Below are 42,228 nucleotides of genomic sequence, written 5' to 3' on the forward strand. Positions count from 1 at the left end.
CAGATCGATTTCAAAAACGTAAGCCTGGCTGAGTGTCTCTCGACCGACGAGGCGGTGGAATTGCAGTGCCTCGCCCAAGGGCGTCTGGATCGTGACGCGGCGCTTCACGGATGGCGTCTCCACGGGATCGGAAAGATCACCGGGGACGCGACGAATGTTGTCGCAATGGCGTGAGTCACGCACTCTCCCTGCTGTCGTTATTGATTGCTGCTTGCCTTGAGAGCGAATGGCCAGCTCTCGATGCGTCATCGTGCACTGCGACAGGACGCTTCAAGCGATTGCAATTATGTGATTCCAATGTTCGGCAACGCGCAGGTCTTGCCTTTTGGCGTAGGGATTCTTGTTGCAGGTATGCCAACAAGTTGACATGCCAAATCAACGCTTGCTTACGACGGATGTAGTCAATGGGCTCCAAGCCCCTTCCTTGTTTTGAACGAAAGGACTCTTGAGCCGTGTGATGCTGGCTAATCCTGCGATGCCGCTGCGCGCGCGAACTGTGACAAGCGTTTGACCAGCGGCTCGAACAGTTCCATGGGCGTGTTCCCGTAACCCAGTACCAACCCGTTGTCCGATGGCGTCGGCCGCATCGCAAATCCCGACAGCGGAAACGGCGCGATGCCATGTCGCAGCGCCTCGGCCGCGATCCGGCGGTCATCGAAGCGCGCGGGCAACCGCACCGTCAGGTGCAACCCGCAGTAGCCGCCGTCGATCTCGTGCGGTACCTTGAAATACTTCTGCAGCGCAAGCCGCAGCGCCTGCTGCCGGTCGCGGTACAGCCGCCGCATGCGGCCCAGGTGCCGGCTGAACTGCCCGCTCTCGATGAAGTCGGCCATGGCCAGCTGCTCGTAGCGATGCCCGCCGCGCAGCATTTCTTCCAGCGGTGCCTGCACGACTGGCAGCAGCTGGGCGGGCAGCACGAGAAAGCCCAGCCGCAGTGACGGAAACATCGTCTTGCTGAAGGTGCCGACGTAGAGCACGGGCGCGTCGTCCACCAGCCCCTGCATCGCACCGATGGGCTCGCCCGTGTGGCGGAACTCGCTGTCGTAGTCGTCCTCGATGATCCACGCGCCGTGCTGGCGGGCCTGCGCGATCAGCGCGAGCCGGCGCGCGATGCTCAGCACCGAGCCGCCCGGGTACTGGTGCGAGGGCGTGGTGTAGATCAGCCGGGGCGGGTGCTTTTGCCAGTCGCGTTCGGTCACGCACAGGCCTTCGGCGTCGACCCGCACCGGCACGATGCGCATGTCGCCCGCATGCATGGCGGCCTTCACGCCGCGGTAGCCCGGGTCTTCGACCCAGCCGGTCTCGCCCGGGTTGGCCAGCAGCCGCACGCACAGCGAGATGGCCTCCTGCGCGCCTTCGGCGATGACGACTTGTTGCGGCTCGCAGCGCACGCCGCGCGCCACCGACAGATGCCGCGCGATGGCCGCACGCAGCGGCGGTTCGCCCAGCGGATCGCCGTAGCCCAGCGCGGCCGATCCGGCGCCGCGGATCGCCCGGTCGAGCGCGCGCCGCCATGAGGCCGACGGAAAGTGCGACAACGCGGGCACACCGGGGCGCAGCGCCGCCTCCATCTCGCCGCGCGACGTGCCTGGCTTGATCTCCGCGAGACGCAGCGCGGTGGCTGGTGCGCCGGCCGGCTTGCCCGTGCGCTTCGGCAGGACGGAAGACGAGAGTTCGGTCACGCGAGTGCCCTGCCGGTCGGGCTGCACATAGCCCTCGGCCGCCAGATGCTCGTAGGTCGCGGTGACGGTGTTGCGGGATACGGCCAGCGCCTCGGCCAGGGCGCGCGAGCCCGGCAGGCGGCTGCCGGCGACCAGGCTGCCGTCGAGGATGGCGCGCTTGAGCCGGTCGTGCAGCTGGTGCTGCATCGAGCCTGCGCCGCGGTCCCTTAAGAGGGAGGACTCGAGCAGGGCAGTGGGAGAGAGGGTAGGTCGTGGCACCATGAAATGAATCCAACGTGGCACTTACGCTGGAGCCACGTTGCGCGTACTTTACGTGCTCCCGCCCAGTTTTTCCTTTTTTCCGAAAGAGCCTTTCATGTCAGCCCGCCAAAACAAGTTCGGCCAGTCCATCGGTCCCGATCTTCCCGAATGGACGCCGCGCGCCCAGCCGCCGCGCCGTGTGGTCGAAGGCCGTTTCTGCAGGCTCGAACCGATCGATGCCTCGAAGCACGCCGACGATCTGCACGCCGCCAACGCGCAGGCCCCCGATGGGCGCGACTGGACCTACCTCGGCGTCGAGCGCCCCGCCGAAGCGGAAGGCACCCGCGCCTACATCGAGCGCATCGCGAAGAGCACCGACCCGCTGCACTTCGCCGTCATCGACAGGCAAAGCGGCCGCGCCGTGGGCTCGCTGGCGCTGATGCGCATCGACCCGGCCAACGGGGCCATCGAAGTGGGGACCGTCAATTTTTCGCCGCTGCTGAAGAACACGCCGATGTCCACCGAAGCGCAGTACCTGCTGATGAAGCTCGCCTTCGACGAACTCGGCTACCGCCGCTACGAGTGGAAATGCGACAACTTCAACGAGCCATCGAAGCGCGCGGCGCTTCGGCTGGGCTTCAAGTACGAGGGCCTGTTCCGCCAGGCCGTGGTCTACAAGGGCCGCAGCCGCGACACCGCGTGGTTCTCGATCATCGACGGCGAGTGGCCCGCGCTGCGCACCGCGTTCGAGCGCTGGCTGGCGCCCGGCAACTTCGACGCGCAGGGCCGGCAGCGCATGTCGCTCGACAAGTTCCGGCTGCCTTCTTCCTGAGTGAGTCGCGCCGGGCCGGAATCTATTTGCCCGGCTTCTGCGACTGCTCGCACTCGACCTGGATCAGCTCTCGCTCGTCCAGCGTCGCGCCGATGCGCACCGCGCTCAGGCAGCCGCCCCACACGCAGCCGGTGTCGATCGAGAGCAGGTCGGGCCGCGACAGCCAGCCCAGCGTCGACCAGTGGCCGCAGGCGACCGTGGCCTTGGCCGTCTTGCGCCCGGGCACGTCGAACCACGGCATGTAGCCTTCGGGCGGGGTGGCCGCGCTGTCTTTGGCCTCGAATTCCATCACGCCTTCAGGTGTGCAGAAGCGCAGCCGCGTCAGCGCATTGACGATGGCGCGCAGCCGCGCGCTGCCCGTGAGCGTGTCGTGCCATTGCGCCGGCTCGTTGCCGTACATCGACATCAGGAACTCGCCCAGCGCCGGCCCGCGCAGCACCGACTCGACCTCGGACGCCAGCGCCAGCGTGTCGCCCACCGTCCACTGCGGCAGCACGCCCGCATGCAGCATCAGCAGGTCGCCGTCGCCAATGCGCATGTGCAGCGCCATGTGCTGCAGGCGCACCCATTCGAGCAGCGCCTCGCTGTCGGGCGCGGCCAGCACTTCGGCCAGCGTGTCCTTGCGGCCGGCCTTGCGCGCGCCGTGCGCCACGCCCAGCAGGTGCAGGTCGTGGTTGCCGAGCAGGCTCAGCGCCGAGGCGCCGCAGCCCTGCACGCGGCGCAGCACCGCGAGCGAATCGGGGCCCCGGTTGACCAGGTCGCCCAGCAGCACGATGGTGTCGCGGCTGGGGGAGAAATCGATCTTCTGCAGCAGCCGACCGAAGGGGGCGTCGCAGCCTTGCAGGTCGCCAATCAAGTAAAGTGACATTCCCTCATTCTCTCCCTCAGTTCATGGATGTCTTCCTCCTGGCCTTGTTGACCACGCTCAACGCGTTGTTCGCAATGTCCGAAATGGCCCTTTCCACCAGCCGGCGCGCACGTCTCGCGGCACTGGCCGAAACGGGAGACACCGGCGCGGTGGCCGCGCTGAAGCTGATGGAGTCACCCACGCAATTCCTCTCGACGGTGCAGATCGGCATCACCTCGATCGGCATGCTCAGCGGCATCGTCGGCGAGGCCGCCTTTGCCGAGCCGCTCGCGGTCTGGATGGAAGGCGTCGGCATGGGGCGCGGCACCGCCAGCGTCGCGTCCACCGCGGTGGTCGTCACCTGCATCACTTTCTTCACCATCATCTTCGGCGAACTGGTGCCCAAGCGCATCGGCCAACTCTATCCCGAGCCCGTGGCGCGATGGGTGTCGCGCCCCATGCGCGGACTGGCCAAGGGCGCCAAGCCTTTCGTGTGGCTGCTGGCGGGCGCCACGGCCACCATGCTGAAGCTGCTGCGCATCGACGCCAACGCGGCCCGTTCTGTCACCGAGGAAGAAATCTCGGCCAGCCTCGAAGAAGGCGTGGACGCCGGCGTCATCGAGCAGCACGAGCACCAGATGGTGCGCAATGTGTTCCACCTCGACGACAGGCGCCTGTCGTCGCTGATGATCCCGCGCGCCGACATCGAATGGCTCGATGCTTCGTTCACCGTGGAGCGGGCACTGCAGCAGGTTGCCGACGCGGCCGAGCTCAACCTCGTGCATTCCTGGTACCCCGTGTGCCGCAACTCGCTCGACGACGTGGTCGGCGTCGTCAGCGTGGCGCAACTGCTGCGCCTGGGCTCCGCGCATCGCGGCGTGCTGGGCCAGGAGGCGACGCCCGCCGTGTTCGTGCCCGAGACCCTCACCGGCATGGAGCTGCTGGAGCAGTTCCGCGCCCGCGCCGGCCGCCTCGTGTTCGTGGTCGACGAGTACGGCGTGGTCCAGGGCCTCATGACCCCGCGCGACCTGCTCGAAGCCATCACCGGCGAACTGCAGCCCGGCATGCAGACCGACGCCTGGGCGCGCGAGCGGGCCGACGGCGTGTGGGAGCTCGACGGCCTCATGCCCGTGTCGGAGCTGCGCGCGCGCCTGGGCATCCGCGAATTGCCCGATGAAGAGCGCGGGCGCTACAACACCGTGGCCGGCTTGCTGATGTCCGTGTCGGGCCACCTGCCCAAGGTGGGCGAGCGCATCGACTGCGCCGGCTGGTGCTTCGATATCGTCGCGCTCGAAGGCCGCCGCATCGACCGGGTGCTGGCGTCGCCCGACCCGACGGCGCCGTCCAAGGAAGATTGAGGCGGGGGCCATGCTGTCTCTGCTCGCTCTCAGCTGCCCCCAATGCTCCGCGCCGTTGCCGCGCGCTGCCCGCTGGCGTACCGTCAACTGCAGTTACTGCGGCACCACCGTCACCCGAGGCACTGAAACCATCGAGCGCGAGAGCTTCCGCGCCGCGCTGCGCCGGGCCAATGCCGACGTGCCCGGCGGCCGCATCCTCACATGGCGCGGCGCGCGCTACCGCGTGCTCGCACCGCTGGCCACCGGAGAGCACAGCGAAGTGCTGTTCGCCGAACGCCTCGGTGCATTGCCCGAGCGCGTCACGCTCAAACTCGCGCGAGACAGCGCCGCCAACAGCGTGCTGGTGCGCGAAGGCGCGGTGCTCCAGTCGCTGCAAGACCTGCCGGTGCAGGGTGCTGCCTATTTCACCCGCCGCCTGCCGCAGCCGCTGGGCGTGGGCATTGCCGAAGGCCTGGGCGACGGCGCCCGCCAGGCGCTGGTGCTGCGCCACCCGGCAGGCTTCTGGGGCAGCCTGCAAGACGTGCAGCAGGCCAACGCCCAAGGCATCGATCCGCGCCACGCAGTGTGGATCTGGCGCCGCATGCTCGAAGTGCTGGCCTTCGTGCACGGTGCCGGCTGGACGCACCGCGACCTGTCGCCCGCGCATGCGCTCGTGCATCCGCGCGACCATGGCGTGCTCGTCATCGGCTGGTCGCGCGCGCAACATGCCACCGGCACGGTCCACAACGCCGCCGCCGCACGCGACCTGATGCAAGCTGCCTGGACCGTGCGCGCCGTGTTGCACGGCGGTGCGGCCGGCGAGCCAGGTTTCGGCGCTCACACACCTGCACCGCTCGTGGCCTTGCTGCGCCAGTGCAGTGAAGACAGTGCCGCCTGCCAGCGCCTTGGCGCACAGGGCATCGAGCAGGCGCTCTCCGCCGCGTCGCGCGAAGCCTTCGGCGCGCCGCAGTTCGTTCATTTCGATCCCGCGCCTCCCCACCGTACCGGCGCCTGAACCGCACATACGCACCAAGCTAGGAGTCACTTCATGGGCTACGGAAACTACTCGCATGCCGCCCACACGGCGCTCATTGCCGACCGCGCCGCCAAGCCGGGCGCCGAGGTCTTCACCCAGCGCTCCACCCATCCGCTGATGAACCCGCAAGGGCTGAAGGTGCGCGAGTCGCGCGACAACGCCGACCATCCGAACTCGCTGGGCATCGTTTTCGCGCTCGACGTCACGGGCTCCATGGGCGATATTCCGCAGACGCTTGCGCGCAAGGAGCTACCCACCTTCATGAAGCTGCTGACCGACTGCGGCGTGGCAGACCCGCAGCTCATGTTCATGGCCATCGGCGACGCCACCTCCGACCACGCACCGCTGCAGGTCGGCCAGTTCGAATCGACCGCCAATCTCATGGACCAGTGGCTCACCTGGAGCTATCTCGAAGGCGGTGGCGGCGGCTCGGGCGAAGAGAGCTACGAGCTCGCCTTCTACGTCATGGCCCAGCACACCGACATGGACTGCTGGGTCAAGCGCAAGAAGCGCGGCTACCTGTTCGTCACCGGCGACGAACTGCCGTACCCCGCCGTCTCGCGCCACCAGATCGAAGGCCTCATCGGCGAGAAGCTCGACGAGGACATTCCCATCGAGGAAGTCATCGCCGCCGCGGCCGAAACGACGAACCTGTTCTTCCTGATTCCCGACGCCCAGCGCCGCCGCCGCTGCGAGCCGCGCTGGCGCGAGCTGCTGGGCGATCACGTCATCTGCATGGACTCGCCGGACGACGCCTGCGCCGTGGCCGCCGGCATCGTCGCCCTCACCGAAAAAGCCGTGCCCAGCCTCGACGCGCTGGCCGGCGTGATGGGCGGCACCGGCATGGCACGGGAACGCGTGGGTGGCGTGATGCATGCGCTCGAGGGGTATGCCGCGCTGCTCGACCCGACCGCAGCGCGCCACGCGCCGCCGGGCTTGGCCGCGGGAGCAGCGGGCCCGCGCTCCTCGTGGTGGAAGCGGCTCTTCGGCTGATGACCGAGTGAGCTCCGGCACCGCAGCGGCAGCCACGCGCTACATCTCACTGCTCGGCCTCGGCTTCGGGGACTGCGGCAAGGGGCTCTTCACAGACCACCTGTGCGGCGCGCTGCAGGCCCACACTGTCGTGCGCTTCAACGGCGGCGCGCAGGCCGGGCACAACGTGGTGCTGGCGGATGGGCGGCATCACACCTTTTCGCAGTTCGGCGCCGGCAGTTTTCATGCGGGCGTGGGCACCGTGCTTGCGAGTCCGGTGGTGGTGCATCCGACGGCGCTGCGCGTCGAGGAAGCGGCATTGCGGCGGGTGGGCGTGGAGGACGCGTTCTCGCGCCTGCTGATCGATGCGCGCTGCCGCGTGACCACGCCCTTTCATCAGGCGGCAGGCCGTTTGCGCGAATGGGCACGGGGGGAGGGGGCGCACGGCAGCTGCGGCGTGGGTGTCGGCGAAACGGTGCGGCATGCGCTCGCCGCACCCGACGAGGCGCTGCACTACGGCGACCTGTCGCAGTCGGCCCTTGCCTTGGAAAAACTGGAAGCCTCCCGCGCTGCGCTGCTTCGCGAGTTCGCGCACGCGGCGCCCTTGCATGCCGATGGCGCGCGGGAACTGTCGGTGCTCCAGGACGACTCGCTCGCACGGCGATGGCTCGATGCCGCCGCGCCGTGCCTGGCCCAGTCGCCGCCTGCGGGGGCGGACCGCATCGCCGAGCGCCTTGCGCGGCCCGGCGCCGTGGTCTTCGAGGGCGCGCAGGGCGTGCTACTGGACGAGTGGCGCGGGTTCCATCCGCACACCACGTGGAGCACCATCTCGACGACGGCGGTCGAGGCCGTGCTGCGCGACGTGGGCATCGACGCGCCCGTGCAGCACCTGGGTGTTCTGCGCAGCTATCTCACACGCCATGGCCCGGGACCGCTGCCCACACACGACCGGGCACTCGATGCGCGGTTGCGCGAGCCGCACAACGCGAACGAAGGCTGGCAGGGCGTGTTCCGCAGGGGCCACCCCGATGCGGTGCTGCTGCGGTACGCGCTGGATGCGGCAGGCACGCTCGACGGGCTGGTGGTGAGCCACCTCGATGCGGTCGACGGTGCGGGCCTGCGCTGGTGCGCCGGTTACCGCACGGCGGAGGCGGGCCGCTTCGCGTCCCTACCGCTCGGCGGCGTGCGCGATCTCGGCCATCAGCACGCATTGACCCGACTGCTGCAAGGCGCCGAGCCGATCTATGAGCCGCACGCCGTCGCAAGCCCGCATGCATGGGTGGCGTATGCCGAGGCATCGAGCGGCTTGCCCGTGCGCTTCGGCGCTTTCGGCCCGACGCGCGAAACCGTGCGCGACCACAAGCATCTTCCTTGAGAGACTTCGTGAGCTACAACATTCCCCTGATCGTCGGCGCCGCATCGAGCGCCATTGCCGCGCTGCTGCACATCTGCATCATCTTCGGCGGGCCGGCGTGGTACCGCTTCTTCGGCGCGTGCGAACGCATGGCGGCGGGCGCGGCGGCCGGGCATCTGTATCCGCCCGTCGTCACGGTGGGCATCGCCTGCGTGCTGGGGGTGTGGGCGGCCTGACGGGCCGGCCGCCCTCATTCACCAGGCCACCCCGTCCCCCATCAACGCCCGCTGCGCCAGCAGGAACGCGGCCGCATTCCAGCTCTGCCCCGCCATCCCCATCGGCGCGAGCGTGCGCCCATGGAACCACTCCGTGAACCGCCAGTCGTCCTGCGCGTTCGCTTGTGCCAGCCGCGCAAGCTCGGTCCACGCCTGCCCGTGCAGCCCCTGCCGCGCCAGTGCCATCACCCAGAACCCGCCGACGAACGGCCAGATTCCCCCGTTGTGGTACTGGTGCACGATGTTCTGTCGATGCCGCCCCATGTAGGCCCGCCACAGCTCGTGCTGCTGCGACAGCGGATGCAGCACCACGCGCAACGGGTAGGGCTGCGATGCATGCGCCGCATCGATGGTCCGCACGATGCGCTGCGCCATCGCCGCATCGGCCAGCCCGCTCTGTATCGCCAGCACGTTGCCGAACACATCGCCTTCGTCGCCGACCACCGCGAAATTGACGAAGCTCAGGTACAGCCCCGGGTCGCGCCGGCCGCGCCGCGCATAGTGCCGCAGCAGCCTTGCGCGGTGGTACTCGGGCAGGTCGCGCTGGAACGGATTGAACAGGTGGTTGAAATGGTGCTGCGTTTCCTCGGCGCGTTCGAGTGCGAAGCGGCGCTTCACGTCGAACCACAGCGCGTTGGTGTACAGCACGTAGCCCGAGCGCGGCATGATGTCGGCCCAGTCGCTGGCCTCGTTCTGCTGCAGCAGGCGAAAGTGCTGGTGCTCCTGCGCGAGCAGCCATTGGATCGCGCGTTCGACTTCGGAGCGCCAGTGCGTGGCGCCTACATCGCCGTGCCTGCGCACATGGTCCGCCGCAATGAGCCACCACAGGGTGGCGTCGATGCAGCCCAGATACCAGAAGTCGGCGTCCTGCCCCTCGGGGTCGACGTACTTCGGAATCTGCCCGTTGGCCGCCTGCTGCGACGCGAGCGCGTCGAGGCTGGCCACGGCGCCTTGCTCCAGTGCGGGCACGCCGCTGCCGCACATGGCCATGACGCAGATGGCGGCGTCGCGGCCGAAGATGCGCGTGTAGCGCCGCGCCACGGCGGCCTCGGTGCGGCTGGCGGCCAGGATGCCGTGCGGCGTGAGGTTGCCTTCCAGCAGTTCGAGCGAGGCTCGCGCGCAGGCATCGATCAGCGCCAGCGCGGAAGCGTCGAGGTTCGGGGCCGGGCGCGTGGTCATAGGGTGGGCATTCGCAGGCTCGGGACGCCGGGACGCCGGGCCGCCGCGCCTCGCTCACACGTTGCTGGTCGCGCGCACTTCCTCGATGGTGGTCTGTCCGGCCAGCACCTTCTCGATGCCGTCCTGCCGCAGCGTGCGCATGCCTTCCTGCAGCGCCGTCTGCTGGAGTTCTTCCGCACGTGCGCCGGTCTGCACCAGGCGGCGCAGCGTTCTGGACATCGTCATCAGCTCATGGATGCCCACGCGTCCCTTGAAGCCGGTGTCGCCGCAATGCTTGCACCCGGTGCTGGTGTAGCTGTGCAGGTGCCCGTCGCGGCCGTAGCGCTGCATCCAGTCGTCCTGCAAGGCCTTGCGCTGGACCGCGTCGTTTTGCTGCGTGCCGAATGCGTGCATGTAGTCGTTCAGCAGTTCGTCGACCGTCTCCGGGCTCGCGGGCGTGCTGCTGGTGCAGCGGGTGCAAAGGCGGCGCACCAGTCGCTGCGCCAGCACGGCCAGCAGCGAGTCCGCGAAGTTGAACGGGTCCATGCCCATGTCGAGCAGGCGAGTCACGGTTTCGGGTGCGCTGTTGGTGTGCAGCGTCGACAGCACGAGGTGGCCGGTCAGCGAAGCCTCGATGGCGGTCTTCGCGGTTTCCTCGTCGCGGATCTCGCCGACCATGATCACGTCCGGATCGGCGCGCACGAACGCCCGCAGCGCCTTTGCAAAGGTCCACTCGATGCGCGGGTTGATCTGCACCTGCCGCAGCCCGGTCTGCGTGATTTCGATCGGGTCTTCGGCGGTCCAGATCTTTCGCTCCGGCGTGTTGATGTGCATCAGCGCCGAGTGCAGCGTGGTGGTCTTGCCCGAGCCAGTGGGGCCCACGCACAGCACCATGCCGTAGGGGCGCTCGACGGCCTTGGTCAGCTCCGCGAGGTTGTTCGGCGAGAGGCCCAGCTTGTCCATGGGAAGGGGCTTGGCCGACGCCAGGATGCGCATCACCACGTCTTCGAGGCCGTTGTTGGTCGGGATGGTCGCCACGCGCAGTTCGATGCGGTGCTGCGGCGAGTACTTGGCGAAGTTGATCTTGCCGTCCTGCGGGTTGCGCTTTTCGCTGATGTCCAGGTCGCACATGATCTTCACGCGCGCGACGACGGCGTTGCGGTAGCTTGGCGGCAGCTCCAGGTAGGTGTAGAGCAGGCCGTCGCGGCGAAAGCGGATGCGGGTCTTTTCCTGGCCGGGATAGCTTTCGATGTGGATGTCCGACGCGCCCTCACGGTGCGCCTCCAGGATCATGCTGTTGATCATCCGCACCAGGGAGTTGTCCGACTGCTCGATGGGAGCCTCGGGGGCGGGCGCGGCGGGGCCTTCCTTCTCGAGCGTCTGCAGCAGTTCGCTGGTGCCGGCCATGTCGAATTCGAGGGGCCGGCTGGGATCGAGGTTCGAGGAAAAGACGCCGGGGGCGGAGGTCGTCGACTCGCCGATTTTTTCGTAGGCTGCGTGCAGCACGTTGTCGAGGTCGATGCATTGCCCGACCACCGGGGTGACCTTCATCTGCGCGATGAACTCCACCTCGTCCAGGGCCGAATGCCGGCTGGTCGGGTCGTCGATCGCAACCACGAGGCGCCCCTCGTGCAGCCGCAGCGGCATGACCTGCAGGCGCTGGGCCACGGAATACGGCAGCTTGCGCAGTGCGTCGGCCGCCGCGGGGAACAGGTGCAGGTTGACGAGGGGATAGCCCATCTTGCGCACCAGCGCGGTCTGGAGCTGGCCCTTGCTGACGATGCCCATGCGCACCAGCGTCTCGCCCAGCGGCACCGTGGGATCGAGCTGTTGCCGCGTCAGCCCGGAACGAAGTTGATCCTCGGTGATCATGCCCAGCGAAATCAGCGCTTCGCCGATCCGTGCGATCGGCGTGCGGCTCTGGGCTTCGAGTGCGCTCAGGAGCTGCTCGGGCATGACGACTTCGTTGGCGGGCATGGGCGATTTCCTGTCTGGTTTCGGACACTGCATCGTAGAGCGGGATTCATGCGCTTGCCATCGCTTCAACTTGTGAGTACGCAAGTTCTCATGTCGGGGCCGAACCCTGAATCTCCTCTTGTCCTACGCGGGCCGCTCGCCACCTGCCTAGCATGTCGGCGATGCGTCAATTGATTCTTGCGACAACCCTGGTGCTGGTCGCTGCCGCCGCAGCGGTGCAGGCCGAGCCTGTCAAGGTGCCCGTCGACAGCGACGAGAAGGGCACCGTCTACGTGGCCCCCAACGTGAACCCGACCGAAACCTCGGCCACCGTCAAGGGGGCGAGCTTCGGCGTGCTGCGGCCGGACGGCAGCGGCACCTACATCGGCACCGACACCTCCACGCCACGGCCCACCTACTCGCTGGGGGCGAGCACCGGCGGCAATCTGTCGCTCTCGGGCGGTGTTCAGTCGGACGGCAAGGCCAACAACGGCGTGAAGGCCGGCATTACCTTCAGGTACTGACAGGAGGGCCGCGCGCGCGACAGAGGGTTTTGTCGGACCTACGCAGCAGGCTGCGCGGGCAGGGCCGGCGTCAGCCCGTAGCGCGACATCACCGCGACCAGCTTCGCCTTGTCGGGCGGTCCGCCCGCATTGACCACGGTCGCGACCTCGCGAAAGTACTGCGCGCCGATGTCCGGCGAGAGCATGACGATCGCGCGCGCCGTCTGCGATCCGACATTGCGAAAGCCGTGCACCGAGCCGCGCGGCGTCGACATCCATTCGCCGGGTGTCAGCTCGCGCGTTTCGGCATCGACCGAATAGGTGACCGCGCCTTCCACGACATAGAAGAACTCCTCGTTGTCCCGATGGCTGTGCGGTGGCGGCACGTTGGCGCCCGGCGGCAGGGTGAGTTCGAACACCCCCATGCTCCCTGTCGCGGAGCCATCGACCAGATAGCGAATTTCGAGCTGACCTGCCTTGATCACTTCATCGCGGTTCATGTGTTTCTCCTGTCGCTGGTGCCCAGGCGTTGACTCTACGGCGTTGCAGGAAAAAGATAAATCGCCTATTTTTCGCAGCCTCAGACCAGCGTGCCGTAGACGATGAATCCGTCGTGCGTCGCGACCTTGTCGTACAGCGTGCGGCCGGCCGTGTTGGTCGCATGGGTCTGCCAGTACACGCGGCGTACGCCCGCGTGCTTCGCGCGCTCGTACACGCCCTGGATCAGCTGGCGGCCCACGCCGCGGCCGCGTTCTGACGGCAGCGTGAACAGGTCCTGCAGATAGCAGGTCGGTTCGAGCCGCGTGGTGCTGCGGTGGAACAGGTAGTGGGTGAGCCCGACCAGTTGCCCGTCGCGCTCGGCGACCAGCGCATGCACCGGTTCGTAGACATCGAAGAAGCGCTGCCATGTGGCCTGCGTGATCTCGTCGGCAAGGGCTGTCGCACCCTCGCGTCCGTAGAAGGCGTTGTAGCCGTCCCATAGCGGCTTCCATGCCGCGTAGTCGTCGGGCGCCGGAGGGCGGATCTGGAGGGGCGTACTCATCGCGTCTGTGGCCTGCATTCTGAAAAATGCGATTGCAACACAACGCGTGCCGCTCCCAATCTTCGGTCAGCTCGGCGCTATTGGCTACTGCCGACCTGCTCCTGCGCCTTGGAACGGGCGCATCCAGGCGGCATCACCGCCACCGGTAGCGCGGGCGGCAGCGCCGGACCCTCGGTCAGGGCGCCCATCGATTGCTCCAGGAAGTCGAGCATCGCGCGCATCGCGGCGCTGTTGTGGCGGCGCTGCGAGTAGGCCGCGTACAGCCAATGGTCGCGCGGCATGTGCTCGCGCAGCACCGGCACCAGCGCTCCGCGTTCCAGGTGCGACTGCGCCAGCGGCTCGGGCACATAGGCCACGCCCACGCTGCGCAGCGCCAGTTCGATCAGCGCGACGGCGTCGTTGGCTTCCAAGCGGCTGTGCACGGGCACGTCGTACTGCCTGCCGTCGGTCTCGAAGGGAAGGTGGGTGGTCGGCTTTGCCGAGTAACTCAGCACCTCGTGCCGGCCCAGATCCTCGGGCGTCTGCGGCATGCCGCGCTGCGCCCAGTAGGCCGGCGTGGCGCAGACCACCATGTCGAACTGCACCAGCCGGCGCACGATCAGGTTCATGTCGTCGATGCGTCCGCCGGTCAGGTGCACGTCGATGCCTTCCTCGATCAGGTCGAGGTCGTCGTTGGTGAACACCAGGCTCACGTACACGTCGGGGTAGCGCTTGATGAACTCGGCGATCACGTCCGAGAGCCAGCCGGCGATCAGCCCGTGCGGCGCGCTCATCCGCAGCCGCCCTCGCGGGTGTGAGCCGTGGGCCTGCAGGTCGTTCAGGGTGTTCTCGGCCATGGTCACCAGCTCGGTGCTGCGGTCGAGCAGCACCTGGCCGGCGTCGGTCAGGCTCAGGGAGCGGGTCGAGCGGTTCAGCAGGCGCACGCCGCTGCGGGTTTCGAGCTCCGCCACGTAGCGGCTGACCGTGGCCTTGGACATGCCCAGCGAGATCGCTGCGCGGGAGAAGCTGCGCCGGAACGCGACTTCGCGGAATGTTTTGATGAGATCGAGGCCGTCCATGGGTGGACGCATTGTTCCAGCATCGGGGATGAGGCCGTGGGCGTAGGGGCATACCACCTGCGACGTGGTTGTACGGCGCCTGTGACGCCAACGAGCGATATGGAAGCGTTCTACCCGACCCGCATCACTGTCCCGTATACCCCGCAGCGCTCGCCTCCCGCGCACGAGCATCATCCACCGCTCGTTCGGAGCGAAGCTGGCGTCTTCCACAATTCGCACACTCATAAAGACGCAGCCAGGGCAGCAGGCGCATCCACCCACTGCGATGAATGCGCCCAAGGTGCGCGATGTTGCACGTACAAGCGACGAACAGGTGGGACATGGAAGGTCTGTGTAGAAACAACGGGAGGAAATCGTTGTTCGATTCTTTCGCCTCACCCTGGCGAATGCAACTCACCGGTTTCAGCTATTTTTTCGCCCTTGCGTCCGGCTACGGCGCGGAAGGCGGCAAACCGAAGTCTGTTCCCGCGAAGTCCTGGGGAACATGCACGCCCTGCGAATCGCGCAGCAATACGCCGCGCCTTTCCATCTCCCGCATCGTCCTGTTGACGACCTCGCGAGAAACGCCGGCGTAGGAGGCGATGACACCCTGCGTGACGCGCTTGTCGTAGGCCTCGTGGCCAGCGGGAGCTATCTGGGTCATCTTGTGGAGTACACGGCCGACCATCTCTTCTGAAGATAGCGAAGAGATGCGCCGGATCTGACGGCGCAAGACATTCATGCGGGCAGCCTCCGCACCAAGCAATTCCAGTGCGATGCCGTGATGCCGCTCGCAAAGCGCCCTGATCACCGGCACGGGAACGAGGTATATCGTGCTGGGAAGCACCGCGATCAATCTGTGGGCAGCCAGATACTGTGGCTCGCTCAGGGAACCGCCAAGATAGAAGTCGTGCCGGCGAATGAAATCCGTGGTCACTTCCGTATCTTCCTGCGCGCCGTCGCGGCCTTGGGCAACCACGCGCACCAGGCCGCTTTCCACGCAGTAGAACGAACGCGTGCATTCGTTCGACGCAAGGATCGTCTCGTTGCGAGCGTATGAACGCAGCTCGCAAAGCTGCCCGATGGCCGAACGTTCCACCAGCGGCAAGCGGGCAATCAATGGATGCAGGTGCACGCAGCGATGATGAAAGCCGGGAGGTCGAAACGCAATCACCCGAATTAGGGATTCCTTACTACAGCATCCCATCGCGCCGCGGCAGCTATTTCTAGTCGCAGGCCTCCAGATCGATCAGGCCCTTCTGCATGGCATCGCGCACCGCCTGGGCACGCGACTTCACGGCCAGCTTGCGATAGATGCTCTTCGCATGCGCATCCACCGTGTGCAGCGAGCGATGGCTCAGCTCGGCAATCTGGCGGTTGCTCAGGCCTTGCGAAATCATCCGAAGCACGTCGAGTTCGCGACGCGAGAGTGCGCGGCCTGCAGCGCCTGGACTCGCCGATGGCGGGAGGCGCGTTTCTTCAGTTTGCGAAGAGACTTCCACTGGTGTCGGCAACGAGGCCGAAGGCGGCAGTTCAGGCCCCAGCACCGCACGCCCCCGTTCCACGATGCACCACGCGATCCGCATCGCCGTGGCCGAATCGCCCTCGGCAATCAGGCGCATCAGAAGGACGAGTTCCTGCTGAGCCGCTTTGGCGAACAGGAGGGCGGCGGCGGTCGAGGAAGTCGACGAATCGATTCGCGGCACTCCATCGCTGGTCCCCTCCACGCGCGGCTCGCCGCCGCTGGAACCGGCCGTGCGCACGGACGATGATTCCCTCGAGCCTTGTTCGGGCCGCGTGGCAATCCGCCTGCTCTTTTCTTTGGACATCGATGCCTTCAAGTAGCGCAAGCGCGATCAATCGTCCTCGGGTTTGCGCCCGGATGGGTCGCTCGCCGGGGCCGGGAAGCTCTCGAAGAAGATCGGTTCGACCTGGCTCGGCTCGGCACGCGCCAGGTTTTCCTCGGCGGGCAAGAGGTTGCCGAAGTCGGTGGACGCGAAATTGGCGGGCACGTGCACGCCTTGATCGTCGCGCCGCACGAGGCCGCGTTGCTCCATGTCGCGCATGGTCTTGTTGACCACTTCGCGCGACAGACCCGAGTAGGAGGCGATCACCGATTGGGAGATGCGCTTGTCGAACGCGCCCATGCTCGAGGGGGCCAGCACGGTCAGCTGGTGCAGCACGCGGCCGACGACGTCTTCGGTGGACAGTGCGGACATGCGCCGCAGCTGGTTGCGCATGACGGCCATGCGCTCGATCGCGAGTTCCAGCAGTCTGATGGCCACCTCCGGGTACGAACTGCAGATCTTGCGCAACGCCACGACGGGGATGAGGTGCACTGCCGCGGGCAACGCGGCAACCAGCGTGTGCTTGGCCTGGTAGGTGTCCTCGGAAAGAGACGGACCGATGAAGAATTCGTTCTGGCGGATGAAGTCGGTCGTGACATTGGTGGCGTGGGCGCGGCCCTTGCCATGCTCCACCACGCGCAGCAGTCCGCTGGCCACGCAATAGACGCAATCGCTCGAGCTGCCGGCCGCGAGCACCACTTCATTGCGCCGGTAGGAGCGCAACTGGCTGCTCTGGACCAGCGCAACGCGTTCGGCCTGCGACACGTTGGCGAAGAGAGGATTCAGGTACATGGTCGAAGAAAATCCGTGCCGTGGTTCGAGTCACCCGAAAGGATGCCCGGGAGCGACAGCAGCAGGCTTGGCGGCCGGCTCGGTGCCACGCACGCCGTAGCCCTGCAGCCACCGCGCGCCCACGCGCGAAGCGATGTGCATGTCGTCTTCGCGCTCGATGCCGTCGACCACGACCTGGGCCGCGAAGTGCGTGCAAAGGGAAATCATGCCCTGCAGGCACTCGATGCCGAAGGTGTCGTCGCGCGCGCGGCGCAGCAGCGACGCATCGAGCTTCACGATGTCGGGCCCGCAGGACTGCAGCGCGGCGAGGTTGTCGTTGCCGCCGCCGATGTCCCGCACGGCGATGCGGCAACCGCGCAATTGCATCTGCACGCAGAAGTCGTGGGCGGCCTCGAGATCGGCCAGCGTGGCGCTGCCCACGATCTCGATCACGAGGCGCGAGGCCAGCGCGGGCTCTTCGTCGAGTGCCGCGCACAGCGAGGCCCACCAGTGGTCGAGCTTGGTGCTCTGCGCGCAGATGCCCACGCCGATGTGCGCGCAGGTCTGCGACCGCAGTTCCGCCAAGGCCTGGCGCACCGCGATGCGATCGAACGCGCGAGCCAGCCCCAGTCGCTGCAGGCACGGCAAGAACACCTCCTGCGCAAGAAGCGCCGGTTCGCTGCGGCTCGGCGGCAGACGCACGCGCCCTGCGAGGTAGAAAGTACTGGCATTGCCGCCAGCGTGCACCACCGGCTGCCATTCGAAGGAGAGCGCCTCGGTGCGCAGCGCTTCGCTGACGCGCACGGCGACGTCCATGTCGGAGCGGTAGCGCTGGCACCATTCGTCGGCCCTGTTCTCGCGCAAATCCGGAAACGGTTGCGCAGTCCACAGGGCGAACTCGATCTCCGACGTGCCGAGCTGCTCGGGCGGACGCACCTCGATCCAGTCGGCATGCAACTGCACCATCGCGGCGATGCCCTTCGCACGCACCGGCTCGGCGCCAAGCACGGCAAGCAGCGTCTCGATGGGGTGGCTCCGGTGGCGCACGTCGTGCGGCAGCTCACGGATGTCGCGCGCGCCGCAGACGAACGCGTCGTTGGCCCACAGCAGGAAGCAGTCGTCGCGCAGCCGGGCCATGTCGGTGGCGGCCGAGGTGAGGAAGTGGGCGCACAGGCGGCGCTGTATTTCAAGGCTGGCGGCGGCTCCGAAATCCTGCCCATAGGCTTCGATGAGGTGCGGCAGGTTCGCGATGAACACATAGGCGCAAGGCCTGCGCGGCGCTGCTTGCAGGGTGGGTGCGGCGTCGGTTGCAACAGATGGCGCGGCCCGCGCGTTTCGCTCGGCATGTTCCCCATGCGCGCGGCTCCCCGCCGTTGTGCGTGGAGTCCATGCGACGGACCACGGAGTCTGTGGTGAGAGGGCGACCATCTGATCCTCCTTCGGACAATTCGTTTTATGAACCTTCCGGATGCTACGGATTGCAATGGTCGTTGACAGCGCTTTCGCGTCCCAACTGTGTTTCCCATCACATCTGCTCCGGGGCTCGCATTGCGCCAGCGAAGATTTCATTCCCTTTTGGCGTGCATGGAGTAGCGCATTCCACACAGGTTTTTTCAAGATAGCCGAAAGGCTGCGCGCCGACAGCGAAAGATCGATTGCGCAAAGGATGCGGTCGATAAGCTGAAGCGGAAAGTACGCGGTGCAGCAGCGCCGTTGGTGGCACCATCGGCATCAGTGAAGCACTCGTCGAAACTTCTGGTGATGCGTATCGTCCTCTGGAGCGCTGCAATCGTCGCCCTGGCCATCCTCATGGGCGTCGTGTACGAGCAGGCCGGCCGCTACCGCGCGGCGCGCGACTTCCCCGCGCCCGGGAAGATGGTCGACATCGGCGGGCGAAGAATCCAGCTGGATTGCCGGGGCTCCGGCTCGCCGACCGTCGTGTTCGAGGCGGGCCTGAGCGCCGGCGGTTCGTTGAGCTGGTCGGCAGTCCAGCCGAAGATCGCAGCGCGCACGCGCGCCTGCTCGTACAGCCGCGCGGGGCTGATGTGGAGCGATCCTTCGGATGCGCCTCCCAGTGCCAGGCAGGTGGCGCACGATCTTCACACGGCACTCGCCCGCGCAGGCGAGCGGGGCCCCTACGTGCTGGTCGGCCAGTCGCTGGGCGGGCTCTTCGCCACGAGTTTCACGAGGCACTTCGGCGCCGAGGTGGCGGGGCTGGTTCTCGTCGACCCTTCGCATCCGGACCAGGTCGCGCGCGTCGCGGACTTCATGACGGAGACGCGGTCGTTGCGCTCGCGCATCGCCGTGTCGCTCGCGTGGTCCGGCCTGCTGCGCGCGGCGGCTCCCTCGCTGCTGCCCCAGGCGCGGAACCAGACGGCGCGCGATGCGCAGGCGATCCGCGCCTTTGCGCCGAAGTCGTTGAGCACGCAGTTGGTGGAAAGCGATGCGACCGACGCCACGCTCGCCGAGGCCGGCGCCTTCCGCGACCTGGGCAATCGACCGCTGGTGGTGCTCACCGCGATGGCGCCGTACACCGAGGCGGAACTCCGGGGGATGAAGATCACGCCTGGGCAGGGCACGCAGGTGCAGGCCATCTGGAAGCAGCTGCACGAGGACGAGGCGACGTGGTCCTCGCGAGGCAGGCAGGTGCTGTTGCCGAACGCCGGTCACGACATCCAGTTCGACGACCCGGATGCGGTGATCGACGCGGTGCTGTCCGTCGTCGCGGCGGTTCGCGCGGATCTCGGCGCCGCGCCGCACTGACGCAGCGGCGGAAACAGTGGCAGCGCGTTACCAGCGGACCTTCACGCCCACGCTGCCGTCGATTCCGCTCTTCGTGCGGGTGGCTCCGCCCGAGGCCCACAGCTTGCCCAGTTCCGCGTACAGGCTCATGCTCGGCGTCAGCTGCAGCGTGGCGCCTGCCGCCAGCTCGGTGCTGGTGCCGCCGGTGCGCGTGGCGATGTCGGTGTACGCCGCGGGGCCGATGAAGCGGCTGACGTCGGTGCCGCCGCCGCTGCGGTAGACGTTGACCCGCACGTAGGGCTGCAGCAGGCCGGCGGAGGTGGCGATCTCGCCCTTGACCCGCACGCCCGCGCGCGCCAGCCAGCCGCTGTGGCTGTCCTGCTGCACCAGGGCGCCCGGGATGCCCGTGTCGTGCAGGCTCACGCGCTGGTGCACCAGCTGCAGCTGGGGCTCGAGGGTCCAGTTCGGCGCGATGGAGAAGGCCTGGCCCACCTCGATGGAGGCCAGCAGGCTGTTGCCGCTGCCGGAACTGCCGAAGCCCAGCGTGGGTGCCGCCGTGTAGCGGTGGCGGCCGGCCTGCAGCACGCCGTCCACGTACAGGCCGCTGCCGTTCTTCCAGGTGGCGTAAGCGCCCAGGTACTGGCTCTGCAGGTCGTTGGAGCCGGCCGCGTAGTTCGCAAGGCCGCGAGCGAAGCCGGTCACGCGCATGTCGCCGTCGAGTTCGCCGATGTAGATGCCGGCACGCCAGTTGGCGTCAGCCCACAGGTCGGTGCCGGCCTGGAAGCCCGTGAGACGCCCCTTGCTCGCGGGGCTGACGGTGCCGCTCTGGTCGATGGTGCGGTTCGTGCTGATGAGGCGGGCCCAGGTCTGGCGGTAGCCCTGGTCCGGTGTAGCGGTGCTGGCGCCGGCCGGGCCGTCGTCGCCCACGCGCTGGTGCATGTTGCCCAGCATCGCCAGATTGGATTGGCGCAGCTGCTCGGGCAGCGCCGCGTACAGCGGCACTTCGGCGCGGTAAGTTGGCACGATCACGCCGCCGCCACCGCCGCCACCGCCGCCACCGCCATTGCCGCCAGTACCGCCGCCGGTGCCGCCACCAGTGCCGCCGCCGTTCCCGCCACCGGACGGCGGGACGATGACGGCGCTGGAGCGCAGGTACCAGTTCTCGCCCGCGCCGGTCGCGTCGGCGGCGTACAGCCGGTACTCGAAGGCGCCGGCATCGACGTGGCCGCCCGCCAGGGCGAAGGCGCTCTTTGTGGTCTGCGCGGTGGTCGTGGCGCCGTTCAGCGCGCTGACGACTTCAATGCCGTTGCCGGCGGTCAGCGCGCCCAGGCCTCCCAGGTTGGTGATCTGCACGTTGGTCGTGCCGCTGGCAATGGCGGTGCTGCCACTGAGGACCAGCCGGTCGCTCGCGCTGGTGCTGTCGCCTAGCGCCGTGCCCAGGCGCAGCGTGCCGCCGTTGCCCACCCACGGGCCTGTGACCGTGAGGACGGTGCCGGGCGCGCCGCCCAGCAGCGAGACGGTGCCGCCGTTGGCCATGGACGCGATGGTCTGGCTCTGGCCGGCCAGGTCCAGCGTCGCGCCCGAGGCGACCGTGAAGGCGCTGGTGCTGCTGAAGGTGTTGGCCGCGCCGGCGCGCAAGGTGCCGGCGGCGACGTTGGTGGCGCCCGTGTAGATGTTGGCGCCGCCCAGGGTGAGCGTGCCCGCACCGTCCTTCACGAGGCTGCCGGCGCCCGTGATCGGGCCCGTCCAGCCCATGTCGTGGCCGTTGGTGTTGAAAGTGCCCGTGCCGCCCAGCAGCAGGGCATTGCCCAGGCTCAGGCCACCCGCGCCGGCGATGATGCTGGCCGTGGCACCGCTGTCGATGGCAACGGCGCCCGACAGCGCCGCGCCGGTGTTCAAGGTGAGGCTGTTGCTGCCGCCCGTGAACTGCACGGCCGAGGCCCGGGTGATGCCATCGCCGCCCAGTCCGCCGGAGATGGTGCCGCTGCTGCTGATGGCGAGGTTGGCGCCCATCACGCCCACGCCGCCTGCACCGTTCGCGCCGCTCGCGCCCCCGTTGCTGTTGGCGCCGCCGACGCCCCCGGCGCCGCCGGCGATGGAGCCGCTGTTGCTGATCGTTGCCCCGGCGCCCGTGGCCCCCAGGCCGATGCCGCCGTCGCCGCCAGCGCCCGGCGCGCCGGTGCCTCCCGCGCCGCCGCCGCCGGCTCCGCCAGCGCCTCCGGCGCCAGCCGTGACTGCGCCGGTGTTGACCACGGTCACGGTGCTGCCGGTCAACGTGATGCCGTTGCCGCCGGCGCCGCCGCCGCCGCCCGAGGCATTGCTGCGCGCCGGCAGCAGTTCGGACCCGCCTGCGCCGCCGGCTCCGCCCGCGATGGTGCCGCTGTTGGTGAACGTGAGATCCGGCGCCGTGGCGTTCAGGAAGAATCCGCCGCCGCCGCTGCCGCCGCCACCGCCTTGCGAGAAGGCGCCGCCGCCCTGGCCCCCCGCGCCGCCCGTCGAACTGCCGGAGGCCGTGTAGTTGCCGAGCGGGCCGTTGAGGATGGACCCATAGCCTCCCGCGCCGCCGCCGCCGGCCGCCCAATAGCCGTTGCCGCCCGCGCCCCCGGTGCCGCCGGTGTAGCTGTCCGAGGAGGAAGAGACGCCGCTGCCGATCGACGCGCCCTGGAAGCCACCCCCGCCGCCGCCGCCGTATCCGTTGCCGTTGCTGAAGTCGCCGGTCTGGGACTGGCCCGCGCCGCCGTTGTCGCCCTGCATCACGCCCGGGCTGACGACGTTGCTGGTAGTGCCCGCCGCGCCACCCGTGCCGGCGGTGGCGCCGCCGAAGGAGCCGATGTTCGCGTTGGAGCCCGCCGTGACGCCGGCATCGGTCGACGACCCACCGGCTCCTCCGCTGGCGCCCACCGTGGTGTCGTTGAGCCCGCCGCTGCCACCGCTGCCGTTGCTGCCGCCGCTGCCGGCGTGCAGCGTCGGATCGCCGACGGGCTGGCCGCCGGCGCCGCCAGCCGCCAACGCCGGCCCGGCGGCCAGAAGCAGCACCGCCATGGCCACGGCCCCCAGTTCGCCCAGCCGCGCCGACCGCGCGTGGCCGCGCGAGGTTTCGGGGGCGGCCACCCAAGTGCCGAGCGTTGGATTCCACAGGGTTCGAAAAATCTTGTTCATGGCTTCAATCGTCCGTTCGTTACCTGGCGGGCAGGCTCCCGTGCGCCGGAGCACTCTCCTCTTGCGCATGCAGATGTCTTGTTTTCTGTTTGCCAAGACAAAATGTAAGTACGCGTATGGGGCGGCGATATGCCCGGAACCGGGTACCCCTGAGGAGGCCGATGGGAAGTGGGTGGGAGCGTGCAGCCTGTGCCGTGACCGCTCGGCATGGCTCGCGGCGCGGCGGCGCGGGCCTCTTGGGGCCGATCTCGAGGGCCGCAAGCGTCAGAGGTGGAGCTCCGCCTGCCGCGGAATTCCCATGATCGGTGTCTAAAAGTAACCGGTGTTTCGAGCCGGATACAGCACTGCTCGGCCGTTGCGGCCGATCCGGTCCTCAATCGCGAGTGCTTGTCGGAGCTTCCGGCGCCGGCAGGGTGGACTCGAATTGCGCGGCGCCGCTCGCCGCATCGCAGCTTGCCTTCAACTCGGCCGCGACCTGCTCCGGCTCCTGGCGCAATTCCGCAAGATCGCGCTCCCCGACGCAGTGGCCTTCGAGCCGCACATAGATGCGTTTGAAATCGCCACCGAGTGCCCGGGCCACGTCGCCCAGGCACTCGGCGAGCGTGGCGAAATCGCCGTCACGGTACGAGCTGGGCGGTATCACGCCTTTCGAACGCGGCGCGCGAACCGTGTAGGCGTAAGACGCGGCTTCTTGCCTAAGCTCCACCACAGGCTGCAGGCAGAACTGAATTTCCCTGACTCTTTTTTTCATGGCCGCAGTGTAGGTGCGGCCCCTCCGGTGCTGCCCCCGGGGGAGGGGGCGTCATTGCGTGCGCTGCTTCGCGACGAACTCCGGCGTGACCGTGCCCTGCTTGTTGCCGAATTGCGCGATCACGTAGTTGGCGAGCGCCGCGACTTCGGTGTCCGTGTAGGCCTTGCCGAAGGCCGGCATGTAGACCTTCTTGTCGTGCACGCGCATCCTCACGCCCTGCAGGATCATCTGCGTGACGTTGGAGCCGTCAGGGTCGTTCACGCCGCGCGTTCCCAGCAGCGATGCGTTGGCCGTCTGCTGGCCTTGCCCGTTCCACTGATGGCAGCTCGCGCATGCCGCAGCGAAGAGCCTGAGCCCTTGCTCGTGGCCTTCGGCCGTGTTGGCTGCCGGTGCCGCTGCGCTCGCCGCAACGGCCCACGGTGCCTTCGCATCGACCTCGATCGGCGCCTTGCCCGACTTCGCCGGTACCGTGCGCAGATAGCTCACGAGCGCCGAGGCGTCCTCCGGCTTCAGGTATTGCAGGCTGTGTTCCACCGCCTCGCCCATGGGCCCCGAAGCGGAGCCTCGGCCCTCGGCATGCCCGGTCGTGAGGTACGAGGCAAGCTCGGCATCGCTCCATGCGCCGATGCCGTTCTTCGCATCTGACGTGATGTTGTAGGCGCGCCAGCCCTGGACCGACTCGCCCGCGAGGTCGTTGCCCCTTTCCATCGCGAAGGCGAAGTTGCGCGGCGTATGGCATTCCGCGCAGTGGCCGAGCGCTGTCGCGAGGTACTTGCCCTGGTTCCACGCTGGCGGCTTGGACGCATCGGCCTCGAAACGGGTGCTCTTGAAGAAGGCCGCATTCCAGAAGCCCATGGCCCAGCGCTGGTTGAACGGAAATCCCAGGTCGGCCTCCCTGTTCGGCTGGTTCACCTTGGGCAGGCTGAAGATGTACGCCTTGATCGCGAGGATGTCCTTGCGGCTCAGCGCGGTGTACGAGGTGTACGGGAACGCCGGGTACAGGCGCTTGCCGTCCGCGCCCACGCCGTCGTGCAGCGCGCGCACGAATTGGTCGTCGCTCCAGTTGCCGATGCCCGTGGTCGGGTCCGCGGTGATGTTCGACGAGTAGATCGTGCCGAAGGGCAGCACGAAGGGCAGGCCGCCCGCAAAGGGCTGCCCCTTGCCGGGCACCGTGTGGCAGGCGATGCAGTCGGCGGCCTTGGTGAGGTATTCGCCGCGCACCAGCAGCGCCGCATCAGCCGGCGCACCGGCCAGCACCGGCGCCTCGCCCTCGGAGCCGTCGGTACGGTTCAGGAAGAAATACAGCGCCGCGCCAACGACGAACAGCACCACCAGCACCTTGAGGAGCCGCTTCATGCTGCGCTCCTTGCGCCGTGCCCGGCATCGGCGATCTTTTTCTTCAGCGCCTCCTTGTCCTGCGCCAGCAGTGCACGGTTCACCGGCAGCGCGCGCAGCCGCACGCCCGTGGCCGCGAAGATCGCGTTGGCGAGTGCGGGCGCCGCAATGGCGGTGCCGACCTCGCCGAGCCCGCCGGGCGCCTCGCCGCTCTTGACGGTATGGACCTCGACCGGCGGCGCCTCGTTGATGCGCAGCATCCGGTAGTCGTGGAAGTTGCTCTGCTCGATGGTGCCTTCGCGCAGCGTGATCTCGCTGAAGAGCGCGGCGCTCAGGCCGAACAGCAGGCCGCCCTGGATCTGCGCCTCGATGGAGCTCGCGTTCACGGCAATGCCGCAGTCGAGCCCGACCACCGCGCGCCGCATGCGCACCTCGCCCTGCGGCGTGACCTCGACCTCGACGATGGCGCACACGCGGCTGCCGAAGGCATCGCCCACGGCCACGCCGCGCCCGACGCGGGCCGGCAGCGTGCCCTTGCCCCAGCCGATCTTGTCGGCGGCCAGGTCGAGCACCGCCAGCGTGCGCGGGTTCTTCTTCAGCATCGCGCGCCGGTAGGCCACCGGGTCCTTCTTCGCGCGCTGCGCCAGCTCGTCGATGAAGCTCTCCATCACGAAGAGGTTGTGCGTCGGCCCCACGCCGCGCCACCAGCCGACGTTCAAGCCGGGCGGCATGTCGTGCCGCACCCACTCGACCTTGAGGTTCGGCAGGTCGTAGCAGGGCTCGGCCACGCATTCGATCAGGTCGCTGTCCATGCCGTCCTTGCCCATGAAGGCCGGAGCCCATCGGCCCAGCACCGTGCCGCCCGCAATGCGGTCGCCGAACCAGAGGATCCGGCCCTCGCCGTCGACCACGGCCGAGATGTCGTCGTGGTACATCGGCCGCACGATGTCGTGGCGGATGTCTTCCTCGCGCGTCCACACCACCTTGAGCGGGTAGGGCACCTGCTTGGCGAGGGCCACGGCCTGCTCGACCGAATCGGTCTCGAGCCGCCGGCCGAAGCCGCCGCCCAGGTACTGGTTGTGCAGAACGACCTTGTCTTCCGCAAGGCCGGCGACCTTGGCCGCGGCGCTCACGCAGCGCGTTGGCACCTGCGTGCCGACCCAGATCTCGCACTCGCCGGGCCGCACGTGCACTGTGGTGTTGAGCGGCTCCATCGTCGCGTGGGCCAGCATCGGCAGGTCGTAGGTCGCCTGCACCAGCGTGCCCTCGGGCCGCTTGCCGGTTTCCTTGCCGACGATCGCCTTGTCCTTCGCCAGCGCACCGGCCAGTGCCGCGCGCAGCTGCTGCGTGGTGAGCGCGGCGTTCTGCCCCGGCGTCCACTGCACGTTCAATGCATCGAGACCCCGCTTCGCAGCCCAGAAATGCTCGCCCACCACCGCAACCGCGTCCTTGATGCGGAGCACGTCGATCACGCCGGGAATCGCACGCGCCGCCTTGTCGTCCACCGAGGCCAGCACGCCGCCGAGCGTGGGGCAGGCCTTGACCGTCGCCACTTTCATGCCCGGCAGGCGCACGTCGATGCCGAACTGCGTGCTGCCGTCGACCTTGCCGGCCGAATCGACGCGCCGCAGCGGCTGGCCGATGAGCTTGAAATCCTTCGGTTCCTTCAGCGCCACCTTGGCAGGCATCGGCAGCTTGGCGGCCGCACCGGCGAGCGCGCCGAAGCCGAGTTGCCGGTTGGACGGCGCGTGGCTCACCACGCCGCGCGCGACCGTGCAGCTCGCAGCATCGACCTTCCACTGCGCGGCGGCAGCGCTCACCAGCAGCGTGCGCGCCACCGCGCCGGCCTCGCGCAGCACGCCGTAGGTGCCGCGCGTGCTGGTCGAGCCGCCGGTGATCTGGCCGCCGAGCAGCGGCATGCCGTACAGCGCCTCGTTCGGCGGCGAATGCTCCACGCGCACCTGGTCGAGCTCGACGCCGAGTTCCTCGGCCAGCAGCATCGCCGAGCCGGTGTAGATGGCCTGGCCCATCTCGGCCATCGGCATCACGAGGCGCACGCCGCCATCGGCGTCGATGCGAATGAAAGCGTTCGGCGCGAAGGCGGGGTTGCCATCCACCAGCGCAGCGGCCGCGTCGGCGGGCTGCTGCCGCGGGCTGATGGCGGCAAAGGCCTTGCTGCCGCCGACCCAGGTGAAGGCCAGCGCCAGGCCGCCGGCCTGCAGTGCGCCGCGCCGGCTGATACCCACGGCACCCACGGCGGCCGGCTTCACGATGCGCTCCTGACAGGCATCGCGACGACCGACTGCAGCACCTCGGCCTTGCCGGTGGCGGCCTGCTTGATGGCCGCGCGGATGCGCGAGTAGGTGCAGCATCGGCAGATGTTGCCCGACATGGCCATGTCGATGTCGGCGTCGCTCGGGTTGGGCGTGCGCTGCAGCAGCGCGGCCGCGGACATGATCTGCCCCGACTGGCAATAGCCGCACTGCACCACGTCGACGTCGAGCCAGGCCTTCTGGATGCTCTTGCCGGCCGGTGTCTGCGAAACGGCTTCGATGGTGGTGACGGCCTTCTTGCCGATGGCGCCGATCGGCAGCACGCATGAACGCACGGGCTGGCCGTCGAGGTGCACGGTGCAGGCGCCGCACTGCGCGATACCGCAACCGAACTTGGTGCCGGTGAGGCCGACGATGTCGCGCAGTGCCCAGAGCAGCGGCATGTCGTCGGGAGCGTTGAGGGCAACGGACTGGCCGTTGATGTTGAGATCGATCATGGACCCGCCTTCTTGTCTGGTTCGCCGTGGTGGCAGCGAACCATAGCGCGACTTCGGAAAGCGCGCTCGGCGGGCAGGGCAGCACTCAAGCGGGCTGCTCGGTTTTCATCGACGGGTGCTCGTTACAAGCACCCGAAGGTATTCATCGCCGTGCGAAACGGCGCTCGGATCCGCGCAGGATCGTCTCAGGCGGGAGCCTTCTGTGCGGGCGCCTGCACCGGCGGCGTGCCGGTCTTGAACATGCTCGCCAGTTGCTTGCGCAATTCGGGTGTGTCGGTGTGGCCGTGGACGGCCACTGCGTGCTGGACGGCGGCATCGAGCAGTTCGCTCTCGCTGTCTGCGGACAGCGCGACACTGCAGTTCATCGTGCTTGGATACTCGCGGCAGTCGATGTATTGGCGTGACATGGCAGCTCCTGGAATGTCCTCACGGACGTGCTTCGAAAATCAGGTTGAAGGGCGTCTCGCTCGCCCGCCTGCGCACCGAGGCAAAGGCCCCGGCCAGCGCCTTGTACAGGCCCAACTGGTCGCCTGCGACGATGGTGGCTGCGTGCATCACGGCACCGATGTCATGGACGAAGTTACCCATGAACGCGTTAAGCCGTGTTTCGTCGATAGCCATGTGTATCCCCTTCGCCGGCCGTCGGCATACGCGGCGCTTGCCTGCCTATACTGAGTCGGCGGCAAGGGCCTGCGAGCATCCTGCGTCTCGATGCATGCAGGCGCCATACGCAGCAATGCGTACGTGCCGTGAAAGGGGCATGACATGACGCACCTGACGCGCAACGACTGCGCAAGCGCACTTCGCCTGCTGGAGCAGCTGGAGTCCGGGCATTCGCCCGTGCGGCATCGCGAGGCCGGCAGCAATGGCTTGCGCACGACCCTGCACGTCGCCAAGGCACCGGGCCGGCGCGAATTTCGCCAAGCCGAACTGCAGGCCGACTACTGCCGGCGCGTGGGGCTGGAGCATGCGGTGGCGGTGGCCTTGCTTTACCGGCTGGCCCGCCGCACCAAGGCGCCGTTGCCCGATGCGCGGGCCATGAACGCACCGCCCCCCGGCCTCACGCCCCGCGAGGGCGAGGTCATGCGGTGGCTCTCGCGCGGCAAGACCGACGCCGAGATCGCCGCCCTGCTGGCGATCAGCCCGCGCACCGTGCACAAGCACCTGGAGCATGTCTACGTGAAGCTGGGCGTCGAGACGCGCACGGCGGCCGTGCTGCGCTCGCTCGGCATGGGCAGGCCCGACATGCCCTGAAAAAAAGCGCGCCCGGCAAGCAAAGCCGGGTATCGGCACGCGTTGGCCGAGAATCTGCCGCTCATTCAAGCGGGAAACGAACAACGCCATGCTGAACGTCGCCAAGGCCATCCGCAAATTCAACGCCGGGCGCGATCCCGAGCGCCTGGTGATGAAGTACGCCAACCTGCGCGCCAACCCCTTCGTCTTCCTGCGCGGCACCTGCCACCTGTTCTACGACCGCCTGCCGGCCGATGCGCTGTTCACCAAGGCGCCGGCGGCCTGGCTGTGCGGCGATGCCCATCTGGAGAACTTCGGCAGCTACAAGGGCGACAACCGGCTCGCTTACTTTGATCTCAACGACTTCGACGAGTCGGCACTGGCGCCAGTGACGTGGGAGCTGGTGCGCTTCCTGTCGAGCATCCTGGTGGCCGGCGGCAGCCTGCGCGCCACGCCCGACGATTCGAACGCGCTGTGCAAGGTGTTTCTCGATGGCTATGCCGGTGCATTGGCGCTCGGCAAAGCCCGCTGGGTGGAGCGCGACACCGCCAGCGGCCTCGTTCATGAACTGCTCGCGACGCTCAAGGCCCGCACGCGCGCTGCCTTTCTCGACAAGCGCACCGAACGCAAGAACGGCGGCCGGCGCATTCGCCGCGACAGCGAGCACGCGCTGCGGGCCGACAGGGCCGGGCGCGAGCGAGCGGCCAGGCTGATCGACGCATTTGCGGCATCGCAGGACAACCCGGGCTTCTTCAGGGTGCTCGACGTGGCGCGGCGCATCGCCGGCACCGGCAGCCTGGGAATGGAGCGCTACGTCGTCCTGGTCGAAGGCAAGGGCTCGCCCGACGGCAACTACATGCTCGACCTGAAGCAGGCAACGTCGTCGTCGCTCGTGCCGCACCTGAAGATCAGGCAGCCCGCGTGGCCGTCGCAGGCGCATCGCGTGGTGGCAGTCCAACGCCGCATGCAGGCTGTGTCGATGGCCTTCCTGCATCCGATCGTCGATGGCAAGTCTTCCTACGTGCTGCGCGACCTGCAGCCCAGCGAGGACCGGGTGAGCCTCGACGTGCGCCGCACCGGACTGGGCCAGGTCAGCGGCGTGATCGAAGAGATGGGGCAACTCATGGCCTGGGCGCACCTGCGCAGTTCGGGGCGCCAGGGCTCGGCCATCGCAGACGAGCTGATCGACTTCGGCACCTCGGCCAGTTCGTGGCGCCGCGACCTGCTGGACGCTGCGCACCAGTGCGCAGCGCAAGTCGAGAACGACTGGAAGGCCTACTGCCAGGCTCATGACGCGGGGAAGATGGCGTAGCCTTCCCCGCCGGGCTGCGTCAAGCCGTTCATGCAGTCCTAGCTTCGCCGCGACCCAGCGGCGCGTGCCTTGCCAGGCAGCAGGTGGTCGAGCGGCAGCGCCGTCTCCGATTTGATCTCGCGCAGCACGATGCTCGAGCGCACGTGCGTCACGCCGGGCAGGCTGAACAGCACCTCGTGCAGGAAGCGCTCGTAGTGCTTCATGTCCGGCACGGTCACGTTCAGGATGTAGTCCGCGGGCCCCGTCGCCGACACGCAGCGGATGATCTGCGGGCTCGCGGCCACCGCCTCCTCGAAGCGCTGCACCATCGCCTCGCTGTGGCGGTCGAGGTTCACCTCGGCCACGGCCGACACGTGCAGGCCCACCAGTTCGGGATCGACCAGCGCCGTGTAGCCGCGGATGACGCCGGCCGCCTCCATGTCCTTGATGCGCTTCCAGCAGGGCGTGGGCGACAGGCCCACGGCCTCGGAAATCTGCTGCACCGTCTGGCGGCCGTCATGCTGCAGTGCAGAAAGAATCTTGAGGCAATGCTCGTCAAGAGAAAGAGAATCGACGTTCATGGCGAACTCCGAGAAGATTATTCTTCAAACAAGGGTTGGCGCCAGTGTATTGAAGAAGCACTTCCGCGGGGCGCCGCAGAACAATTCCGGGCATGAACGCCCCACACAACGCGACCGCACTCAGGCGGCCCGGCTACCAGCTTTCCGACAACCTCTGGGCCCCTTCGGGCTCGGTCTTCCTCACCGGCACGCAGGCACTGATCCGCGTGCTGGTGATGCAGGGCCGGCGCGATGCGCAGCGCGGCCTGCACACACAGGGCTTCGTCAGCGGCTACCGCGGCTCGCCGCTGGGCATGGTCGACCTGGCGATCTGGAAGGCCGGCGAACGGTTCAAGGAAACAGGCATCCGCTTCGTGCCGGCCGTCAATGAGGAGCTGGCGGCCACGCAGGTGCTGGGCACGCAGCGCGTCGAATCCGACCCCGAGCGCACCGTCGAAGGCGTGTTCGCCATGTGGTACGGCAAGGGGCCGGGCGTTGACCGCGCGGGCGACGCGCTCAAGCACGGCAACGCGTACGGTTCGTCGCCGCATGGCGGCGTGCTGGTGGTGGCGGGCGACGACCACGGCTGCGTGTCGTCGTCGATGCCGCACCAGAGCGACCACGCCTTCATGGCCTGGCGGATGCCGGTGATGCAGCCCTCGTGCATCGCCGAGTACCTGGAGTTCGGGCTGTACGGCTACGAGCTGTCGCGCTACTCGGGCGCCTGGGTCGGCATGGCGGCGTTGTCGGAGGTGGTCGAAAGCGCAGGCACCGTGGACCTGGACGTGGTCAACGCGCGCGTCGAGGCCTGGGAAGACGCCGACACCGTGCGCGCTGCCACCGGCCATCGCGCGCCAGCGGACGGCCTGCACTACCGCTGGCCCGACCTGCCTTCGCTGCGCATCGAGTCGCGGCTCGAAGACAAGCTCGCGGCCGTGGCCGCCTTCACGCGGCGCAACAGCATCGACCGCCACGTGATCGTGAGCGAGCGCGCGAAGGTGGGCATCGTCACATGCGGCAAGGCGCACCACGATCTGATGGAAGTGCTGCGCCGGCTCGAACTCTCGCCGGAGCAACTGGCCCGCGCCGGTGTGCGGCTCTACAAGATCGGCCTGAGCTTTCCCGTCGAGCAGACGCGCATCAAGGCCTTTGCGCAAGGGCTCGACGAAATCCTCATCGTCGAGGAGAAGGGCGCGGTCGTCGAGACGCAGCTGCGCGACATCTTCTACAACGCGCCTGCGGATGCCCGGCCCGTGCTCGTGGGCAAGCACGACCGCGAGGGCCAGCCGCTGGTGTCGGCGCTCGGCGAGCTGCGCCCCTCGCGGCTCATCGAACTGGTCGCGCACTGGCTGGCCGTGCACTTCCCCGACAACCACGACCTGGGCGACCACCTGCAGCACGTGCGCGACTTCACGCCGCCCGAGCTGCTTGGCAACGCGAGCGACGCCGTCAAACGTGTGCCGTACTTCTGCGCCGGCTGCCCGCACAACACCAGCACCAAGGTCCCCGAAGGCTCGACCGCGCGCGCCGGCATCGGCTGCCACTTCATGGCCAACTGGATGGACCGCAGTACGGCGGGGCTGATCCAGATGGGCGGGGAGGGCGTCGACTGGATCTCGCACGCGATGTTCACGAAGACGCCTCACGTGTTCCAGAACCTGGGCGACGGCACTTACTACCACTCGGGCTATCTCGCGATCCGGCAGGCCGTGGCGGCCAAGGCGACGCTCACCTACAAGATCCTGTTCAACGACGCGGTGGCGATGACCGGTGGCCAGCCTGTCGACGGCGCGATCAGCGTGGACGCCATTGCGCGGCAGGTCGAATCCGAAGGCGTGAGCAAGGTCGTCGTTGTCAGCGACGCCATCGGCAAGTACGACGACATCAAGGACCGCTTTCCGAAAGGCACCGAGTTCCACGACCGTGCCGCGCTCGACGACGTGCAGCGCCGGCTGCGCGAAATGGCCGGCGTGACCGTGCTCATCTACGAACAGACCTGCGCGGCCGAGAAGCGCCGCCGCCGCAAGAAGGGCGAGCTCGCCGATCCACCCAAGCGCCTGTTCATCAACGAAGCCGTGTGCGAAGGCTGCGGCGACTGCGCCGTGCAGAGCAACTGCGTGGCCGTGCTGCCGCACGAAACGCCGATGGGCCGCAAGCGCAAGATCGACCAGACCAGCTGCAACAAGGACTATTCCTGCGCCAAGGGCTTCTGCCCCAGCTTCGTGGGCGTGACGGGCGGCAAGCTGCGCCGCAAGAGCGGCGCGCTGGCCGCCGGGCGCGACGCCTTCCTGCATCGCGTGGCCGCACTACCGCACCCTGATGCGCACGTGTGGACCGCGCCCTACGACCTGCTCGTGACCGGCGTGGGCGGCACCGGCGTGGTGACCGTCGGCTCGGTGATCGCGATGGCCGCGCACCTCGAAGGCAAGGCCGCGAGCGTGCTCGACTTCATGGGCTTCGCGCAGAAGGGCGGCTCGGTGCTGAGCTTCGTGCGGCTGGCCGATTCGCGCGAGCGGCTGCACCAGGTGCGCATCGACACGCAGCAGGCCGACGCGATCCTCGCCTGCGACGTGGTGGTGGGTGCGTCGGCCGATGCGCTGCAGACCGTGCGGCACGGACGCACGCGCGTGCTTGCGAACATCCACGAGATTCCGGTGGCCGAGTCGCTGCGCAACCCCGATGCCGATCTGCACGTGGACCTGCTGCTGGAGAAGATGCGCTTCGTCGCCGGAGAGGAGCAGGTCGAGACCTTCGACGCGCAAAGCCTCGCGGAAGAATTCCTCGGCGATACGCTGGCGGCGAACATCGTGGCGGCGGGCTATGCATGGCAGCGCGGCCTGGTGCCGCTGAGCCTGGAGGCGCTGATGCATGCGATCGAGCTGAACGGCGTGGCCGTGGCGGCCAATCAGTCGGCGTTCTCGCTGGGGCGGCTTGCGGCGGGCGACCCTGCGGCGCTCGATCAGTTGCGCGCAGCGCCTACGGACGCACACGCTTCGCAGGCCGACGAGCGCCCGCTCGACGTGCTGATCGCCGATGCACGCCGCCACCTGACGGGCTACCAGAACGCCGCATGGGCAGACCGTTTCGAAGCGCGCATCCGCAGCCTGCGTGCACGCGAAGCTGCGCTGGCGGGGGGCGATGCGAGCCTGCCTTTCACGCGCAACGCGGCGCGCAGCCTGCTCAAGCTCATGAGCTACAAGGACGAGTACGAGGTGGCTCGGCTCTACGCCGACGGAGAGTTCGTGAAGAAGCTGTCGGAGCAGTTCGAAGGCGACCTGAAGCTCGAATTCCACATGGCGCCCCCGCTGGTCTCGCGTGCCGCGAACGGGCATGCGCCCGCCAAGATCCGCATCGGTGGCTGGATGCTGCCCGCCATGCGCTGGCTGGCGCATGGCAAGCGGTTGCGGGGCACGGCGTTCGATCCCTTCGGCCGCACCGGCGAACGGCGGACGGAGCGCGAGCTGATCGCGCATTTCGACGGGCTGTTCGATGCGATGGCCGGCGAACTCTCGGCCGGCAACCAGGCAACGGCCGCGCGCATCGCGGCACTGCCGCTGTCGATTCGCGGCTTCGGCCACGTCAAGCTCGCGAACCTCGAAGCCGCGAAAGTGCAGGAGGCGGAACTGCTGCACCGGTTTGCGCCGGCGCACTATGCGAAGCCGGAGCGTGCGCCGGGGGCAGGGCAGATTCGGGGGATTGCGATCGTGGCTAGCGCGCGATAGAAGCCGCATTGATGAGCTTGTCGAATGGGCTGTGTGGCCACCACGGGACTTCAAAAAAAGTTGATCGAAGTTGTTGACGGTTGTGTAAAGACTATTTACAGTCCGATCCACTCAACGCCAACAGAACACATCGTGAAAGCCGCACAGATCCGCATCTACAGCACCTGCCCTGCATCGGGCAATGTGTTCGTGCGTGTCGCGTCGCATGACGGCCTTGGCTTTGGCCTGCTGCCGTCGTTGCAGCAACTTGATCAATACCCGTACCCCATGCAAGAGCTGCAGGCCAATCTGTGGTCGAGCGATTGCAAGGATCAGGTGCAACCGGGTGGAGGAAGCGCGTAGGCGCAGACCTCCCAAGCTCTCTCAAGCAGAGGCCCGGACACCGCAAGGTTCCGGGCCTCTTTGTTTTTTGCCTCACTCATTCCTTTCAGGCAGCGATCGTGCTGCATGACATCGGGCTCCAGCCCCGTGAATGTTCTTTAAAAATTCGCAAGCAACGAGGCGAGACCGGCCACTGGAACGGATCGTCGCCTCACATCACCTATTCAGCCCTGGTGACGAAACTGGCAAACGTGTCCGCCTTAGAAGCGGAATTCTGGGAGTTCGAGTCTCCCCCGGGGCACCAATTTTTCTTCTGATTCTTCTCTGGGTGTAGTGTCAATCTGGTAGACGGCCTGCCTTGGAAGCAGGAGGCTGCAGGTTCAAATCCTGCCACCCAGACCATCTTTTTTTTATGCGCGTGTAGCTCAACTGGCAGAGCACTGGACTCCAAACCCAACGGTTGAAGGTTCGACTCCTTCCGCGCGCGCCAGTCACCCTTTTTCTTCCTCGTTCCGCTAACTCAGTGGCCAGAGTGCCTCCCTGTCCAGGAGGAAGCCAGGGGTTCGACTCCCCTGCGGAACGCCAATCACCAAGTTTCGGCGCGGTAGCAAAGCGGCTGTGCAGCGGATTGCAAATCCGTCCAGACCGGTTCGACTCCGGTCCGCGCCTCCATCCACATCACATTCTTCAATCCATTTTTTCCTCGATAGCTCAGTTGGTAGATGCGGCGCACTGTTAATGCGCAGGTCACACGTTCGATCCGTGTTCGGGGAGCCAATAATTCGACAACAAAGCCAAAGGAGTGCCGAAGCATGAAATCCCGGGTCCAACCGAACAAGATCGTCGTGCTCTCGGGCTCCGGCGTGAGCGCCGAGAGCGGCCTGCCCACCTTCCGCGATGCCAAGGGCCTGTGGAACAGCTACTCGTGGCAGGAACTCGCAAGCCCGGACGGCTGGCAGCGGCACCCCGAGGCAGTGCTTGCCTTCTACAACGAGCGCCGGGAGAAAGCATGGCAGGCGCGGCCGAACGCGGCGCACATCGCGATCGCCTCACTCGAGCCAGCGTACGAGGTTGTGATCGTCACGCAAAACGTCGACGCCCTGCACGAGCGTGCGGGCTCGCGCAACGTGCTGCATCTGCACGGGCAACTCGCGTATGCGCGCGGAACGTCCGAGCCCGACCCGAAGCGCTATCGCATCGATGGCAATCCAATTGCCATGGGGCAGCTCTGCGAAGACGGCACTCAATTGCGACCCGACATCGTGTGGTTCGGCGAAGCAGTGCAGGACTTCGAGCAAGCCGAAGAGCACGTGGCCACCGCAGCGCGCGTGCTGGTGGTGGGCACGTCGCTCACGGTCCATCCGGCTGCATCTCTTGTTCGATACGCGGACCGCACCGCGCAGAAGGTGCTTGTAGCGCTCGACATGGAAGAGGTGCCGCACGGCTTCACCTTCCTGCAGGGCAGGGCGACGGAGGTCGTGCCTGCGCTTGCCCTGAAATGGTTGAGCGAGGCGTCGGCGGCTTCGTAGCTGAACTCGATGCGGCAAACCAAAAGGCCCGCCATCGTTTTGATGGCGGGCCTTTTTGCATTCGACCAGGAGTCAGGTCGCTGAAATATTGATCCAAGCCGGCTACAACTCGCTGGAACGCGTTGGCGAGTTACTCGCGAAGTGGCCAGCTTGAATTCCGCATAACGAAAAAGCCCGCTACCTTTTGGATAGCGGGCTTTTCAATTGGTGCCGGAGAGATGAATCGAACACCCGACCTTCTCATTACGAATGAGCTGCTCTACCGACTGAGCTACACCGGCGAAGCCTCAGATTATAGCCAAGAAATCAAGCCTTCTCGGCGTGGTACTGGGTCAAGCGCTCAACTTCGTTTCGCGAACCCAACATCACGCTCACCCGCTCGTGCAGTTTGGTGGGCTGCAGATCCAGGATGCGCTGCTTGCCGTTGGTGGCCGCGCCGCCGGCCTGTTCGACCAGCCAGCTCATCGGGTTGGCCTCGTACATCAGGCGCAGCTTGCCGGCCTTTTCGGGCTCGCGCTTGTCCCACGGGTACATGAAGACGCCGCCGCGCATCAGGATGCGGTGCACGTCGGCCACCATGCTGGCAATCCAGCGCATGTTGAAGTCCTTGCCGCGCGGGCCTTCCTTGCCGGCCAGGCACTCTTCGATGTAGCGCTTCATGGGCTCGTCCCAGTGGCGCATGTTGCTCATGTTGATCGCGAATTCCTTGGTGTCGGCCGGAATCTGGATGTCTTCCTGCGTGAGCACGAAGCTGCCCTGCTCGCGGTCGAGTGTGAACATGGCCACGCCGTTGCCCACGGTCAGCACCAGGGTGGTCTGCGGGCCGTAGATGCAGTAGCCGGCGGCCACCTGTTGCGTGCCGGCCTGCAGAAAGTCGCTTTCCTGCACGCCGGGGTGGTCGTCGGGCTTCTTCAGCACGCTGAAGATGGTGCCGATGCTGACGTTCACGTCGATGTTGCTGCTGCCGTCGAGCGGGTCGAACATGAGCAGGTATTCGCCCTGCGGGTAGCGGTTGGGCACCACGTAGATGCTGTCCATTTCCTCGCTGGCCATGGCCGCGAGGTGGCCGCCCCATTCGTTGGCCTCGATGAGCACTTCGTTGGCGATGATGTCCAGCTTCTTCTGGATCTCGCCCTGCACGTTCTCGCTCTCGGCGGTGCCGAGCACGCCGCCCAGCGCGCCCTTGTTGACGGCTTGGCTGATGCTCTTGCAGGCGCGCGCGACCACTTCGAGCAGCAGGCGCAGCTGGCCGGGGATGAGGCCGTCGGCACGCTGTTGTTCGACGAGGTAGCGGGTGAGGGAAATCTTTTGTTGAGCCATGTGTCTTGTGGGGTTCGGTTGCTTCAGTTTCCCGCCAGGGCGCGGGTCACGACTTCGTGCGTGTCCTTGCTCAGGTCGGGCTTGGCGGCCACGCGGGCGATGGCTTCGCGCGCGGCGCTGCGGTACGGCTCGGCCAGCTTGCTCCAGCGGTCGAGTGCGCGGGCGAGGCGGGCAGCCACTTGCGGGTTGATGGCGTCGAGCTCGATCACGCGCTCGCTCCAGAACACATAGCCGGCCGCGTCGGGGCGGTGGAATGCGCCGGGGTTGGCGCTGCAGTAGCTGAAGATCACGCTGCGCGCCCGGTTCGGGTTCTTCAGCGAGAAGTCGGGGTGCTTCATCAGCTGCTTCACCAGCGGCAGGATGTCGCCGCCGCGGTCGCTGGCGCCGGCCTGCAGCGAGAACCACTTGTCGATGACCAGCGCCTCGTCCTTGAAGATGGCGTGGAAGCGCGCCAGTGCCTGCGCCGCCAGGGTGTGGCCCGACGATACCAGCGCGTTGAGCGCGTTGAAGCGGTCGGTCATGTTGCCTGCGTCCTTGAAGCGCTGCAGCGTCTTGCCCGGCCACACGGCGTCGCCCGAGGCGCGCGCCGCCAGGCACAGGAAGTTGAGCGCCATGCCGGCCAGCGCGCGTCGGCCCGACGAGGTCGGGTCGGGGCTGTAGGCGCCGGTGTCGTGGTGCTCTTCATAGGCCCACTGCCAGTCGGCAAAGAGGGCGGTGGCCAGCTGGGCGCGCATGGCTTCGCGCACGAGGTGCACGCGCTGCGGGTCGACCACGTCGAGCTGTTCGGCAATGTAGGTTTCCGACGGCAGCGTGAGCACCAGTTCCTTGAAGGCGGCGTCGAGCTGCGGGTTGCGCAGCACGCTGCGCATGGCGTCGATGTAGGCGTCGTTCAGCACCGGCGTGGCGTCGGTGGCCAGGGCGGCAATGCCCTGCAGCGCGGCGCGCAGGCCCAGCCGCTGGCCGGCTTCCCAGCGGTTGAACGGGTCGGGGTCGTTGGCCAGCAGGGTGAGCAGTTGGGCGTCGGTGTACTCGAAGTCGAGGATCACCGGCGCGCTGAAACCGCGCAGGATGGAAGGCACCGGCTCGGCGTCCAGGCCGGTGAAGGTGATCTGCTCGCCGGCGCGCGACAGCACCACGGTGCGCGTGCCGTGTGTGGCTTCGCTCTCGCCTTCGAGCTGCAGGGGCAGTTCGCGGCCGCTGCTGGCGTCGAGGAGGCCGACGTTCAGCGGAATGACGAAGGGCTCCTTGGTCGGCTGGCCCGGCGTGGGCGGGCAGCTCTGCACCACGCTCAGGGTGTAGCTGCGGCTCTGCGCGTCGTACACGCCGTGGGCCGCGAGGCGCGGCGTGCCGGCCTGGCTGTACCAGCGCTTGAACTGGGGCAGCAGGCGGGCCAGTTCCGATTCGGGGTTGGCGTCGGCAATGGCCTGCGCGAAGTCGTCGCAGGTCACGGCCTGGCCGTCGTGGCGCTCGAAGTAGAGGGTGATGCCGCGCTCGAAGCCCTTGCGGCCGACCAGCGTCTGCATCATGCGCACCACCTCGGCACCCTTCTCGTAGATGGTGACGGTGTAGAAGTTGCTGATCTCGATGTAGCTGTCGGGCCGCACCGGGTGGGCCATCGGGCCCGCGTCTTCCGGGAACTGGGCGGTGCGCAGCACGCGCACATCTTCGATGCGCTTGACGGCGCGGGCCGAGGCGTCGGCGCACAGGTCCTGGCTGAATTCCTGGTCGCGGAAGACGGTGAGGCCTTCTTTCAGCGAGAGCTGGAACCAGTCGCGGCAGGTGACGCGGTCGCCGGTCCAGTTGTGGAAGTACTCGTGGCCGACCACGCTCTCGATGTTGCTGTAGTCGGCGTCGGTGGCGGTGGCCTGGTTGGCCAGAACGTACTTCGTGTTGAAGATGTTCAGGCCCTTGTTCTCCATGGCGCCCATGTTGAAGTCGCTGGTGGCCACGATCATGAAGCGGTCGAGGTCCAGCGGCAGGCCGAAGCGGGCTTCGTCCCACAGCACCGAGTTGATGAGCGAGTTCATCGCGTGCTCGGTCTTGTCGAGGTCGCCGGCGCGCACGTACACCTGCAGCAGGTGCTCCTTGCCGCTGCGCGCGGTGATGCGCTGCTCGCGTGCCACCAGCTTGCCGGCCACCAGGGCGAACAGGTAGCTGGGCTTCTTGAACGGGTCGACCCACTTCGCGAAGTGGCGGCCTTCGGGCAGGTCGCCCTGCTCGACGAGGTTGCCGTTCGACAGCAGCACCGGGTAGGCGGCCTTGGCGGCGCGCAGCGTCACGGTGTACATCGCCATCACGTCCGGACGGTCGAGGAAGTAGGTGATGCGGCGGAAGCCCTCGGCCTCGCACTGCGTGAAGAAGGTGTCTTCGCTCACGAACAGGCCCATCAGCTTGGTGTTCTTGATGGGGCAGCAGGTGGTGAAGATTTCGAGCTCGAACGCGTCGGGCAGGCCGTCGATGACGAGCTGGTCGCCTTCCATGCGGAACGACGCACCCTGGCCGTTGACGAGCACGCGCGCCAGGTTCAGTTCGTCGCCTTGCAGGCGCAGCGGCTCCAGCGGCACTTCGGGGTTGCGGCGCATCTGCATGCGGTTGAGCACGCGGGTCTTGGCGGGGTCGAGGTCGAAGGTGAGGTCGACGGTGTCGATCCAGTAGGCCGGAGCGGCATAGTCTTCGCGGCGAATGGCAATTGGTTGCCCTTGAGCGTCACGCAACATCATCGAGTGTCTCCAGAAAATTCGAATGGGCGAGTTCGTCGTAGTCGCGAACCGCGGCAATCACATGGGGGCCGGCAAGCTCGGCGGCGGTATGGGTGCTGCACACGGCCACGGCACGCATGCCGCCGCGGCGGGCGGCTTCGATGCCGAAGGGCGCGTCTTCAAAAACGATGCAGCGTTCGGGCGCAACGCCGATGCGGCGTGCAGCTTCGAGAAAGATGGCGGGCGTGGGCTTGCCGCTGAAGCCTTCATCGCCGCCCACTATGGCCAGCGGCAGCGGGTCCATCTTCAGGCGCGACATGGCGAACTCGATGTTGTGCCTGTCGCCGGCAGTGCCGACCGCCACCTTCAGCCCGCGCGCGACGGCCGCCTTGGCGAAGGCGGAGAAGCCGGCCACTTCGGCGAAGTTGTCGCTGAACATGGCGCGGTAGATTTCTTCCTTCTCGTGCACCAGCACCTGGCACTCGGCGTCGGAGAGGTCGCGCTCGAACAGCTCGCGCATGCACTCGGTGCCGGTGCGGCCCGTGGTGCGCGCGAGGATGTCGCTCACGTCGAGCTTCAGCCCGTGGCGTGCCACGAACTCCACCCACGATCGCGCATGCCAGGGCATGGAGTCGATCATGGTGCCGTCCATGTCGAAGATCAGCGCTTCGACCTTCATCAGACGCCTTGCTTCAGCGAAGCTTCGATGAACACGTCGAGATCACCGTCCAGCACCTTCTGTGTGGCCGAGACTTCGACGTTGGTACGCAGGTCCTTGATGCGGCTGTTGTCCAGCACGTAGCTGCGGATCTGGTGGCCCCAGCCCACGTCGGTCTTGCTGTCCTCGAGCTTCTGCTGCTCTTCCTGGCGCTTGCGCATCTCGTGGTCGTACAGGCGCGAGCGCAGGCGCTTCCACGCCACGTCGCGGTTGCTGTGCTGGCTGCGGCCGTCCTGGCACTGCACCACGATGCCGGTCGGGATGTGCGTCAGGCGCACGGCCGAGTCGGTCTTGTTGATGTGCTGGCCGCCGGCGCCGCTGGCGCGGAAGGTGTCGGTGCGCACGTCGGAAGGGTTGATCTCGATCTCGATGGAGTCGTCGATTTCCGGGTACACGAAGATGCTGGCAAAGCTCGTGTGGCGCCCGCCCGACGAGTCGAACGGCGACTTGCGCACCAGGCGGTGCACGCCGGTCTCGGTGCGCAGCAGGCCGAAGGCGTAGTCGCCCTCGACCTTGATGGTCGCGCCCTTGATGCCGGCGGTGTCGCCGGGCGTTTCGTCTTCGATCTGCGTCTTGAAGCCCTTGCGCTCGGCGTACTTCAGGTACTGGCGCAGCAGCATGCTGGCCCAGTCGCAGGCCTCGGTGCCGCCGGCGCCGGCCTGGATGTCGACGAAGGCGTTGAGCGGATCGGCCGGGTTGTTGAACATCCGGCGGAATTCGAGCTGCTTGATGTCGGCTTCGAGCGTGGCGGCGTCATCGGCAATGGCCTGCAGGCCGTCCATGTCGCCGTCTTCCTTCGACATCTCGAAAAGCTCGGTGTTGTCCGAGAGCCCGTTGGTGAGCCGGTCGAGCGTGATGACCACGTCGTCGAGCGACTTCTTTTCCTTGCCCAGTTCCTGGGCCTTCTTCGGGTCGTTCCAGACGTTCGGGTCTTCGAGCGATGCGTTGACTGTCCTCAGTCGTTCAGCTTTGGCATCGTAGTCAAAGATACCTCCGTAAATCGACCGTACGAACGCTCAGGTCCGCGAGCATTGCGCCGATTTGGTTGATCTGTTCTGCGTCCATGGGGTGTCCTGACTGTGAGGGTTGGTGTTCGGGGGGAACCCGACATTTTCTCACGCTCCGAAAACCTGCCTTGCGGAGGCCCTGTATTGCTCCTTCCTTCTCTGGGGGAAGGCTGGGATGGGGG

35 protein-coding genes, 7 tRNA genes and 1 pseudogene are annotated in these 42,228 nt (G+C 67.3%); 19 read left to right on the forward strand and 24 right to left on the reverse strand.

All coding sequences use genetic code 11. The features are described 5' to 3' along the window. Positions 1-464: 464 nt before the first annotated feature. Entirely contained in the window at positions 465-1,943 is a 1,479-nt protein-coding gene (locus ACCC97_RS19830; protein WP_413334556.1) for a PLP-dependent aminotransferase family protein, read from the reverse strand. A gap of 94 nt (positions 1,944-2,037) precedes the next feature. Between ACCC97_RS19830 and ACCC97_RS19835 the strand changes: the two genes are divergently transcribed. After that, a complete protein-coding gene (locus ACCC97_RS19835; protein ID WP_413334558.1) occupies positions 2,038-2,754 on the forward strand; it encodes a GNAT family N-acetyltransferase in 717 nt (238 codons plus the stop codon). 22 nt (positions 2,755-2,776) lie between these two features. On the opposite strand, the gene ACCC97_RS19840 is transcribed toward ACCC97_RS19835, so the two are convergent. Then, the gene (locus tag ACCC97_RS19840) at positions 2,777-3,622 is read right to left on the reverse strand and encodes a symmetrical bis(5'-nucleosyl)-tetraphosphatase (RefSeq protein ID WP_413334560.1); all 846 of its coding nucleotides are present in this window, start codon (positions 3,620-3,622) and stop codon (positions 2,777-2,779) included. A 23-nt stretch (positions 3,623-3,645) separates the two neighbouring features. Between ACCC97_RS19840 and ACCC97_RS19845 the strand changes: the two genes are divergently transcribed. The 5 genes from ACCC97_RS19845 to ACCC97_RS19865 are packed head-to-tail and all read left to right on the forward strand — an operon-like array spanning position 3,646 to position 8,536. After that, positions 3,646-4,959, forward strand: a complete 1,314-nt coding sequence (locus ACCC97_RS19845; protein WP_007835621.1) for a hemolysin family protein — start codon at positions 3,646-3,648, stop codon at positions 4,957-4,959. A gap of 10 nt (positions 4,960-4,969) precedes the next feature. Further along, complete coding sequence (locus ACCC97_RS19850) at positions 4,970-5,953, forward strand: lipopolysaccharide kinase InaA family protein (protein ID WP_007835619.1); 984 nt, start codon at positions 4,970-4,972, stop codon at positions 5,951-5,953. Positions 5,954-5,986: 33 nt separating this feature from the next. Then, entirely contained in the window at positions 5,987-6,967 is a 981-nt protein-coding gene (locus ACCC97_RS19855) for a hypothetical protein (RefSeq protein WP_007835617.1), read from the forward strand. Between the two features lie 7 nt (positions 6,968-6,974). Next, positions 6,975-8,321 carry an adenylosuccinate synthetase gene (locus tag ACCC97_RS19860; RefSeq protein ID WP_413334563.1) on the forward strand — a complete coding sequence of 449 codons (1,347 nt, stop codon included), beginning with the start codon at positions 6,975-6,977 and terminating at the stop codon, positions 8,319-8,321. Next, on the forward strand, positions 8,318-8,536 hold the full coding sequence (locus ACCC97_RS19865; protein ID WP_413334565.1) for a hypothetical protein: 219 nt from the start codon (positions 8,318-8,320) through the stop codon (positions 8,534-8,536). The genes ACCC97_RS19860 and ACCC97_RS19865 overlap by 4 nt, the downstream gene beginning before the upstream one ends. Positions 8,537-8,554: 18 nt before the next feature. Here the strand turns inward: ACCC97_RS19865 and ACCC97_RS19870 are convergent, their stop codons facing one another. Together ACCC97_RS19870 and ACCC97_RS19875 are read right to left on the reverse strand one after the other, a co-directional pair. Further along, on the reverse strand, positions 8,555-9,754 hold the full coding sequence (locus tag ACCC97_RS19870; RefSeq protein WP_413334567.1) for an amylo-alpha-1,6-glucosidase: 1,200 nt from the start codon (positions 9,752-9,754) through the stop codon (positions 8,555-8,557). 54 nt (positions 9,755-9,808) lie between these two features. Next, positions 9,809-11,710 (reverse strand): GspE/PulE family protein, encoded by a 1,902-nt coding sequence (locus ACCC97_RS19875; protein WP_413334569.1) that lies wholly within the window; start codon positions 11,708-11,710, stop codon positions 9,809-9,811. A 161-nt stretch (positions 11,711-11,871) separates the two neighbouring features. Between ACCC97_RS19875 and ACCC97_RS19880 the strand changes: the two genes are divergently transcribed. Further along, positions 11,872-12,213 (forward strand): hypothetical protein, encoded by a 342-nt coding sequence (locus tag ACCC97_RS19880; protein ID WP_056590389.1) that lies wholly within the window; start codon positions 11,872-11,874, stop codon positions 12,211-12,213. A gap of 38 nt (positions 12,214-12,251) precedes the next feature. Here the strand turns inward: ACCC97_RS19880 and ACCC97_RS19885 are convergent, their stop codons facing one another. The 7 genes from ACCC97_RS19885 to ACCC97_RS19915 form a co-directional block, all read right to left on the reverse strand. Continuing rightward, positions 12,252-12,692 carry a cupin domain-containing protein gene (locus ACCC97_RS19885; protein WP_413334571.1) on the reverse strand — a complete coding sequence of 147 codons (441 nt, stop codon included), beginning with the start codon at positions 12,690-12,692 and terminating at the stop codon, positions 12,252-12,254. A gap of 80 nt (positions 12,693-12,772) precedes the next feature. Beyond that, entirely contained in the window at positions 12,773-13,234 is a 462-nt protein-coding gene (locus tag ACCC97_RS19890) for an N-acetyltransferase family protein (RefSeq protein ID WP_413315813.1), read from the reverse strand. 77 nt (positions 13,235-13,311) lie between these two features. Then, positions 13,312-14,292: a LysR family transcriptional regulator gene (locus ACCC97_RS19895; RefSeq protein WP_413315812.1), complete on the reverse strand. Its 981-nt coding sequence runs from the start codon at positions 14,290-14,292 to the stop codon at positions 13,312-13,314. Positions 14,293-14,722: 430 nt separating this feature from the next. Further along, positions 14,723-15,445, reverse strand: coding sequence for a Crp/Fnr family transcriptional regulator (locus tag ACCC97_RS19900; RefSeq protein ID WP_413315811.1), 723 nt, complete (start codon positions 15,443-15,445; stop codon positions 14,723-14,725). A 52-nt stretch (positions 15,446-15,497) separates the two neighbouring features. After that, on the reverse strand, positions 15,498-16,100 hold the full coding sequence (locus ACCC97_RS19905) for a response regulator transcription factor (RefSeq protein ID WP_413334573.1): 603 nt from the start codon (positions 16,098-16,100) through the stop codon (positions 15,498-15,500). A gap of 27 nt (positions 16,101-16,127) precedes the next feature. Then, positions 16,128-16,910 (reverse strand): Crp/Fnr family transcriptional regulator, encoded by a 783-nt coding sequence (locus tag ACCC97_RS19910; protein WP_007835595.1) that lies wholly within the window; start codon positions 16,908-16,910, stop codon positions 16,128-16,130. A gap of 30 nt (positions 16,911-16,940) precedes the next feature. Next, positions 16,941-18,146: an EAL domain-containing protein gene (locus ACCC97_RS19915; RefSeq protein ID WP_413334575.1), complete on the reverse strand. Its 1,206-nt coding sequence runs from the start codon at positions 18,144-18,146 to the stop codon at positions 16,941-16,943. 504 nt (positions 18,147-18,650) lie between these two features. Here ACCC97_RS19915 and ACCC97_RS19920 point away from each other — a divergent pair. After that, positions 18,651-19,652: an alpha/beta fold hydrolase gene (locus ACCC97_RS19920; protein WP_413334576.1), complete on the forward strand. Its 1,002-nt coding sequence runs from the start codon at positions 18,651-18,653 to the stop codon at positions 19,650-19,652. Between the two features lie 27 nt (positions 19,653-19,679). Here the strand turns inward: ACCC97_RS19920 and ACCC97_RS19925 are convergent, their stop codons facing one another. The 7 genes and pseudogenes from ACCC97_RS19925 to ACCC97_RS19955 form a co-directional block, all read right to left on the reverse strand. Next, positions 19,680-22,790, reverse strand: coding sequence for an autotransporter outer membrane beta-barrel domain-containing protein (locus ACCC97_RS19925; RefSeq protein ID WP_413334578.1), 3,111 nt, complete (start codon positions 22,788-22,790; stop codon positions 19,680-19,682). 373 nt (positions 22,791-23,163) lie between these two features. Continuing rightward, on the reverse strand, positions 23,164-23,541 hold the full coding sequence (locus ACCC97_RS19930; protein ID WP_413334580.1) for a hypothetical protein: 378 nt from the start codon (positions 23,539-23,541) through the stop codon (positions 23,164-23,166). Between the two features lie 51 nt (positions 23,542-23,592). Further along, positions 23,593-24,897 carry a c-type cytochrome gene (locus ACCC97_RS19935; RefSeq protein ID WP_413334582.1) on the reverse strand — a complete coding sequence of 435 codons (1,305 nt, stop codon included), beginning with the start codon at positions 24,895-24,897 and terminating at the stop codon, positions 23,593-23,595. Continuing rightward, positions 24,894-27,146 carry a molybdopterin cofactor-binding domain-containing protein gene (locus tag ACCC97_RS19940; RefSeq protein ID WP_413334584.1) on the reverse strand — a complete coding sequence of 751 codons (2,253 nt, stop codon included), beginning with the start codon at positions 27,144-27,146 and terminating at the stop codon, positions 24,894-24,896. Before ACCC97_RS19940 ends, ACCC97_RS19935 begins: the two co-directional genes overlap by 4 nt. Next, positions 27,143-27,646, reverse strand: coding sequence for a (2Fe-2S)-binding protein (locus tag ACCC97_RS19945; protein ID WP_413334586.1), 504 nt, complete (start codon positions 27,644-27,646; stop codon positions 27,143-27,145). The genes ACCC97_RS19940 and ACCC97_RS19945 overlap by 4 nt, the downstream gene beginning before the upstream one ends. A 185-nt stretch (positions 27,647-27,831) precedes the next feature. Continuing rightward, complete coding sequence (locus ACCC97_RS19950) at positions 27,832-28,053, reverse strand: DUF1059 domain-containing protein (protein WP_007835573.1); 222 nt, start codon at positions 28,051-28,053, stop codon at positions 27,832-27,834. Between the two features lie 91 nt (positions 28,054-28,144). Then, a pseudogene (locus ACCC97_RS19955) lies at positions 28,145-28,267 on the reverse strand (SAM-dependent methyltransferase); the annotation flags it as partial. A gap of 144 nt (positions 28,268-28,411) precedes the next feature. Here ACCC97_RS19955 and ACCC97_RS19960 point away from each other — a divergent pair. Together ACCC97_RS19960 and ACCC97_RS19965 are read left to right on the forward strand one after the other, a co-directional pair. Continuing rightward, positions 28,412-28,900 carry a response regulator transcription factor gene (locus tag ACCC97_RS19960; RefSeq protein ID WP_413334588.1) on the forward strand — a complete coding sequence of 163 codons (489 nt, stop codon included), beginning with the start codon at positions 28,412-28,414 and terminating at the stop codon, positions 28,898-28,900. Positions 28,901-28,988: 88 nt separating this feature from the next. After that, entirely contained in the window at positions 28,989-30,191 is a 1,203-nt protein-coding gene (locus tag ACCC97_RS19965; protein ID WP_413334590.1) for a DUF2252 domain-containing protein, read from the forward strand. A 38-nt stretch (positions 30,192-30,229) separates the two neighbouring features. Here ACCC97_RS19965 and ACCC97_RS19970 read toward each other — a convergent pair whose 3' ends face one another. Next, positions 30,230-30,751, reverse strand: a complete 522-nt coding sequence (locus tag ACCC97_RS19970) for an Lrp/AsnC family transcriptional regulator (protein ID WP_007835568.1) — start codon at positions 30,749-30,751, stop codon at positions 30,230-30,232. Between the two features lie 92 nt (positions 30,752-30,843). On the opposite strand from ACCC97_RS19970, the gene ACCC97_RS19975 reads away from it, so the two are divergent. The 9 genes from ACCC97_RS19975 (at position 30,844) to ACCC97_RS20015 (ending at position 36,302) form a co-directional block, all read left to right on the forward strand. Continuing rightward, positions 30,844-34,452, forward strand: a complete 3,609-nt coding sequence (locus ACCC97_RS19975; protein WP_413334592.1) for an indolepyruvate ferredoxin oxidoreductase family protein — start codon at positions 30,844-30,846, stop codon at positions 34,450-34,452. Between the two features lie 132 nt (positions 34,453-34,584). Beyond that, positions 34,585-34,794 (forward strand): hypothetical protein, encoded by a 210-nt coding sequence (locus tag ACCC97_RS19980; protein ID WP_413334594.1) that lies wholly within the window; start codon positions 34,585-34,587, stop codon positions 34,792-34,794. A gap of 206 nt (positions 34,795-35,000) precedes the next feature. Further along, positions 35,001-35,077: transfer RNA gene (locus tag ACCC97_RS19985), tRNA-Leu, on the forward strand. Positions 35,078-35,097: 20 nt separating this feature from the next. Further along, positions 35,098-35,175, forward strand: a tRNA-Pro gene (locus ACCC97_RS19990). 12 nt (positions 35,176-35,187) lie between these two features. After that, positions 35,188-35,263: transfer RNA gene (locus ACCC97_RS19995), tRNA-Trp, on the forward strand. Positions 35,264-35,282: 19 nt separating this feature from the next. Continuing rightward, positions 35,283-35,358: transfer RNA gene (locus ACCC97_RS20000), tRNA-Asp, on the forward strand. Between the two features lie 13 nt (positions 35,359-35,371). Then, a tRNA-Cys gene (locus tag ACCC97_RS20005) sits at positions 35,372-35,445 on the forward strand. A gap of 28 nt (positions 35,446-35,473) precedes the next feature. Further along, a tRNA-Asn gene (locus ACCC97_RS20010) sits at positions 35,474-35,550 on the forward strand. Positions 35,551-35,585: 35 nt separating this feature from the next. Continuing rightward, the gene (locus tag ACCC97_RS20015; protein ID WP_413334596.1) at positions 35,586-36,302 is read left to right on the forward strand and encodes an SIR2 family NAD-dependent protein deacylase; all 717 of its coding nucleotides are present in this window, start codon (positions 35,586-35,588) and stop codon (positions 36,300-36,302) included. A gap of 205 nt (positions 36,303-36,507) precedes the next feature. On the opposite strand, the gene ACCC97_RS20020 is transcribed toward ACCC97_RS20015, so the two are convergent. The 5 genes from ACCC97_RS20020 to prfB form a co-directional block, all read right to left on the reverse strand. Further along, positions 36,508-36,583, reverse strand: a tRNA-Thr gene (locus ACCC97_RS20020). Between the two features lie 25 nt (positions 36,584-36,608). After that, positions 36,609-37,622 (reverse strand): class 1 fructose-bisphosphatase, encoded by a 1,014-nt coding sequence (locus tag ACCC97_RS20025; protein WP_007835557.1) that lies wholly within the window; start codon positions 37,620-37,622, stop codon positions 36,609-36,611. Between the two features lie 23 nt (positions 37,623-37,645). Further along, on the reverse strand, positions 37,646-40,342 hold the full coding sequence (gene pepN / locus ACCC97_RS20030; protein WP_413334598.1) for an aminopeptidase N: 2,697 nt from the start codon (positions 40,340-40,342) through the stop codon (positions 37,646-37,648). Next, on the reverse strand, positions 40,329-41,000 hold the full coding sequence (locus ACCC97_RS20035; RefSeq protein ID WP_056589745.1) for an HAD family hydrolase: 672 nt from the start codon (positions 40,998-41,000) through the stop codon (positions 40,329-40,331). The genes pepN and ACCC97_RS20035 overlap by 14 nt, the downstream gene beginning before the upstream one ends. Further along, positions 41,000-42,104, reverse strand: a protein-coding gene (prfB, locus tag ACCC97_RS20040; protein ID WP_157632219.1) for a peptide chain release factor 2 whose coding sequence is annotated in 2 segments (ribosomal slippage) — positions 41,000-42,022 and positions 42,024-42,104 — 1,104 coding nt in all. Because the reading frame shifts where the segments join, the coding sequence is not laid out codon by codon here. Before prfB ends, ACCC97_RS20035 begins: the two co-directional genes overlap by 1 nt. Between the last annotated feature and the right edge of the window lie 124 nt (positions 42,105-42,228).

Source organism: Variovorax sp. Varisp85 (genome assembly GCF_047304045.1).
Classification (GTDB): domain Bacteria; phylum Pseudomonadota; class Gammaproteobacteria; order Burkholderiales; family Burkholderiaceae_C; genus Variovorax.

Bases quoted from the DNA above. Each gene is read 5' to 3' on its own strand.
- ACCC97_RS19830 (WP_413334556.1), bottom strand. From the start codon at position 1,943: ATGGTGCCACGACCTACCCTCTCTCCCACTGCCCTGCTCGAGTCCTCC.
- ACCC97_RS19835 (WP_413334558.1), top strand. From the start codon at position 2,038: ATGTCAGCCCGCCAAAACAAGTTCGGCCAGTCCATCGGTCCCGATCTT.
- ACCC97_RS19840 (WP_413334560.1), bottom strand. From the start codon at position 3,622: ATGTCACTTTACTTGATTGGCGACCTGCAAGGCTGCGACGCCCCCTTC.
- ACCC97_RS19845 (WP_007835621.1), top strand. From the start codon at position 3,646: ATGGATGTCTTCCTCCTGGCCTTGTTGACCACGCTCAACGCGTTGTTC.
- ACCC97_RS19850 (WP_007835619.1), top strand. From the start codon at position 4,970: ATGCTGTCTCTGCTCGCTCTCAGCTGCCCCCAATGCTCCGCGCCGTTG.
- ACCC97_RS19855 (WP_007835617.1), top strand. From the start codon at position 5,987: ATGGGCTACGGAAACTACTCGCATGCCGCCCACACGGCGCTCATTGCC.
- ACCC97_RS19870 (WP_413334567.1), bottom strand. From the start codon at position 9,754: ATGACCACGCGCCCGGCCCCGAACCTCGACGCTTCCGCGCTGGCGCTG.
- ACCC97_RS19875 (WP_413334569.1), bottom strand. From the start codon at position 11,710: ATGCCCGCCAACGAAGTCGTCATGCCCGAGCAGCTCCTGAGCGCACTC.
- ACCC97_RS19880 (WP_056590389.1), top strand. From the start codon at position 11,872: ATGCGTCAATTGATTCTTGCGACAACCCTGGTGCTGGTCGCTGCCGCC.
- ACCC97_RS19885 (WP_413334571.1), bottom strand. From the start codon at position 12,692: ATGAACCGCGATGAAGTGATCAAGGCAGGTCAGCTCGAAATTCGCTAT.
- ACCC97_RS19890 (WP_413315813.1), bottom strand. From the start codon at position 13,234: ATGAGTACGCCCCTCCAGATCCGCCCTCCGGCGCCCGACGACTACGCG.
- ACCC97_RS19895 (WP_413315812.1), bottom strand. From the start codon at position 14,292: ATGGACGGCCTCGATCTCATCAAAACATTCCGCGAAGTCGCGTTCCGG.
- ACCC97_RS19905 (WP_413334573.1), bottom strand. From the start codon at position 16,100: ATGTCCAAAGAAAAGAGCAGGCGGATTGCCACGCGGCCCGAACAAGGC.
- ACCC97_RS19910 (WP_007835595.1), bottom strand. From the start codon at position 16,910: ATGTACCTGAATCCTCTCTTCGCCAACGTGTCGCAGGCCGAACGCGTT.
- ACCC97_RS19920 (WP_413334576.1), top strand. From the start codon at position 18,651: ATGCGTATCGTCCTCTGGAGCGCTGCAATCGTCGCCCTGGCCATCCTC.
- ACCC97_RS19925 (WP_413334578.1), bottom strand. From the start codon at position 22,790: ATGAACAAGATTTTTCGAACCCTGTGGAATCCAACGCTCGGCACTTGG.
- ACCC97_RS19930 (WP_413334580.1), bottom strand. From the start codon at position 23,541: ATGAAAAAAAGAGTCAGGGAAATTCAGTTCTGCCTGCAGCCTGTGGTG.
- ACCC97_RS19935 (WP_413334582.1), bottom strand. From the start codon at position 24,897: ATGAAGCGGCTCCTCAAGGTGCTGGTGGTGCTGTTCGTCGTTGGCGCG.
- ACCC97_RS19945 (WP_413334586.1), bottom strand. From the start codon at position 27,646: ATGATCGATCTCAACATCAACGGCCAGTCCGTTGCCCTCAACGCTCCC.
- ACCC97_RS19950 (WP_007835573.1), bottom strand. From the start codon at position 28,053: ATGTCACGCCAATACATCGACTGCCGCGAGTATCCAAGCACGATGAAC.
- ACCC97_RS19960 (WP_413334588.1), top strand. From the start codon at position 28,412: ATGACGCACCTGACGCGCAACGACTGCGCAAGCGCACTTCGCCTGCTG.
- ACCC97_RS19965 (WP_413334590.1), top strand. From the start codon at position 28,989: ATGCTGAACGTCGCCAAGGCCATCCGCAAATTCAACGCCGGGCGCGAT.
- ACCC97_RS19970 (WP_007835568.1), bottom strand. From the start codon at position 30,751: ATGAACGTCGATTCTCTTTCTCTTGACGAGCATTGCCTCAAGATTCTT.
- ACCC97_RS19975 (WP_413334592.1), top strand. From the start codon at position 30,844: ATGAACGCCCCACACAACGCGACCGCACTCAGGCGGCCCGGCTACCAG.
- ACCC97_RS20015 (WP_413334596.1), top strand. From the start codon at position 35,586: ATGAAATCCCGGGTCCAACCGAACAAGATCGTCGTGCTCTCGGGCTCC.
- ACCC97_RS20025 (WP_007835557.1), bottom strand. From the start codon at position 37,622: ATGGCTCAACAAAAGATTTCCCTCACCCGCTACCTCGTCGAACAACAG.
- pepN (WP_413334598.1), bottom strand. From the start codon at position 40,342: ATGATGTTGCGTGACGCTCAAGGGCAACCAATTGCCATTCGCCGCGAA.
- ACCC97_RS20035 (WP_056589745.1), bottom strand. From the start codon at position 41,000: ATGAAGGTCGAAGCGCTGATCTTCGACATGGACGGCACCATGATCGAC.